Source organism: Agrobacterium rosae, from assembly GCF_002915175.1.
GTDB classification, from domain to species: Bacteria; Pseudomonadota; Alphaproteobacteria; order Rhizobiales; family Rhizobiaceae; genus Agrobacterium; species Agrobacterium rosae.
Genome location: NZ_NXEJ01000003.1, coordinates 229,658 through 287,328, shown reverse-complemented (window position 1 = coordinate 287,328; position 57,671 = coordinate 229,658). Strand labels below are relative to the sequence as shown.

Below are 57,671 nucleotides of genomic sequence, written 5' to 3'. Positions count from 1 at the left end.
GGGAAGCAGCGCTCCGTGGTGACAATATGGTCGGCTGGCTTGAACTGATCTTGGAAGAAGACCGCGATGCCGTCGCAGGAAACTTGCAGCGGGTTCGAAACGGCGAATGGGTCACGTTTGAATATCGCATACGTCGACCTGAAGACGGAGAAGTTCGATGGCTGAGGAATACCGATTTTCCTATCAAAGACAATCGAGGTGACGTTGTCCACATTGGTGGCATCGTCCACGATATTACTGAAATCAAACACGTGGAACAGGAACTGGCACGAGCTGAGATCCGTCAACGTGCGCTCTTGGAGGGTATTCCGCAGTTGGTATGGCGCGCTGGCGACGGTGGAGATCTTACATGGTCTGGCCCACAGTGGACGGTATACACCGGTCAGGCGGAAAAGGAGAGCCATGGTATGGGCTGGCTGGATCCCGTTCATCCGGAGGACCGCGATACTGCACTTATGAACTGGTCAAAAGCTGCTGAGACGGGTGGATTCGAGGTTGAGTACCGTATTCGACAAGCTAGCACTGATGAGTACCGCTGGTTTCATACGCGCGCCACTCCTGTTCGCGACGAGAATGGCGACATTATCGAGTGGCTGGGAACCTCAACCGACGTCGAGGATCTGCGCAGCCTGCAAGCACGGCAAGAGGCTCTGGTTGCAGAGCTTCGAAAAAAAGCTGTACCTTAGAGCCTGCATAATGACATCGCTTACAAAGGGCAATTGAAACGGCTCTTTAAGCGTCGTCTTGCCATGCTTGGCCTTGAACGGATACGAACCGTTGACCGGACATTACTTCAAATGCGAACTGACAGATAAGCGCGCCGGATCAAGCACCTGGCCCACTTGGAATGTCGGGAAGGGAGCCGCAACCGGTCCGACCGCTATTGGGAACATGTGATCAGAAGCGGGCAATTGTCTACCTTTCGCCTATCATCGATTGCTTCGACGGCATGGTCATCAGTTGGTCGATTAGAACGCACCCAGATGCGGAGCTGGTCAATACTATGCTTGATGCAGCCATTGAGACCGTGACCGAAACAGAGGATCGGCCAATTGTCCATTCCGATAGCGTCGACGCCATTGATGAACCCACAGATCGAGGATGTAGTGCAGAAAGATATTGGCGAGCAGCGGACTAATGCCAGCTCCTTGCGAGTCACCCTTGTCAGTCTCATATGTCTCGCCGCTCTGAAGAATTCCCGCCCGCAGCAACAGCTTGATAAGCTGGAGGATACGGGGATCGGCTATCCTGTACACCACCATCTGCAACAGCCACTCGTGGTCAACCGAGTCAAAGAAGCTGCGGATGTTGGCATAGAGCACCCAGAAGTTCACGCGCTGGCTCATGGTCGCTGTATGCAATGCATCCAGTGCCATGTGCGAGTTGCGCCCTGGCCTGAAGTCATAGGAGAACCCGCAAAAATCGGCCTCATAGACGGCACTAAGCACTTCAGCGACCGCGCACTGGACGATCTTATCCTCCAGAGTCGGCACTCCAAGTGGCCGTTTTCCGCCATCGGCTTTTGGAATGTAACCACGTCGCACCGCCTCTGGCCGGTAGCGACCCGTGTGGACCCGATCGCTGAGATCGTGAAGATTTTGCTCCAACCTCTCTTCGTACTTCGCCACAGTCATCCCATCGACGCCTGCGCTTGCCTGCCGCTTTTGTCGTCTGAATGCACGATGAAGCGCATTCAGATCGACGTTATCCAGCAGTGCAGTGAACCGAGTTCAGGCAACCTGTCCGGCTGCCGCGTTCGCCCGCTCGAGGTTTGCATCATGACAACCCGGCTCTGTGTGCGGACCCTGCCCTCCTCTTGCGAGATCCTCTCGGGCCGATCCCCTCCCTCCACCCCAAACAGTGGGCAGTCCAGCGGTCCCGCTTCATGACACGGGAAACCATCGGACAAATGAGCGATGATCCGATCATCAGCCTGCCAGCGGCAAGCGGACCCATTCCCGGCTCTGTCCGGAAGGCACGGCGAACGCCGAAGCTACAACACGCAATAGGACACGATCATCGAAAATATTGCACGTGACGAAGCTCACCAATTCGTGACAGAGCCATCTCGCCGCTTCAAATGCGGTGCCTCCCAGAATTCAAAACTTTGTTTTGCCAGTAGCTCTTCATTGACCTCCACCCCGAGGCCCGGCACATCCGAGACCGGATAAGACGAACCTTCGAGCCGTGGCTGTATTGGGAAGAAGTCGGAGTTATCGAAGCCAAGATGAGTTTCCGCCGGACTGTTACGGGTTTCCAGCCACGAGAAATTTGGCACCGCGGCACAAAAATGGAGTGTCGCTGCAGTACAGACTGGGCCAAGTGGATTATGCGGCATCATGTCCACGTAATGGGTTTCACTCCACGCCGCGACCTTCATTGACTCTGTCAGGCCGCCAACATTGCACACATCCAGTCGGTTAAATTGGTGGATGTCACGCTCAATGTAAGGCTGGAACTGCCATTTAGACGCAAACTCTTCCCCGATGGCAAAGGGGACGTCGGTCATCCGTCGTAGTGCCTCATAGGCTCCAGGCGACTCGTCACGAATGGGTTCTTCTAGAAAATCGAGCGTGCCTGACGGCATTTTCTGACAGAAACTTGCCGCTTCCGCGACCGTCAGCCGATGATGGTAGTCAATACCCAGCACAACATCTCCACCGAGCTCCTCTCGAGCTTTGACCAACCACTTTGCCGTTGTCGCGATATGCTCGCGTGGTTCGTAGATTTCCTTTTCTTCATGCCCTGAAGGCGAAAGCCGCATGGCGGTCCAACCATGCTCAACAAGCATTTTTGCCTGGTCGATCATCTCAGGACCAGGGGGGGCGAATGTTGTAGCAAAGGTGGAAATCCGGTCGCGTTGCTTACCACCGAGCAGGTCGTAAACCGGCACACCCAGCGCCTTGCCTTTGATGTCATACAGGGCGATGTCGATTGCCGAAATCGCCGCCTGCAGCACGCGTCCGCCTTCGAAATACTGGCTTCGATACATTTCTTGCCAAAGCGCGCCGATTTGAAACGGGTCGCGTCCCGTCAGAAATTCAGCGTAATGTTCAAGCGCTCCGACGACAGCTTTCTCACGACCGGACAGACCGCTCTCGCCCCAGCCAAAAACACCTTCGTCGGTTTCCACTTTGACCAGCAGTTGATTGCGGATGCCGACCTTGACGGCATAGGTCTTGATTCCTGAAATCTTCATTTCATCTCCTCCAAACTTTCTTGCCTACCAATGCCAAAGAGTACCGTCCTCAAGACGGTTTACCGGCAGATAGGCGCGCTGGTAGGGGTATTTCTCGGCAAGCTTCTCATCGATATCGACGCCATGGCCGATCGCGTCGCCCGGATGAAGGTAACCGTCCTTCAAGCTCCATGCGCCCGGGAAAACCTCAAGAATCTTCGGCAAATAGCCGGAATATTCCTGGATGCCGAAATTCGGCACCCATAGATCGAGATGCAAATTGGCACCGAGGCAAATCGGCGACATGTCCATTGCTCCATGGCAGGCAGTGCGCACATTGTACACGCTGGCAAAATCCATGATCCGCCGCAGCGCCGTGATGCCGCCGGCATGTACGCAGGTGGTTCGGATATAGTCGATCAATTGCTCTTCCATCAAAAGGCGTGCATCCCAGATGGTGTTAAACACTTCGCCGACGGCAAGCGGCGTCGTCGTGTGCTTGCGGATCAGACGAAATCCCTCCTGGTGTTCCGCTGCGACCGTATCCTCCAACCAAAACAGCCGTGCAAATTCCAAATCCTTGCCCACGCGAGCGGCCTCGATCGGTGTCAGCCGGTGGTGCGCGTCGTGTAGAAGCTCGATATCCCAGCCGTGCGCTTCGCGCACCGCTTCGAAGAGTTTCGGGATATGGCGCATATATTTGGAGGTCGACCATACCTCTTCGTGTGGGACGGCATCATCAACAGCGTTGTTGGTCACCGTCTTGGCACCTGTACCATAGACGTCCGGAAGGCCCGGGATGCCGACCTGCACGCGGATAGCCTTGTAGCCTTCATCGATCCGCCGGCCCACAGCGTCAACGGCCTCGGCAATTGTCGTTCCCTGCGCATGCGTATAGCACAGCACCTTTTCCCGGCTTGCTCCCCCTAGCAACTGGTAGAGAGGCATATTTGCGGCCTTGGCTTTGATATCCCAAAGCGCCGTATCGATCCCGGCGATCGCAGCCATAGTCACCGGGCCACGGCGCCAATAAGCGCCCTTGTAAAAATACTGCCAGATATCCTCGATCCGGGCTGGGTCCCTTCCGATCAAGAGAGGGGCTAAGTGATCTTCAAGATAGGCGACCACAGCCTTCTCGCGACCATTCAAAGTGGCATCACCGACGCCCGTCAAACCCTCGTCGGTGAAGATTTTGACCGTCACGAAATTACGGCCGGGCGAGCAGACAACAACTTTTACATCGGTGATTTTCATGGACTTATCCGTTTACTGAAACATTAGGCGCGACGTAGCGAAAACGGTTGTGAATGCGCCGGTCGCGTGGGTCTGGATGGGGAATGGCGGAGAGCAGTGCCCGGGTGTAATCGTGGTTTGGCCGATTGACGACCTGGTCGGTATCGCCGGCCTCTACGATTCGTCCGCGATACATGACCGCGACGCGATCGCACATATATCGGATGACTGACATATCGTGGGAAATGAAGACATAGGAGAGACCAAGCTCGTCCTGAAGCTTCATCATCAGATCGAGGATTTGCGATCGCAAAGAAACGTCCAGTGCCGAGGTCGCCTCATCCGCTACGATCAGCCGCGGCTTGACTGCAATGGCGCGAGCGATGCCAATGCGCTGCCGCTGACCGCCGGAAAAAGCGTGCGGATACCGTTCGCGCCACGCCGGCTCCAGACCTACCTGCTCCATCAATTCTGCGACCCGGTCATCTCGTTCGGCCCCTCGCATCCCGGCGAGTTTGAGCGGTTCGGCGATGATCTGCCCGACGGTCTTGCGGGGGCTGAGCGAACCGACCGGGTCCTGAAAGATCATTCGCACCTCGCGACGAAGCTCCTTCAACTGCGGCTTGTCTGCGGTGCGTAAATTAATATTGCTTCCATCGGCGCGACGGTAGTTTATTTCACCTGCTTGCGCATCGTAGATCCTTAGAAGGCAACGACCCATCGTTGTCTTGCCGGACCCGCTCTCACCAACGATACCCAATGTTTCACCGGGTCTCACAATCAACGAAACATCATCGACCGCCTTTAGTCCCGACGGAAACGTCAAGGACATGTTGCGAACCTCAAGCAGCGGTGTCGCATCGGCGGCAATGTCTGCACGCGTCAGCCTGATATCGGCTTTGCGTTCCAGTCGGACCACCGAACTTATCAAGCGTTTGGTATAGTCATCTTTGGGCGCATGAAACACGTCCTCGACACTGCCGTGTTCCATGACCTTGCCACGGTACATGACGAGGACCTCGTCGGCGATCTCGGCGACAACACCCATGTCATGGGTGATAAACAGCACGGCCATGCCATGTTTTTCTTGAAGGCGCTTGATCAGATCCAGAATTTCTGCTTGCGTAGTGACATCGAGAGCCGTTGTGGGCTCGTCGGCGATCAGAACCTGCGGATTGCAAGCCAGAGCCATAGCGATCATCACACGCTGGCGCATGCCACCTGAAAACTCGAATGTATAGCGATCTATAGCGGTTTCAGGACGTGGAATTTCCACTTGATTGAGTAGTTCCATAACCCGTTCGCGGCGCTCCGCCTTGGGCGTGCCGAAATGGATGCGTAACGCCTCGCCGATCTGCTCGCCGATCCGGTGGACAGGAGACAGTGAACTCATCGGCTCTTGAAAGATCATCGCGATCTCGCGTCCGCGGACACTGCGGATGTCTTCGCCGCGCGGATTGAGTTTAGCGAGGTCAACCTGGCTGCCGTCCTGTCTCGCCAGCAGGATTGAGCCACCTTCGATTTGCCCCGGTCTATCAACGATCTGCAGGATCGATCGGGCGGTGACGGATTTGCCGGAGCCGCTTTCGCCGACGACACACAGCGTTTTGCCGCGCTTCAGTTCAAACGACACGCCATCGACAGCCTTGAAGATGCCGGTGCGGGTTTTGAAGTAGGTTTTCAGGTCTTCGACCTTGAGGATGGTGTCGTTGGTCATAGTCATTACACCATCTCGTAAGGATCGGCGGCGTCACGCAGTCCGTCCCCGAGGAAATTGAGGGAAAGCACAGCGATGACGATTGCTGCCGCGGGTGTGAACAAAAGCCACGGTGCCTGCGCTACCGCGCGGATATTCTGCGCTTCCTGCAGAAGCACACCCCACGAGATGATCGGTGGCTGCAACCCGACTCCAAGGAACGACAGCGCCGTCTCGGCAAGGATCATCGTCGGGATGGCGAGTGTCACGGTAGCGATGATGTGGCTCATGAAGGACGGCACCAGATGGTGGAAGATTATCCCGATCTCACTCATCCCGTCGAGGCGGGCAGCTGTGACGAAGTCCTCGTCGCGAAGCGACAGGAATTTGCCGCGGACCTCACGAGCCAGATTGGTCCAACCGAGCAATGAAACGATCAAAGTGATCACGAAATAGGTGCGCAGTGGTGGCCAGCCGACCGGGATTGCGGCGGCCAGCCCCATCCACAACGGGATGGTCGGAATCGATCGTAACAACTCGATGACGCGCTGGACCGCCATATCAACCCAGCCGCCGAAAAAGCCTGAAATACCGCCGATGGTGACACCCAGAACAAGGCTCATGGCTACCCCCACCAGGCCGATGGACAGAGAAATGCGAGCACCGTAAACCACGCGGGAGAAGATATCGCGTCCGAGACGATCGGCACCCATGATATAAAGACTGTCGCCCGGCTTGGGATTAACGAGCCCAAACAGTTTTGTCTCGATTGGTATGAAGCCAAGCATATTGTAAGTCGGTGAAGGCACAAAGAAACCAACGGCGACAGGCTTTGCCGTATCAGCTTCGAACTCGCGACGCATGCTCTCCTTATTCAGCGTCATCTTCAACTGGTCCACATGGGGCATAAACGAGCCCTCATGAAACAACGACAACCCTTGAGGTGGCGCGTAGGTGAAACGGGCATTGGTCGCGTTCGGGTCAAGCGGTGCGATGAAATCGGCAAAGGCTGCAACCAGGTACATCAGGCAGATAACGACGAGACTGACAAGCGCGATCTTGTGCTTCTTGAATTTGAGCCAGAACAGGCGCCATTGGCCCGCAACGGCAATGTCCTTGCCGCGCAGGTCAAGGGTGGTGACGGTGTCGGGAGGAAGCTGGGAAATATCGGTCATGTCAGTCTTATCCGCGGATCGGTCATGGCAAGCAGGATGTCGGAGATTAGCGTGCCGATGATGGTGAGGACAGAAATCAGGAGGATCAACGAACCGGCCAGGTACATGTCCTGCGCCAGAAGGGCACGCAAAAGTAGCGGTCCGGTCGTGGGTAGGCTCATCACCACCGAGACGATGATTTCCCCCGAGATGACGGCGGGTAGTATCCATCCGAGCGTCGAGATGAGCGGGTTGAGCGCGAGGCGCACTGGATAACGTAGCAACAGTTCAAATTCGGACATACCCTTTGCGCGGGCGGTGGTGACATAGGGCTTGGAAAGCTCGTCGAGGAGATTGGCGCGCATGATGCGTACCAGTGCCGCGAGGGACCCCAAGCCGATGACGATCACCGGCAGCCAGACATGGTTTGCTAGATCGAAGAACTTGCCAAAACTCCAGCCAGCATCCACATATTCCGGGGAAAACAGTCCGCCGACGCTCTGACCGAACCATACCGACATCACATACATCGCGCCCAACGCCACCAGAAAATCGGGGACGGCCAGGAAGAAGAAGGCTAGAAATGTCGCAAAATAATCAGTGATGGAATATTGCCGCACCGCCGACATGATACCGATCGGAATCGCGACTGCCCACACAAAGCAAAGCGTCAGTAGCGAGAGCATCAATGAAAAGCCGAGACGGCTCCAGATCAACTCGGTGACAGGTTTGCCGAGTTCGAATGATATTCCGAAGTCTCCGCGCAACAGGATACCGGCCATCCATTTGTAATATTGGAAATACATCGGCTGATCGAGACCATACCGTTCACGCATGGCCGCAACCGTACCTGCTTCAACGGCACCGCCTTGACTTGCCCAGTCAGCCATAAGCGTCGTCAGGTAGTCGCCCGGCGGCAGTTGGATGATGATAAAGGCGATGATCGAGACGGCAAAGAGTGTCGGAATGGCAAACACCAGCCGTTTGGCGATATAGCGAAGCATAACAATGACCATTGATTGGCGGGGGATGTGGCCGGAGGCATCTGCGTCTCCGGCCGTTGGCAGAAGCCCTTATTTGGCCTTGTCGAAATACCACTGCGACAGGGTCGGCGCTGGATGCCAAAGGTTGCCGGTGATCGGAATACCATCAACGACATTCTTGAGGTTCTTCGACACCATCATGTATTTCGGCATAGGCCGCGAAATGCCGATGTTGAGGAAGTTGTCCGCCGACAGATTAAGGAACTCCTCCATCTTCGCCTTGCGATCGTCGTCGGTAACGGCAGCGTTGACCTTGTCGTAGGCGGCCATCAGTGCCTTGACGTTTTCAGGCGGTTCCTCGCCGGCTTCATGGTTGGCATACCATTCGGCCCAGCGCACCGCAAAGAAGATGTCCGCTTTCTGGAAAGGCATGTAGCAACGCGGATCGGTATAGACTTCCGAAAGGCCACCGACGCAGTTCCAGATATAGGCATCCTGCTCGTTGGCGCTCCACATGGTGTTGAGGCGAGCACGATCGGTGGTGCGGATCTGAATGTCGATACCGACGTCCTTGGCGTATTGCTGCACCATCTGCATGACGTCCGGGTAGGAAAGCCCGAAGACGTCGGCAACCATGAAGTTGATGGTGAAGCGCTTGCCGGTCTCGTCTAGCCGGAAGCCCTCACCGTCTTTCTTCGGCATCAGTTTGTCAAGTTCGGCATTGGCAGCTGCCGGATCGTATTCGGTGTATTGTGTCGCTTCTTTCTCGTTGAACAACTCATGTTCAGGCTGCACTGCCACCTGTGCAGGAGCACCCTGCCCGACATAGACAAGATCAATGATCTCCTGACGATTGATGGCACGGCTTAAAGCTACGCGGAAATCCTTGTTCTGGAACACCTTCTTCTTCACGGGGTCGGTGGAGTTGAGGTTAAGCAGAATGACCGCATCGTTGGCTGGGAGGTCTTTCACGTCCACAAAACGATATTTGCCGCTCTCTTGGCCATCAAACAGCACCGACTTGAACGTGGCATTGTTGATGTGTCGGAATGCAAAGTCGAATTCGCCAGACGTCATCTTCAGTGCCATCAGCTGCGGGTCATCGAGCTTGGCCCAGGTAATGTTGTCGATGTAGGGCAACTGGTTGCCTGACGTATCGACCTTCCAATAAAATGGATTGCGTGTCGCAGCCACACGCTCACCATCGGCGTAGGGAACTGTCAGGATCCAGGGATTGAGCGTCGGCAAGGCAAGGTTCTGCCAGAACGGCGGCTGGAACGTCAGCGAGACCTTCGAATTGAAAAGTGCCACCCAGTCACCGGCCGCAGGGTTGGCTTTCAGGAGCGCCGGGATGCCGTCCTTGTTGTACTTCTCGTGAAACTGGCTGAGATAATGCTTGGGATAGATTACAGGTAGGTGGCCCTGGCCGTAAGCAAGCTGCTGCAAGAAGAGGCCGTAGGGGGCATCAAACTTGAACTCGACCGTCTGCTCATCGACCTTGCGGACCTTAACCGGCTTACCGGCGACGGTAAATGTCGGGTTTTTGGCCGGCGACAAAGCCGGGTTCATGAAAACGTCCTCATACCAGAACAGGATGTCATCGACAGTGAATGGCTGACCATCACTCCACTTCAAACCCTTGCGCAGGGTGAATGTGTAGGTAGTCGCATCTTCGGAAGCCGTGAATTTTTCGGCGAGCGACGGCTCGACTTTGCTCCATTTCGGATCCCAACGAACCAGAAGCTCATTGGCGATCGTGCGGGTGAGATTGTACTGGTCTCCATTGGCGAGGATCGTGGTGCGAAGCGTTCCGCCATATTTTCCGACGCCGTCTACCATTGTCTCGACAAACGGGTGCTCCGGAAGACGCTCGTTCACCGACGGTAATTTGCCCGCTTTGACTTTTTCATCCAGATTTGGCGCTTGTTGGAAATTCTGCGCGAATGCTGCGCCTGACCAACCAAAAACGACCACTCCCAATAACCCCGTCGATACGACGAGGCTATGCAGCATGCGCTGATAGCTCATGTAAATCCCTCCACTTGGTAAGTGCCCGCTCCTCAGACACGTCCAGCAGACATCAGCCGCCTGGACGTCTCGAAACTTTCAGATCGTACATTATTTGTCAACAACGATGTGCGAAATGGTATATTTCGCACTTGGCATGCACCTGTGTTTTCGGCTAGAAACTTGCCATGAGCACACTTGTCCAACTACAGCGGTCAACGGAGGACGCAGATCTTGGCGAAGCCTCGATCTATGAGCGGATCCGTGACGACATCATTCAGGGCCGGTTCGTCGCAAATGAACGGCTAAAAGTTTCCGAACTTGCTGAACGGATGGGAACCTCGACTAATCCCGTAAGGGAGGCGTTACAGCAACTTCGTGGCGAGGGATTTGTCGTCATGATGCCAAACCGCGGCGCGCGTGTGCGGGCGATAGACGAAACTTTCGTACGCGATATTTTTGAGATCGAGGTTCTGATCGAGCCAGCCCTGACGCGTTGGTTCGTGGGCCTTGCAACCAAGGCTGATCTCAACGCCCTGGAAGATTTGCAGGCGCAGATGGAGATTTTGAATTTCGCCGATCCGTATGCCCATTCAAAACTAGACATGGCATTCCATCAGGTCATGTACGATCGTCACTACAATCGCCACGCGGTCGACTTATGGTGGCGACACCGGGAAATCCTTTCCGCCATCAGCCGGCAGTTCCCGACCTCACTGAGCCGTCAGACAAGCGTGATAAACGAGCATCGCGGCTTACTTAAGAGCATCGAGAGCCAAGATGCCGATGGCGCAGCGGCAATCATTGCCCAACACGTTGAGGGGTCGGGCCGGCATATCATCGAGCATATGCGGCTGATAAAGCGGCGAATGTGAATTTTCGCTCCGGTGTGGCCCAATCGTTCGACATCGATGAGAGCCGCGAGCTGCACGTTCAGAGGGCTGCAAAGATCTGCAAGGCATACGAGCTGGTTCGCTTGCAGGAAGTGTCTGATCGAGAGAAAGGGTCAACAAGGAGTTGGATGGCTAATCGAGTCAGACCCTTGGAACCATTTCCCGCTTAAATCCAGTGCGTGGGGGCACCGAATGAACGGTATGTCTGAACTGACAAGCTGCTGGATACGAAATCGAACGGCCAACTTCTTACCCGAACCAACCCTAGAGTGGAGAATTCGTGCCGCAATACCATTCGATTGGTGGTATCTGGGCGTTCGCATTGTACCTTCGGGACGGGCGTGACGGCGGCTCCTCACGCACACTGCGAGGTTTCAAACAATCATGAGGCTTGCACCTCATGATTGTTTGATAACGACCAACGTTGGCATACCGCAAATTTCACATTCAGGGATAGGCTGTAGATCCATCCGGTTTGTTCGTGATTTTGCGTTGCCAATGGATGTAGTCGTCCGTCAGCAAAGCTTTTTCGTCAATCTCGATCCCCCACCCTGGACGGTCGGGCCGTAACTCCATGTGTCCATCTACCGGCATGTAAGGATCGAGTGCCCAAGGCGCGTGAACATGCGGCTTGAACTCCAGGATCTGAAAATTCGGTTGGGCAGCGCAGAAATGGATATTGACTGCGGTCGCCAGCGGACCCATCGGATTGTGCGGTGCGACGGTGACATAATGCGCTTCAGCAAGCGTTGCGATTCGTCGCATTTCGCAGACACCTCCCACAACGCAGATGTCTGGTTGGATGATATCGGCACCCTGCGCCGACAGCAGCGACAGGAATTCGAAGCGGTTGTAGAGAGACTCACCTGTGGCGAGCGGCACGTTGACCTTCGACTTCAATTCTCGCCATGCTGGAATGTGCTCAGGGCGAATAGGCTCCTCGTAGAAAAGCGGGTCGTTCGGGGCGATCGCCGCAGCCAGCTGGACGGCCTTGTAAGGTTCGAAGATCTTGGCATGCGCGTCGAAGGCAAATTCGAAATGCGAGGGGGTGATCTCGCGTATTCTGCCAAACCAGTCGCCGGTCTCCTTGACCAATTCGCCCCACCTGCCCGTATGCAGATCACGGCGATACGGGCTGAGCTTGAACGCCGTGTAACCGTAATCTTCGTTGAGCTTCAGCGTCTGATCGAGCGCGTGTTCTGCATCAGGCGCAGTATAGACGCCACAGTATACGCGCACGCGGTCACGGACGCTGCCACCCAACAGCATGTATACCGGCAGACCCGCAGCCTTGCCAGCAATGTCCCACAACGCATGGTCGATCGCGGAAATTGCGGCAAGGCCCAGAGCTCCGGGAGGAAACCGGCATTGTTGATTGAGCTTGAGGACGAGATATTCGACACGGCGCGGATCTTCGCCTTCGATCTGGTGAAACAAGTAGTCGAGAAGTGGTGGCAGCGACCAGTCAGGGCCATGATTGTAACATTCGCCCCAGCCGCTGATGCCCTCGCTCGTCTCGATCTTGAGAAGCAGTCGCGGCCGCTCGTCCACGCGCTGCATGTAGGTCTTGATGCCAGTGATATGCACTAAAAATTCTCCCTCAAGCACCGTTTGCGTTGGAGCGAACGCGGTCCACGACTTCGCGCAGGATCTCACGCTCAGCGACGTTCAGTTCGACCACGCCTGGTACGCGCACAGGGCCGACGTCTGTCCCAAGCATGCCGAGCGCCTCCTTGACGACGGTGACGTTGGCACCATTATTGTATTTCGTGCGCAACGCTTCGAACTGAGCAATTCCATCGATTAGGCCGCGCGCCGCCGCATAATCTCCTGACTCGAGAGCCGTATGGATAGCGTGCGAACGCTCGGGAAATACGTTGACGAGCCCCGAGGTGAACCCGCGTGCGCCCATAGCGTAAAATGCCGGTGCCCAACCTTCGGCAAGTCCGCAAACCCAGATCGCCGGTGCGTCATGGGTCGCGCGGATCACTTCGGCCAAAAGCATAAGATTGGGCGAGGCGAATTTGATACCGGCAATATTGGGGTGTAGCGCCAGTTTGCGGAAATCATCTACGGAGAAGCCGTCGCTGCGCACGTAGGCAATAACTGGAATCGTGCAAAATTCCGCCAGTTCTAGAAAATAGGCCGCCTGATAAGCCGGTCCGGCAAAGGGATCCATGGGATGATGCCCCATGATCGCGTCGGCACCTGCGGCGATGGCGTCGCGTGCCAGCGCCTTTGCATCGGTCAGCGACCTGCCGACGGCCGCACTGACAAGAGCATTGCCGTTGGCAGCCTTGATCGTCGTATTGTGCACAAGACGGATCTCGTCCATCGTGAGCGTAAAAAACTCACCGGTATTGCCGGCCGCCATGAGGTTGTGGACCTTAGCTGCGGCAAGTCTTTTGATTAGCCATTCCAGCTTCTGTACATCAATCGAGCCGTCGCTCGCGTATGGTGTCACGGGAACGCCTGAGATCCCGGAAAGGGCCATTCTTACAGCCTGTAGTTTGTCAGTCACGCTCACTATCCTTCTGATTTCCAAATACGATGGACAGGTAAGTTTGGCCCGAACGCACGACATGGTCGCGCATTGAGCGCTCCGCCCTGCCCGCATCCCCGGCGACGATGGCGTCGGCGATGGTGACATGCTCCTCGAGCGCCTTCTGGCGCTCCGAAGAATCAAGGTGGATGACGCGACGGATGCTCGCATCATAAAATTGCTGGCGTTCGATCAGCTTGGATAGATAGCCGCACAGCGAACTCCTATGGATAAGATCGTGGAAGGTCTCGTTGAGCGCGATCAGACTGTCAGCGTCGCCCGACGTCGTTGCCTTGCGCATCAGATTGGCGGTCGCAACGAGTTCGACACCCGCCTTCTTGTCGATGCGCTTTGCAGCGAGATGGGCGATCATCGATTCCAGCGCAGCGCGCGCGAGGATCATTTCCTCTGCCCAACTGCTTGCGAACCGTATGACCACGCCGCGCCGCGGCAGGGCTTCAACCAAGCCTTCGGTTTCCAGCTGCCGAAGGGCTTCCTTGATGGGCGTAGTACTGACTCCGAACTGTTCAGCGAGGCTTCGCTCGTTGACTTTTTCGCCGGTTGCAAAACGCCCGGAAATTATGGCTGCACGCATCATCCGATGGACGTGGTCCCGTACGGTGACATTGAAGCTGGCGTCGATCTTTTCAAATCCCGCGCCACCGGCGGGTGTGTCCGAGCGATTGATCATTTCCCAAAATCCGTTGACGTGACGAGATTAATATGAGATCTGGTATATCAGATTTGATGTCCTTGTCGATAACAAATTTCTAGAAACGAGGTTGAGGAGCCTTGGGAGAAAACCATGTTGAAACGTAATTTTGTTGCCATCGTAAGCTCTGCGATGATCGCATCCTGCGGCATTCCTGCATTCGCAAAAACCCCATCGGATCAACTTGTCATCGCCATCATGATGACGACGATGCGCGGTCTTGATCCGCATGAGATCAACCAGCTCGAGGCTGCTGAGGTCGTCGCCAATCTTTATGATCGGCTTATCGAGCTGCCGGCCGACAATATTACAGTACCAAAGCCGTCGCTTGCGGAAAGCTGGACGGTGTCTGAAGATGGGAAGACATTCACTTTCAAGATCCGGCAGGGGGTGCGGTTTCATTCCGGCAATCCGCTAACTGCGAAAGATGTTGAGTGGTCTTTGCACCGGCTTGTGAAACTTGGGCTGGCACCGTCGACCGACCTTCGCCAATGGGGGTTTTCGGCAAAAAATGTCGATGCTTTGATCCGTGCGACGGATGACCAAACGCTAGTGCTGCAGACACCGGAAGTCTGGAACCCCAACCTCATTCTGTATTCTCTGGCCAGCTTCTCTACGTCGATCGTCGACAGCGTGTATCTGGCAAGCAGGGAAAAAAACGGTGACTGGGCGCGCAACTACCTCCAGACCCAGGACGCGGGCTCAGGCCCATATTCCCTGACTACATGGCGCTCCAATCAACTTCTGATCGCCGATGCATTTAAGGACTACTGGAAAGGTATGCCTGCCATGCGGCGGGTGTTCATGAGCCATATCCCTGAATCTTCAGCGCAGCGGCTTCAGATCGATGCGGGTGACGTAGACGTCGCGACGCGATTATCGTCGACGGACCTTTCAGGGCTTGAAGCTGACGGCAAAGTGTCGGTCCAGAAGGTACCCGGATTTGGCTTTTACTATCTGGCACTGAACCAAAAGGACGAGATACTTTCCAACCCGAAGGTTCGCGAGGCTTTTCGCTATCTCATCGATTATGACGGGCTCAGCAGCACCGTCATGAAATACTACGGCACCAAGCAGCAATCGATCATCCCGGCTGGCCTGCCGGGTGCAATGGCTGACAATCCCTACAAACTGGACATCGACAAGGCAAAACAACTGCTCACGGAAGCGGGCTATCCCAACGGTTTTTCAAAAGTCTATTTCGCTCAACCCGGAACGCCGGAATCGGAAGTCGGAATATCGCTTCAGAATAATGCCGCCAAGGCTGGGATCAAACTCGATCTGCAGATCGGTGACCAGATCGGCAAATTCAGGTCACGGCAATTCGAGCTGTTTTCGTCACGCACCGGCGATCGTCTTCCCGACCCGCATGCGGTTCTTCAATCTTATGCCACGAATGCCGACAATTCCGATGCAGCGAAACTCGCCGGGCTCGTCGCCTGGCGCACCGCCTGGGATGTCCCAAAAGACATACAGGATATGGTGATTGCGGCCGCCCACGAGATCGATCCGGAAAAGCGCAAAGCACTTTATGTACGGATTAACGAAGCCTATCTGCGCGCCTCACCAGCTCTCGTCACGTCATTCCAACGTACCGATCCCAAAGCCGTCCGCACAGAAGTGAAAGGTTACGTCGGACATCCGACATGGCTGACACGCTGGGACACCGTTTCCAAAAGCGAATGATTTGCGAACCAAGGACAGTGCAATGAGTATTTCACAGACCACATCTACTCCAGTTCCGAGCCATTCGCTTTTCAAGGCAGCGCGCAAAGTCGCCACCTCGGCGATCGTGATCCTGACGACATTGCTCGGTCTGCTCGTCATCACCTTCGTCGTTGGACGCATGGTGCCTGCCGATCCCGTGATCGCTGCCATTGGCGACCAGGCGGACCAGGCGACATATGACCGCGTCTACAAGGAAATGGGCCTTGACCGACCGATCTACGTGCAGTTCGCGAACTATCTCGGCAATGCCGTGCAGCTCGACTTTGGTCAGTCGAATATTACCAAGCAGCCCGTGGTTAACGATCTCGCCCGGGTGTTTCCCGCCACGCTGGAACTGGCGACCCTTGCGACATTGATCGGCGCCGGCCTCGGCGTCCCCCTCGGCGTGATCGCTGCGGTCCGCAAGGGAACATGGGTCGACCATGTTGCCCGCGTCGTGGGACTGCTCGGATATTCGACGCCCATCTTCTGGCTCGGCACGATTGTCATCCTGCTGTTTTATGCGCAACTTGGCGTTATCCCGCCCGGTGGCCGGATCTATGTTTATAACGAGGGGATTGTCGAGGCGCGGACGAATTCCGTACTTATCGACAGCCTGTTGGGAGGGCATTGGGATGTGTTCTGGAGCGCGCTGCACCATCTCATTGCACCGGCCCTGATCCTTGGTTACGCGGCGATGGCCTATCTCAGCCGCATGACACGCAGCTTCATGCTGGAACAGCTTCACCAGGAATATATCCTCACGGCCCGCGCCAAGGGTCTTGGCAAACGACCGATTATCTGGCGCCACGCCTTCCGCAACATCCGTGTGCAGCTTCTGACCGTCGTCGCACTCGCCTATTGCGGCTTGCTCGACGGAACCGTGCTGATCGAGACTGTGTTCGCATGGCCGGGGCTCGGACAATACCTGACCTCCGCCCTGTTTTTTGCTGACATGAATGCTGTCCTCGGAAGCGTGTTTTTGATCGGGCTGATTTCGATCGCTATCAACTTCCTGTCAGACATCGCCTACCGCTTTATCGATCCAAGGACCCGGTGAGACCATGACAAAATCAGGTACGTTCTCAAACCTCCACACCTGGCTAATCAATGAGGAATTTAGTTCCTCGCGTCAGGCCCGCCTACACAACATCTACATCGCGTGGCTTAGCTTGGTTGCCAATCCGCTTGCTCTGGCAGGGTTCGTCGTTATTGTCTTCCTGATCATCCTGGCAATTCTGGCACCTTTAATGCCGCTTCAGGATCCTATCGCTCAGGACTTCATGAAGGCACTGCAGGCGCCGTCGGCGGCGCACTGGTTCGGCACTGACGAATTTGGGCGCGACGTTTTCGCACGGCTCGTCTATGGCGGTCGTACCACGCTTTACATCGCCATTCTCGTGACCGTGATCGTCGGGCCAATCGGTTTCGCGATCGGTGCGACCGCTGGCTATCTCGGTGGCTGGGTGGATGTCGTGCTGATGCGCATTACCGACATCTTCCTCTCTTTCCCAAGTCTCGTTCTCGCACTTGCATTCTCTGCAGCGCTTGGTCCTGGCATTGAGAATGCGGTGATCGCCATCGCTCTGACGGTCTGGCCGCCAATTGCCCGCCTTGCGCGCGCAGAGACCCTGACGTTTCGCCATGCGGACTTCGTTGTTGCGGCAGAATTGCAGGGCGCCAGCATGGCCCGCATCCTGCTGCGTCATATCGTGCCTCTCTGCGCGCCATCGGTTATTGTACGTTTAACACTTAATATGTCGAGCATCATCCTTACCGCCGCAGGGCTGGGCTTCCTGGGTCTCGGCGCGCAGCCACCGCTGCCCGAATGGGGCTCGATGGCCGCTTCCGGTCGCCAGTATCTGCTGGATGCCTGGTGGCTGACGACTGTTCCGGGGATTGCCATCCTCGTTGTTAGCCTCGCCTTCAATCTGCTCGGCGACGGGCTGCGTGACATCATGGATCCCCGCAATGCATAAATCCACAGATACCATCCTGACCGTCGAGAAGATGTCGGTCGAATTTCCATCGCTTTCAGGTGCCGTCAGAGCTGTCCAGGATGTCTCCTTCACGGTCGGTCGCGAGAAGATCGGCATTATTGGCGAATCCGGATCTGGCAAGAGCACGACAGGCCGCGCCATTATGCGACTGCAACCACCGAATGCCTCGGTCAATGCCGATCGCCTCCAGTTTGAGGATATTGACTTGCTTCGCGCCACCGAAAACGAGATGCTGTCGATCCGCGGTCGCCGCATCGCGATGATCCTTCAGGATCCGAAATATTCGCTCAATCCGGTCATGAGCATCGGCGAGCAGATATCCGAAACGGTGATCCTGCACGAGGGAGCCTCGAAGAAGGAAGCACGCGAACGTACGCTTTCCATGCTGGAACGTGTTCATATCCGGGATCCGCAGCGTGTCTTTGATCTCTACCCGCACGAAGTCTCTGGCGGCATGGGACAGCGCATCATGATCTCCATGATGCTGATCGCCTCCCCTTCCCTGATCATCGCCGACGAACCGACCTCGGCGCTGGACGTTACGGTTCGCCAGCAGGTCCTATCGATCCTCGATGATCTCGTAACGGAAAGAAACATAGGTCTGATTTTCATCTCGCATGACCTCAATCTGGTCCGAAGTTTCTGCGATAGGGTGATCATCATGTATGCGGGCCGTATCGTGGAAACGATCGCCGCCGCCGATCTGAATCAGGCCAAACACCCTTACACCCGTGGCCTTCTCAACGCTTTGCCGAGCCTAGACCGTCCACGTGACAGGCTGGAAGTGCTGCGTCGCGATCCTGCCTGGCTGGAGAACTGATATGCCTATGATCAAAATTGACCATCTCGCCGTATCGTATGGCAGCGGCGACACCCTCATCAAAGTGGTGAAGGACGTCTCTTTCGAGGTCGCAAAAGGCGAGACTTTCGGACTGGTTGGCGAGAGCGGCTGCGGAAAATCCACCGTGCTCGGTGCGATCGCGGGTCGCAACAAACAGTGGACGGGTATCATAGAGATCGATGGAGAGACGATCACCCAAAAGCGAACCCACGGACAGCTTGCCAAGCAGCAACTGGTTTTTCAGGATCCGTTCGGTTCGATCCACCCGCGGCACACGATTGGTCGCACCTTGCTCGAGCCACTGGAAATCCACGGCAAGGACCGACGTCAAGACCGCATCGAAAAGGTCCTGACAGATGTCGGCCTACCGCTCAATTTCCGCTACCGATATCCGCACCAGTTGTCGGGAGGACAACGTCAACGCGTCGCGATTGCCCGCGCATTGATCCTCGAACCGAGTATCCTACTTCTCGACGAGCCGACTTCCGCGCTCGACGTCTCGATACAGGCGGAAATCCTCAACTTGCTCAAGGATCTGAGGGAGCGTGAAAACCTCACCTATATCCTCGTCAGCCACGACCTCGCAGTCGTTGCCCATCTGTGCGACCGGGTTGCAGTGATGCAAAGCGGCGGCTTCGTCGAGATTGCCACAAGGCAGCAATTGCTCGAAAATACGGTGCAGCATCCTTACACCCGCACGCTGATGGATGGCAGTCGCGGCTATGTAGCTCGATCCAGACAGCGAGAGGCGACTGCCGGTTTCACCGCAGGCTCCGCGGACATGAATGGCGCTACCGTCTGATCGTCGTCCAGAATGCAAAATGGCGCCGGGCTCAACCTGTGCAGACATGGAAAGGCTGATCTGAAAAGAGGTCAGCTGGTTTTAAACAGGCGCTACATGCGTCAATGGCGATTAGAGTGAGACTATGATCCAGAACCCTATCTTGCCCGGTTTCCACCCGGATCCCTCGATTTGCCGGGTTGGGAACGACTACTACATAGCCGTCTCGACATTCGAATGGTATCCAGGCGTCCAGATCTATCATTCAACCGATCTTCGCGACTGGCGACTGGTGAAAAGGCCGCTCGACCGAGCCGAGCAACTGGATCTCCGAGGGGCGCCGGATTCTTGTGGCGTCTGGGCGCCGTGCCTCACCCACGCAGATGGTCGCTTCTGGTTGATCTACACAGACGTCAAGCGCAAGAGTGGTTCATTCAAGGACTGCCATAATTACCTGGTAACGTCGGAAACCATCGACGGTCCATGGTCGACGCCTACCTATCTGAATTCCTCCGGCTTCGATCCCTCGCTGTTCCATGACGAAGATGGCCGCAAATGGCTGTTGAACCTCACCTGGGACTACCGGGCCCGGCCCTCGAAGTTCGGCGGTATATTACTGCAGGAGTACGACCATGAGCAGGGTCGACTGATCGGTCCGATCAGCAATATTTTCGCCGGCTCGCCACATGGTCTCGCAGAAGGCCCTCACCTGTACAGGCGTGATGGGCGGTATCATCTTCTGGTCGCCGAAGGCGGCACCGGTATGCGACATGCCGTGACAATGGCGCGCTCAGGTGAGATTGCGGGTCCATACGAGCTCCACCCAGACACTCATGTCGTCACCAGCCGGTTCCACCCCGATGCCAACCTCCAGCGGGCGGGTCATGGGGATCTGGTGGAAACGCCAGATGGCGACACCTATCTCGTTCATCTTTGCAGTCGACCGCTTCCAGGTATAGGCCGTTCGGTGCTGGGGCGCGAGACCGCGATACAGAAATGCATATGGGGCGACGATGGCTGGTTACGGCTGCAAGGCGAACCCTTCGCTCCGCAGGATACGGTTTCGATGTCCAGCAACACACAGCAGAAGTCTTTGTCCGAGAGTGAACGTTATACGTTTGATCTGCAAACCGGCCTTCCGGACGCATTCCAATGGCTGCGGACACCCAATCCGAACCGACTGTTTTCGCTAACCGCGCGACCAGGCTATTTGCGCCTGTTCGGGCGTGAATCTGTCGGCTCTTGGTACGAGCAGTCACTTGTCGCACGGCGCCAGACGCATTTTGACTTCGATGCCGAAACCGAAGTTGACGCTGATCCACGGAGCTATCACCAGATGGCAGGACTGATTGCCTACTACAACAGCTTTGCCTACCATTATCTGTGCCTAACTCATGACGAAAACCTCGGACGTTCACTTCATATCCTATATTGCAATGGTGCCTGGCCTGTAGGCAAAACGACACTCGCTCTTGATGATGCTGTTGCTGTACCGCCCGGGCCCGTCAAAATGAGGATCGAAGTCCGGGGAGCCCTGGCGCGCTTCTTTTATTGGAAAAACGATGCCTGGATACGGATCGGACCGCTGCTGGACCATTCCGCACTTTCCGATGAAGGAGGAGAAGGTGAACATGCTAATTTCACCGGTGCATTCGTCGGAATGGCGGCCAATGACACCAGTGGACAAGCTATGCGCGCAGATTTTTCATATTTTAGTTATGATTCTGGCTGTCACACGCCTTGATGGGACTAGGCAGACGGACACTGCGATGTCGTGCGCGTCTATTGACAAATCACCTGGCGCCGAAACTGTGTCGAGCATGTAGGTAGTCGTTTCGGAGCACGCTTTCACCTCAGCAACCGTGCGAAAATCTTCAATCCCCTTTTTTATCCGAGGCGAACTTGCCTCGCGATGCGGTCTCGGCATATTGCTCGTCACCTCAGCCGGATATAGAATGCACATATCTTTGAGGATTGGGCAAACTAGCTCAATCGGCACAGGGTGGTTTTCGAGTTTGCGCGCCGTCGCCGGTTTTTATGGAGAACGAACAATCTCGACCCAATTTGCGCCCTTGCCAACCCGGTATCGCCCAACGTTTTTCAGTGATCCGTCTTTCTGGTCAATGCCATAAACGGAAAGCTGTTCCGACTTCTCACCGGATGCGATCAGGAACCGCCCTGTCGGATCGATGCGAAAGCCACGCGGCTGCTTTTCGGTTTCGATGGAGCCCACACGCGTCAGTGCGCCGGTCTTCAGAGACACGGTGAAGATCGCAATCGTGCTTGTGGAGCGCTCCGACGCATAGAGAAACCGTCCATCCGGCGTGATACCGATATCAGCAGCCCAGATCTTTGCTGGCACGACAGCGGCAGCGGCGGGCGCCGTTACTGGTTTTGACGGCGCATTGAATGCAGGCGGCACCGGAGGCGCGACGCCCTTTTCGAGACCGGCATCCGGCGGGAGAATTGCCACGACGTCTTTTTCTGTGAGTGTCCCGTTTGCTTCGAGTGCGTAGTGGATGACTTCACCGCTGAGTTCGGTGATGACGTAGACCGACTTGTTGTCGGGTGAAACGATGATGTGACGTGGACCCTGCCCAGCCCCTGTTGCGACACTCGCGGGAGAATTGGGCTCTAACAAACCAGTTTTGGCATTAAAAATAAATTGTAGGACCACATCGGAACCGAGGTTCGAAACGAACACGTACTTTCCGGTTTTGTCACTGACGATCGAGTGGGCATTTCGGCCTGTCAGGATGACTTGCTTGGCACCGTCCTTAACGAGGCCATCAGCGTCCACCGGCAAGGATGCTATCTTGTTGCCGCCATAGGACGTGAAGAACAAAAGACGACCTAATTTTTCAACCGACACATAGGGCATACTGTCGGGAAGCGCGGCCGTAGCTTTTTCTGTCAAGCCACCCGTTTTGGGGTCGATTTCGTACGAAAGCACACGGTACGGCTGCGAACGAACAACCGCGTAAAGATGCTTGCCGTCGGGACTTACGGTCATTGGCATAACAGAGGCACCGGCTTCGACATTCCCCTCTGGCGTCAAGGCACCTGTTTCCTCGTTCATGCTGTAGGTATTGATCTGACCATCGGTTGCGGCAGACACGTAAACCATTGTTTTCGCGAACAATGTCGTCGTCGTAGACATAGCACCTGCGAAAGTCAGGCAGGCTGCAGTTATCAGCGTAACTTTTTGCATTTGCATCACTCCTCCATTTTTTCGAATGCTCCGCCGACGACGAAGTTACCGCCGGGATAACGGGTGACTGGTGCATCCAGTTCGCGCACCAGATCGATAACGTCCTGCCGGATGCCGTTACCATGTTCGGTCGGATGCCCGGGCTCATAGATGCCCGTGTAGACGGCGCGACCCAGATGTTCAATGAACGACCCATAAAGACGACCATTGACGGTGCCAATCGCATAGGCGTTATGCACTGTTCCTGTCGCGCGCATGCTTTGCTCCGTATTTCGGATGGGCTGTGACGAAGCTGGACTGTCTCGTCTCTATTGGCGGCCGTCCTTCAGCATGTTCTGGAATGCGTGGTAACTCTCCTTGGGCAACCGATCCAAGGTCGCGGGGTCCATGGCTACAATGCCGAATTTCGGCTCATAGCCTTCGGCCCATTCAAAATTGTCGATCAGGGTCCATGCTATATGGCCACGTACGTCTGCACCTTGAGCCTGCGCATCGCGGATGGCGCCAAAATGCTTGTCGAAGAAGGCAATACGTTTGCTCTCGTTTGTTTCCGACATGCCGTTTTCGGTCACATAGATCGGCAGACCCGGATAATCCTTGGAGGCGCGCACAAGAAACTCGGTGAGCGCCTGCGGGTAAACTTCCCAACCCACATTGCTCTTTTCGAGGTCGCCACGGGACTGCGTGAATGGGAACACCGGCACGCTATCATCATGTTTGTAGAGCGAGCGCGTGTAATAATTTATGCCGATCCAATCGATTGTCGGGCACATTGCTCTCATGTCGTCTTGCCACTTGGCAGGAAGATAGGGCTCAAGAATATTCGTAACACGTTCGGGGTAGGTCCCCTTCACAGCACCATCAAGGAAGAAGCGATTGAAAATGTCGTCTCCCAAAGCAGCTGCTTCGATGTCTTGAGGGCTTTGGCTGAAGGGCTCGGCCTTCTCCATGTTTACGACGATTCCTAGCTTGTCCTTGATGCCCTCTTCACGCATTGAGGTGATGCCAAGGCCGTGAGCGAGCAAAACATGGTGCATCGCTCTGGCGGTCGCCCGCACGTCGCGATAGCCTGGCGCATGAATGCCTAGAAAATGGCTTAAAACAGTGATGCACCACGGTTCATTGAACGTCGCGATACTCTCCAGCCTGTCGCCGAAATGGCGGCTGACCTGGGCCGCATAGTCGGCAAAAGCCTTGGCGGTATCGCGGTTCATCCATCCACCACGATCCTGCAATGCGCTGGGCAAATCCCAGTGGTACAGCGTGGCGAATGGCTTGATTCCGCGTTCCAGCATGCCATCGATCAGACGATCATAAAAATCGAACCCGGCGCGGTTGAGCGCACCCGCTCCTTCGGGAATGAGACGAGACCAAGCAAAGGAGAAGCGATAGGCATCAAATCCGCCATCCCGGATTAGATCGAGATCTTCTGCCCAGCGACTATAGTGGTTACAGGCGATTGTTCCGTTATCCGCGTTTTTGATATTTCCAGGTGTTGCAGAAAATGTATCCCAGATCGACGAGCCGCGTCCGTCTGTCTGCCCGCCCTCAATCTGATGGGCAGCCATTGCAACGCCAAAAACAAAGTCTGGTCCAAAATCGGCACGTTTGTGTGAGAACATTACGTCATTCCTGAAGGCCAGGTGCGGCCGGTTATAGGTTGATCGTCACGCCCGGGTCACGCCTTACTAAGTGCTCCGGGGGCCTCTTCCCGCAAAGGGATATGTGCGGGATTCAGCACAATTTAAGCCCCGTAGGCATCGAGCGCTTGAACTAGGGCCGCTGTATAACCATAGCAATAGGCAAAGGCGACACCTTGTGGATCACGACCGGAGATGGTGGGTACGTGGTCCGGCATGATCATGTATTTGTAGCCCACCTCACGATAGACCTTCAGCGACCGGGCCATGTCCATGTCGCCTTCATCGGGAAAGGTTTCCATGAACGACAGCTTCTTGCCGCGAATGTTGCGGAAATGAAGATTAAAAATTTTGTTCCGGTTGCCGAACCAGCGAATGACGTCATCGATCTCTTCACGGGGATTATCGAGCATTTCACCGACCGTTCCCTGGCAGAAGTTCAGTCCGTGATAGGCGCTTTCTCGGATCGTGACGAATTTCTTCAGCCCATCCACGGTTCCCAAGACCCGGGTTACGCCCTTATAACCCGGTGGCGTGTAGGGATCGTGCGGATGGCAGGCTAGGCGAATGCGGTTCGCTTCCGCGACAGGCACGACCCGCTCGAGGAAATAGTCGATCCGTTCCCAGTTTTCATCTTCCGAAAGAACGCCAGCTTGGCCGGGCGCCGCGTTCTGGTCGGTCTTGTCCCATCGGAAGGATGCATTCTTGGAGCCACCTCTTCCCAACTCATCGGGGGTGCGGGGAATTCCAATAAGGTTGAGATTGTACTTGGCTGCGGGAATACCCGCTTCGGAAAGGTTTTCAATAAGTTTGCAGATCGCATCGATCTGACGATCACGGTCTGGACCGGCCAGCAAGATATCTGGATATGTGGCGGTTTCGATCGGACTTGAAGGCAAAGGAAGCTGGATCATATCCAGCGTGAGCCCAAAGCTTTCTACTTTTTCGCGTAAACGTTTAAGATCGTCGAGACCCCAACTGTCCAATGGGCCGTCTGGGTCCGCGCAGATGTTATTAACTCCAAGCTGCGACCAAATCCGATAATCATCATCATCGCGGGCAGCGAGCTGCGTCCCAACATACATGTCATTCCTCCTCGTTGGCTTAAAGAGATAATACCTCTTCTGTCCCTTGTCGAGGTTCAAAAATTTTGAGTATCGGGAACTTCTCTCATAGGCAGGTCCCGCCTTATTGCTGCAATCAAACACTGGTTTATGCACGGCGTTGATGGTCATTCAAGATATACCGCCTTGTCATTGAAAATGCAGATTATTTTGAAACCAACTAATGTTACCTTGGGTTTATAAAGAGATCATGAATTTTCTTTTGATTGCATCATCTCTTCAGAAAGCCGACGTTTGACGGCTCGCAAAGCGCAAAGCGGATGCCGAATACATGCAAACGCGACTTGCGCACCGAGCAATATTAAGGTTCACTTCGGTTTGAAGACGGGGCGAATAACTTAAGACATCATACCAGATGTACGGTACAGCTCACAGAAATAACGCAATCATCGTACGACTTGTCCCGTGCCGAAATGGTTTATCTTGGAGGAGAAGCCCATGAATGTAGTTTGTTCAAATCGTGTTTTTGCAGCAGCGTTTTTAGTCGCGCTTGCCAGTTCCACGGCGGCCGTTGCAGCAACCCCAAACGATCAGTTGGTTATCGGTACCTCACTGGCGCAAGTGCTCTCACTTGACCCGCAGCAAGGCACCGAAGTGAAGACACAGGAAATATTGGCAAACACCTACGACCGGCTCGTCTTTGCCGATCAAACTGACGGCAACAAAATCAAACCGCAACTTGCGGAAAGCTGGCAGGTTGACGACAAGGGCATCACCTTCAAACTGAAAGAAGCAAAATTCTCCTCGGGGAATCCGGTAACATCCAAGGACGTCCTGTTTTCCATTGTCCGGCTTTTGAAACTCGATCAGTCTGCAGCAACCAACTACAAGACGGCTGGTTATACCGCCGCCAACATAGAAAGCCTTGTTTCGGCTCCCGACGAAAAGACGTTCCGGATCGAACTGACCGACAAAGTTATCCCTGAAGCGCTCCTCTATAGGCTCGCAATGGGTGTATCGTCGGTCGTTGACAGCGTGGAAGTCGAAAAGCACGTCACCAACAACGATTATGGCAATGAGTGGCTACGTACCAAGACCGCAGGCTCGGGTCCTTACGTCCTTCGTCGCTGGACGCCCAATGATATCGTTCTTCTCGAAGCAAATGACGATTATCGTGACGGCAAACCGACCATGCGTCGTATCATCATGCGCCACGTTCCCGAAAGCCAGGCAGCCCGTTTGATGCTCGAGCGTGGTGATATCGATATCGCGAGCGCCCTGACCGCAGCGGATGTCAGGACGTTCGAAACCAACGCCAGCTTTGTCATCGATAAGGTCAAGACGGGTGGCTACTACGTTCTTGCGATGAATGCAGGCACAGAGCCTTTTTCCAAGCCAGGGGTGCGTGAAGCAATTGCCTACGGCATCGATTACAAAGGCATAGCGGAGACAATTCTGGGGTCTTACGGCCGCGTCCGCAACGTCCCAGTGCCAGAGGATTGGACAGGTGCGATAGCAAACCCCGACTGGTCTTTCCAGCCCGAGAAAGCCAAGAAGCTTATGGCGGACGCCGGATATCCAGATGGCTTCACAGTCACACTCAAAACCATTTCGCAAACGCCCAGGGTGGACATGGCCACGGCCATTCAGGCCAACCTTGCGGAGATCGGCATCAAGGTCAATATCCAGCAGGGCAACGGCGCCGACATCGTCGCCGCGCACCGCGCGCGCAATTTCGATCTGCTTATCCCCCAAACCGGTTCGTTCATGCCGACTGCACTGGGTTCCCTGGATAACTTTGCGTCTAATCCCAACAACTCCAAAGAAGCCAACAATGCTGGCAACTTTGTTTGGCGCTCTGCCTGGGACATTCCTGAGCTGAATGCGCTACGCGAGCAGGCAAACAGCGAAAGAGACGACGCCAAACGCATAGAGCTCGTGAAACAGATTCAAGAAAAGTTCATCGAACTCAAGCCTGCTGTCTTGCCGATGTTTGAACGGTTCGAGCCTATCGTCTTGAGCAACCGATTAAAGGGTTACAGCGGCCATCCATGGTCTTTGACCCGCATTGAAGGCGTTACGAAATCCGACGCTCCATAATCAGGCCATTGCGCACATGAAAGAGTTTACACTCATAGAGCTTGCTAGACGGCTCGGGCATCTGCTTTTGAGCCTGTTCGTTCTGCTTGTCGTCACCTTCGTGATCGGTCGCATCTTGCCGACCGATCCGGTTGGTGCGATCGTTGGTGAACTGGCCGATCCCACGGCCTATCAGGCAATGCGGGAGCGGCTGGGTCTGGATCTACCGCTCTATCATCAGTTCTGGTTGTACATGATCTCCCTTTTTCAAGGAGATCTCGGTACAGCGATCCTGACGGGCAACCCTGTCACTGAAGATCTCAAGAATGCGTTCCCAGCAACATTGGAACTCGCAACTTTGGCGGTTGTCATATCGACGCTGCTAGGTGTTCCGCTAGGTATGACAGCAGCTTTCTTTCGCGATAGCTGGTTCGACAAATTTACGCGGGTCATCTCGCTCGTCGGGCATTCCATTCCAGTTTTCTGGTTCGGCATCGTAGGTTTGGTAATTTTTTATGCAGGCCTTCAATGGGCTGGCAGTCCGGGACGCGTGGATGTCTACCTCGAAGGCCTCGTCGAGCCTAAAACCGGCCTACTTTTGATCGACAGTCTCATGGCTGGCGACACGGAGGTGTTCTGGAACGCCGTTCACCATATCATTCTGCCTGCGTGTATCCTTGCCTACTCGGCTATGGCCTACATCACGCGCATGACCCGCAGCTTCACTCTGGAGCAATTGAACCAGGACTACGTGGTAGCCGCACGCGCCAAGGGAGCATCTAGTCTGCGTATTGTCATGCGCCATCTTCTGCCGAACATCGCCGTGCAGCTCATAACCGTTTTGGCGATTTCCTACGGCGGCTTGCTTGAAGGTGCGGTTGTGACCGAGATCGTGTTTTCATGGCCCGGCATCGGTCAATACATGACCAACGCCCTGATGAACGGCGACATGAACGCCGTTCTGGCAGGCACGCTGATCATTGGTTTGATCTTCATGATGCTGAATTTCCTTTCCGATCTAGCATATCTCGTTTTCGATCCCCGCACGAGAGAGGCCACGACATGAATACTAGTCAAATTCTGGCGGCACGGCCCCAAGCATCGGGTGCTCTTGGCCGGACCACTGGCAGCTTAAAGAGCTTTTTCAAAAAACTGGCAGATGAACCGCTGGGCATGTTCGGTTTTGCCGTTCTGCTCTTGCTGGTCATCGTCGCCATTCTTGCCCCGTGGATTGCGCCTTACAGTGCCACCGGCCAAAACCTGTCGCAGGCTCTGCAACCACCGAGCCTCGCCCATTGGGCAGGAACAGATGAGTTCGGACGCGATATTCTTTCTCGCCTGATCTATGGTACACGCATTACAATCCAGACGGTCCTCGCCGTTTCGCTGATCGTCGGCCCTATCGGCCTTTTGATTGGCATTGTGGCAGGCTTTGTGGGGGGGCGAACCGATGCATTCTTGATGAGAGCAACGGACATCGTCCTCAGTTTTCCGTCATTGATCCTCGCACTCGCCTTCGCTGCGTCCCTCGGCGCTGGCCTCAACACCGCCATTATCGCCATTTCTTTAACGGGATGGCCGCCCATTGCGCGATTGGCTCGCGCGGAAACACTGATTGTACGCAACACGGATTATGTGGCTGCTGCCAGACTTTATGGGGCGTCGGGGACCAGATTACTACTGCTCTACATCGCACCGATGTGCATTCCCTCTGTTGTCGTGCGGCTAACTCTCAGCATGGCGGGCGTCATTCTAACGGCGGCAGCGCTTGGTTTCCTTGGTTTGGGAGCACAACCACCGGAACCCGAGTGGGGTGCGATGATCTCCAACGGACGCAAATTTATGCTCGATAACTGGTGGGTTGCCGTTATGCCAGGCATCGCCATTCTCGTCACCAGCCTAGCGTTCAACCTTGTTGGAGATACGCTTCGCGATATTTTGGATCCACGCCATGCCCGATAGTCAAACCATTCTCAAGGTCAGGGATTTATCGGTCCGTTTCGGGCGGGCAGAAGTTCCGGCCGTGCGAAATGTGAGCTTTGATCTCGGCGCAGAACGGGTCGGCATTGTTGGTGAATCTGGCTCCGGTAAATCTACGCTCGGGCGCGCAATCATGCGGCTTTTGCCGCCCTCTGCCCGAGTAGAGGCCACAACGCTCGATTTCGAAGCGGTGCCACTCCTCAGCCGCAGTGAAAAAGCGATGCGCGGTCTTCGTGGCAACCGTATGGCATTGATTATGCAGGACCCGCGTTACTCCCTCAATCCCGTACTTAAGGTCGGCAAACAAGTGGCAGAGGCTGCCCTTCTGCACCAGAAGATTGGCAAGAAACGCGCTTTTGAACTTGCCGCTGAAATGCTCGGAAAAGTCCGTATCGCAGATGTTGAACGCACTATGGAGCTGTACCCGCACCAGATTTCCGGTGGTATGGGTCAACGGGTCATGATTGCAATGATGCTGCTGGCCAAGCCGCGTCTTGTCATCGCCGATGAGCCAACATCGGCGTTGGATGTCAGCGTTAGAGGCGATGTCTTAAGGCTTCTCGACGAACTGGTGCGGGAAAATAATTCGGCACTTCTGCTCATCAGCCACGACATCCGTATGGTCGCATCCTTTTGCGAAAAAATTCTCGTCATGTATCAGGGACAGGTTATCGAAACGCTGAGCAGCATTGAAGAAGCAAAGCATCCCTACACGCGTGGGCTGATTGCCGCCATGCCAGATCCCAAACATCCTGTTTCCCGTTTACAAGTTCTGGATCGCCAAGCCATAAATGCAGCAGGGAGCCTGTCATGATTGAGGTCAAGGACCTGTCGGTGTCTTTTGCTCAGGGCAAAGCTCGCAAGCAAGTTGTTAAATCGGTGTCCTTCTCCGTAAAGAAGGGCGAGACATTGGGCATCGTTGGAGAATCGGGTTGCGGAAAATCCACTGTACTTCGCTCTTTAGCGGGGTTGGACCGTCACTGGCAGGGAACGATCTCCCTTGCGGGAACGCCAGTTGATCGGGAACGTAGCAAGGAACAATTACTGCTGGCACAGATGGTTTTCCAAGACCCCTACGGCTCCATTCATCCGCGTCACCGGATTGAAAGAGTTTTGGCAGAACCCATTCGCGCCATGAAGAAGGGCGCTGGCTGGGACAGAGTTGCCGGTGCATTGGAGCAGGTTGGCCTGCCAACCAGCTTCTCAGAGCGCTTTCCACATCAGCTTTCTGGAGGGCAGCGCCAGCGTGTCGCGATTGCCAGGGCTTTGATGTTGGAACCTGCGATTTTGCTTTTGGATGAGCCGACGTCCGCGCTTGATGTTTCAGTACAGGCAGAAGTTCTCAATCTTCTGTGCGACTTGAGGGATCAGCGAACATTGACCTACGTGCTCGTCAGCCACGATCTTTCCGTGATCGCCCACATGTGCGACCGCGTGCTGGTGATGAAGGATGGTGCTTTCGTGGATGAATTGACGAAAGAGGACCTCCAACGTGGCGTAACACATAACGATTATTCGCAGATGCTCTTTGAAGAGTCCGTCAATGGATTGAGCGGGAAATATGCTGTCGCCCAGGGGCCTAGTGACTCTTGAGCGGCCACTGCTCCGTATTAAAGTTGCTGTGATGCCCTGCCGGACAGCTTTTGAAGGTAAGATCTATCGAGCGCTGACGCGGCCTGTAATCAGACAACCTTCTATGAAGCTTGGCGTGTCATCATCCAACGCGATAGCATCTATAATCCGTATACGGGTCGCAGAGCGATCAGTGGCTTGCTGCCGCACGGACCTCATAATGTTCGGGACGTGTTGGCAACGCACATTCTGAAACTCACCGGCTCATATGAACAGGCGAGCTACGCCATCCATGATACGCCGGAAATGGTTCAGCAACACGACGGACGCTTCCTTCCTCGACCGGCGGCAAGATGCTGCTCGGTGGTATCACGCGAGCCGGCGATGAAGCTCTTCGAGCCATCCTGGTGAATGGAGCAACCGCTGTCATTCATCACGCGCGGCGATCTGGCAAGGCTTCTCGATGGTTGGTGGAACTGGTCAAGCGCAAGCCGCCTAAACTGGCAGCTGTCGCAGTCGCCAACAAGATGGCGCGCATAGCTTGGAAACTCATAGTCTCTGGAGATACGTACAGCGCGCAATCTGGGCCGACTTTGGAGGGATCCGCCACATGAAGATTGGGGAGCGAGAGCCCAGGATATCCTGATTGTCATCACGTGTTGCTGATACAACAACTTGCAAGATGATGGCAAATGGTGTGATCGATCGATCCGGGACACAGGATACACCGGGAATCCCATTGGCCCATCGAGGCCGCCTTGATGTTTGGGACCTGTGTTGCGGAAACATCTTGGCCAGCGTTCATGTGCGAACGCAAAAACAGGCCGGACATATGAACGCAAGCGATTAGATCAAATCATCTCAAAATATCTTGCGAACCGGGGGCCGTCCACATATGGGATAGGAACTGGTGGCGAAATTACTCGCCACCGCACGATGACCAAGAATTTTAGAACGGTAGTAAATGGCCTATTTCACAGGCGATTGAAATGGTCGACAAATCTTAGTTGAAATAGAAGGCGTAGGAAGCGAAGTTTCCTTCAAAGATCGAGGTGATCTGCCTCCATTGACCGTTGCTCATAGTGGGTCCGTCCCGAAGATAAGGTTCTGCGGCAGGTCCGGTTATCCAAAGTATTAGATCGAAAGGTCGTGGATCGTCGAAAACTCTGGCAAGGTTGATACCCTTGTCAAAACGCCAATGCGGAACGAGGATGTTGCCGTCGAGAGCGGCTTCAAACTGCGAGAGTAAGGAGAGCCAAGCCTGAATGCGCTGCGGTGTGACCTCAAATGATGGGAGCACACCACTTTTTTGTATTGGTCCTGGAAGCCATTCGTGGTCGTCGTCCGTTTCCTGTTCGATTAAGGCCCATGTCTCTCGATTGAGCGAGATAACCTTCTTCAGATGCTCGCGCACTTCGCTCCACATCGCCTTATCGACAACTGGCCAACGAATTGTGTGAATGAGCGTCACGAAGTCAGCGATATCGTCGGCCTGCGCCTTGTTGACGCCGAACATCGTGACTTCTTCACCGCTTGTGCCATTGGCATCCGCCATGGTGGAAACGGCCTTCGGGAAAACGACGCTGAAACTACTATTCCAGCTTTCGGAAAAATCATGCGACAGCCATGCCTTGGTGACGGCCATCATGATATTGCAATAGCCCTGCATCCATTTGGCGTCGGCAGTGTCAAATCCCACAATGAACGGCTTGGCTTTGCCGTTCTCATCCAGTTCGGCGATCGCCAGACCTAAATGATCTTCCGGTCCGATTACTCCGTCACCGTTCCAGTCAAAACGGGCCACCGAAAGATCGACCTTCAGTTTTGCCGACTTATCGCCCACGGCGGCAAGCGCCTTGTCGGCGGAATCAAGGTCGGCAATGAATGAAGCGAGAATGCCACGAAACTGTTCGTAAGTTATGGGCTCGGGATCGGGGTTTCTTATAACTTCGCTGATGCCACGGCCAAAAAACAGTTCATAACCGTCTGACTTCGACCCAAAGCCATGGCGATAAAGCGATTGCGATAACTTTTCAAAAGCACGCGCAGAACGCACAAGCCCCAGGCCCAACTGCGCGTCCGCATTGTTGGTGGCCTTTACGGTCAGACCCAGCAATTTCTCGTCGGTGTTGTCGATGCGGCCACCGCCGAGATACGATTGGAAGAGTTCTGTCGCTGCATTATCTGCTCGCGCGACGCTGGAAAGCGAAAGGCAGACAAAGCCAACCGCCACCATCAGGAGATTACAGTTTCTCACACAAAGTCCCCATTGTCAGTGCAACTGACAGTTATTGGTAGGCTTGTAGTGCTCGAAAATCAGCTACATACGCTCGAACAGATTGGTTATCCCCACGAAGATGATGCACCCGCGCCGCTTTCCATGAAATTGATGTATCTCCCACGGCGGCTTTCTATAAGCGAGCGACGCTCTCACTATTGATAGGAAGACGACCTTAGACACCGCTATTTCAAAACTGCCACTGTTGAAGTGGTCTGAACGGGCGAACCCTGATTGTCATTCGCCCCAGGTCAAAGCCGCAGCGCCGATGACTTTGGAGGCTGAAAGGGAAGCGCAAAAAGCGCACCCCTTCACCCGCTCGCGTCTAGCCCAGTCAGTCTTAACAGCAATCAGGGGATCGGCTCAAACTTCAACTCGCTCAACGGCACAACCTTATCGTTCCGGACGATCTTGTATTCGGTATCCGGACCGAGCCACTTGTTCCAAATCTCGCCGAGTTCGCCGGATGTGTCCAGCGTGCGCAGCACTTCATTAATCTTCGCAGTCAGAGCTGGCTGATCCTTTGCCATGCCGATACCGATTGGCTGAAACAGCATAGGATCCTGGATCATCCGCATCTTCTTGCCCTTGGTCTGCGACTCGTTGACGAACTTGGTCGTTGTCATCGTGTTTGCGACCATGCCGCGGGCCTTGCCCTGCTGCACTGCTAGGTAAGCAGACGCGGTGTCTTGGAATGTAAGCGGGTCAGACTTGTTGAGTTTGATCGACATTTCGGACGTCGAGCCCTTGGTCGAAGCAATGCGCTGGCCCGCAAAATCTGCTTTTGTTTTGCCTGGATCCTCGTCTGGAACGATCAGCATTTCCTTGGCGAGATAGTATGGATCGCTAAACTGGATTTGCTCGGCGCGGCTGAGCGTGTAGGCAAGATTGGCGACCGTGATATCCACGCGGCCGAGCTTGACTTCCGGCACGCGGGCTTCGACGGACACCGGTTTGACTTCGGCCTTGACGCCAAGCTTGTCTGCGATCGCCTTGCAGAGATCGACGTCGAAACCGGCCATTTCACGGGTCTTCGCATCTGGCGATGCAAATGGAGGCACGTCGGCAAAGGTTGCGCAACGCAGCGTCTTATTGGTCATAATATCGCTAAGCTGGTCGGCATGTGCCGGAGCGGACAAGGCCGCTACCGAGAGGGCAAAGCCGAGTGTAATGCACTTCATGTTCATGCTGTTCTCCTTTGTTTATTGTTTTAGTTCTAGTGCCGCAGGTCTGCGAGAAAACGCTGTGCCCTTGGATGTTTTGGACTTTTGAAGAAGTCTTCTGGCGTCGCCATTTCCAGAATCTGGCCAGCGTCGATGAACCAGATCCGGTCGGCAACATCGCGCGCAAAACCCATTTCGTGGGTCACGCACAACATCGTCATGCCATCAGCGGCGAGGCTCTTCATCACCGATAACACTTCGCCGACCATCTCCGGGTCCAGAGCACTGGTCGGTTCATCGAACAGCATCACCGGTGGCTCCATGGCAAGCGCACGGGCAATGGCGACGCGCTGCTGCTGCCCACCGGACAATTGGCCAGGATAGGCATTTGCCTTGTCGACAAGACCAACTCGGTCAAGAAGGAGGAGCGCCTTGTCGTGGGCAACACTCGGCGTTACGCCTTTGACGCGAATCGGTGACATCGAAACGTTTTCGACTACCGACAAATGTGGAAACAGGTTGAAGCTCTGGAAGACGAAGCCAATACGGCTGCGAAGCCGGTTGAGTTCGCTTGTCTTCATCGGCGCATGAATATTTTGCCCATCAAACGAGATCGAGCCGCTGTTTATTTCTTCCAAACGGTTGATGGTGCGAATCAGCGTCGACTTTCCAGAACCTGAGGGACCGCAGATGACCACTACTTCACCGCGCCCCACGTCCGCATCGATCTCTTTGAGCACCTCATAATCGCCATATCGTTTGGACACCTTGGATATCCGGATTGCGTTATTATCCTGCGATAATGCTAGGCTTGTCATAGCTGCTCCGATGCAATTTTGGCAGGCGCGGTCACCGCATCAATGGCGCGACCTCCGCCGAGACCAGCGCGTCTGCGGGTGATCTGACGCTCAAGACGATTGGCGACGAAAGTGATACTCCAGCAAATCGCGTAGTAGATGATCGCCAGAATGAGGAAGACCTGGAAGGGTTGGGTCAGCAGTTGATTGTTGACCTGACTTGCCGCGAATGTGAGATCTGGGACATTGATCACATAGCCGAGTGTGGTGTCCTTTATGGTCGAAACGAAAGTCGAAAGGATACTCGGAATCATGTTGTAGAGTGCCTGCGGAAGAATGATGAAGCGCATCGCCCCGAGATAGCTGTGACCGAGCGCCTTGGCAGCATCCATCTGGCCATGGCCCAGCGAGACGATGCCTGCCCTCACGACTTCGCTCAGGAAGGCACCCTGATAGACGACCAGCGTGGTCAGCATTGTGATGAAGCTTGGCACATCTGCGCCGGTCAGCAACGGAACCAGGAAGTAACTCCACAGGATCAGCATCAGCAACGGCACCCCGCGCGTTACATAGACGAGCACAGTCACTGGCCAGCGTAGAAGTCGCCATTTGGAAAGCCGAGCCAGCGCCATCAGAATGCTGATCGGAAAGGCCAGTGTGATGCTGAGCGCCGAGAGGATCAGTGTGTTGGCAAGACCGCCGAGCGGACCGTTGGGATACTGGCCAATCAGCAGCAGCAGCCAGTAATCATGGAAGATCGTGATCATGTCGTTAATCATGCCCGCGCCCTCCGGGCTGGGTCTGCGCGCATAGAGATGAAGGCACCCGCCCCCATGATGAGAAGCGAGAAGAACAGGTAAAGGACAGTGCCGATCAGATAGACCTCGAAGGTACGGAAACTGAGATTTTCGATTTCCTTGACCGCATGTGTCAGCTCAGAAGCGCCGATGACGATGCCGAGACTGCTGTTCTTGAACAGCGAGACACTGTGATTGATCAGCGGCGGTAGCGCATTTCGAATACCCTGCGGCATCATCACAAAACGCATCGCCGAAAGATATCCATGGCCGAGCGCTCTTGCCGCTTCCATCTGTCCGGAACTGACCGAACGAAGACCGGATCGCAGGTCCTCGCTGAAATAGGCAGCTTGACAGAGGCCGAGACCGATGACGGCAAAGATTATCTCGGCGTTGTGGCTTGCAAGCCAGTAAGTCAGCCAATCCGGCATTAGGGTGAAGATTCCGAAATACCAGAGCATCAGTTGAACGAGTGTCGGCACGTTGCGATGATAGGACACATAGCCAGCAACGAATGCATTGCCGAAACGACCAGGTGAAAAGCGCAAGGCGAGCAGCAGGACTGCCAGCGTCATTGCCAGCAGCCAGGAACCGATGGCAATGACGAACGTCATTTCGATGCCGTGGATGAGCATCGAGATAAACTCGGGATTGGTCAGGATCGCTGAGACGTCGAACCCGCTCACGGCTTCAACACCGCGGGTTTGGCTCGGGGCTTCTCCGGCCGCGCTGTCTGTAGGCCGCCCATGACCTGAAGCGTTGGAGTAATTTCCATATGACCAATGTTCACCGCAACAGGCGCGCCGATAGCATAAGCTATCGCATCGGCGATGTCGGATGCCTCGGGCAGCTCGAAACCGTCGATGAAACGTTCGCGTATCGATGGATCATCGCCGTGTACATGTGCAAAAATATCGGTTGCAACGCGGCCCGGACAAATCTCTGTCACCCGTACGCGCTTGCCGAAAGCATCCACGCGCAACTGGTTGGAGAGCATGCTGACCGCTGCCTTTGTCGCGTGATAAGAAGAATTTCCACCGAAATTATAAGCACCTGCAATGGAAGAAATATTGATCACATGACCATTGTCACGGGCCACCATACCCGGCACGACCATGCGGCACAGATGCAGGACAGCCCGCAGGTTGACGTCGATGATAAGGTCGATGTCACCTTCCTCAGCCTCAAGAAACTTCTTTGGGCGATCGACGCCAGCATTGTTAACGAGAATGTCGAACTCGATCCGACTCGTCAATTCTGTGAGCGCAGCACGGTTGGTGACATCGATTGCATGTGGAATGCAACCCGTTTTTGCCGCCAGCGCCTGCAACGGTCCCGCGCTACGCGCCAGGGCATGAACCTCGATGTTCTCCCGGCGCAACCGCTCGACGACGGCGGCCCCAATTCCGGACGACGCTCCGGTGACCAATGCGGTCCTGTAGTCGGAAAATGACATTCTTTTTCCCCCGTCTGTTTCAAGCACATTAGTGGAACTTTTGAACCCTGAATAAGACCGATTATCTTTGGAGCAATAAGCAAGCCTTATGGTGTTGAAAAAGTGTGCAGATGCGCCCGGTCGAGACTGCCATTTTGTACAGCAGCGATGCTCTTAATAGAGTTAAGCGACTGAAATATAATGATCTTGTCTTTGCAAAACTGGAACAAGCCTATATGATAGGCGAAAATATTATAGGACTGGAATGCGACGAGATGGACATCAGACGGCTTAAATCCTTTATCGTCATCGTTGACACCGGCAGCATCACCCGCGCCGCTGATATTCTCCACGTCGCGCAGCCTGCTCTGAGCCAGCAGATCGCAGCACTCGAAGAGCATTTCGGCCAGAAACTTCTGCTGCGGAGCCAGCAGGGTGTCAGCATGACCGACGCCGGGCATGCCGTTTATCGCCACGCCCAGATCATGCTACGGCAGATGGACCAAGCGATGGCAGACGCTTCGGCCGCGGGCAATTCGCTTGCCGGTCGTGTCTCGGTCGGCCTCGTGCCCTTCAGCAGCGCGGCGACACTTTCGGTGGAACTGCTGGCGGAAACCCGCAAGCGTCATCCCGGCATTCTTTTGCATCTGACCGAAAGTGTTGGCCAGACCTACAGCCAGATGATCATGACAGGGCGGCTGGAAATGGCGCTGATCCACGGAACAGGGCCGATCAAGGGCGTCAAGTTCGAACCGATCTTGAGTGAAGAGTTTTTTCTTGTAGCTCATCCGAATTTCGCGATTGAGGCAGACGACAAGCCGGTCAATGTAACCGCACTGGATGGCCTGCCGCTTTTGATGCCACCGGCCTACAATTTCGTCAGACGTGCGGTCGATACCGCATTCACACGCAGCCGTGTCAACCTTAAGGTGGTTGGAGAAGTGGAAATTGTCCGGACGTTGACGCGGGCCGTCAGTGCCGGGCTTGGTGCAACGATTATGCCGCGGGCTATTGCCGACCGGATTCTGACGGAATCCAGCGAGCCGCTGATCTGCCGCATGGTCTCGCCCCGCATCGACGAGACGCTGTCGCTGTGTGTCGCCGATGGGGTCTCAATGTCGGAACCTGCCGCAGCCGTTCGTGACATTCTAATCGAGCTGACCGCGAGACTTAAGACGCCGCGCGGCCAATAGCAATATTAGCGTAGTTCGGAGCAGAACTGGCTGATACGGGCGCACGCCTCGGTCAGTTTTTCCATGCTGGTGGCATAGGAAATTCGGAAGAACGGGCTCATGCCATATGCTGCTCCCTGGACTGTCGCGACGTGATGTTCGTTGACGAGAGCCATGACAAAATCAGTGTCGGTCTCGATCTTGTGGCCGGCCTTCGACCTTTTGCCGATAAGGCCCGACATGTTCGGGAAAATGTAGAAGGCACCATCCGGCTTATGGCAACGCAGACCGTTAATCTTCGCCAGCTCGGACAGCACGAAGTCGCGGCGCTGCTTATAGATCGAAGCGCGTTCCTTTAGCAGATCCTGCGGCCCGTCGAGCACGGCGACCGCCGCCGCCTGCACCACAGTTGAAGTGCCGCCACCGTTCTGGCCGTTGACATTGCTGATCGCTGAAATCAAATCCTTCGGGCCGCCGCAAAAGCCAAGACGCCAACCGGTCATGGCATAGGCTTTCGAGGCACCATTCATCGTTAGAACGCGGTCATAAAGACGCGGCTCGACTTCCGCGATCGTGCAGAATTCGAAGTCGTCGTAGATCAGGTGTTCGTAAATGTCGTCAGTCATGATCCAGACGTGGGGGTGACGCAGCATGACCTCGGCGATCGCCTTCATGTCTTCACGCGAGCATGCCGCGCCGGTCGGATTGTTCGGAAAATTGAGGAAAAGCCATTTGGTGCGAGGTGTGATCGCTGCCTCGAGATCTTCGGCGCGCAGCTTGAACCCATTCTGTTGGGGGCAGGCGACAGGCACCGGAGTACCACCGGCGAATTTGACGATATCCGCGTAACTGATCCACGACGGTGTCGGGATCACCACTTCGTCGCCCGGATTACAGGTCGCCAACATCGCGTTGAAGATCACCTGCTTGCCGCCGCCTGAAACGATGATCTGGCTCGGGTCATAGTCGAGATTGTTGTCACGCTTGAACTTGCGCGAGATCGCGGCCTTCAGGGCCGGAGTGCCATCCATCGAAGGATATTTGGTGTCCCCGGCCAGCGCCGCGGCGTGTGCGGCGTTGACCGCATTCGATGGCGTCGCGAAATCGGGCTCACCGGCCGAAAGGCTAATGACATTGATACCCTGCTCGGCAAGGTCGCGGGCCCTCTGGGTCATCGCGGCGGACGCGGAGATGGAGACATTCTTGAGACGATCGGCGATTGCTGGCATCGGAGTTGGCTTTCGGTAATGTTGGACAGAAGGGTGGGTACGCAAACCTACGCGACAATCTCGGACGCCGGAGCGAGTACTGCGCCCGTGGCTTCGATCTCGCTGCGAACGATCCGCGCAAGATCGAGGGAGCCAGGTGTATCACTGTGGACGAGAATGGAGCGGGCCGGCATGGCAAGCGTGGTGCCATCGATGGTGGTTACAGTACCGTTTTTCAGGAACTGCCGAACGCGGGCGCGCAAAGCATCTTCCTGTTTGATAACGGCACCCGGCAGGCCGCGCGGCACAAGCTTGCCGTCCTCGGTGTAGGCGCGGTCGGCAAGAAAAAGGAGTAGCGACTTTAATCCCGCTCGGGTTGCTGCATCAGCGATGATGCTACCCGGCATCGCAAAGACGATCAGATTGGCATCGATGGTGCGGATCGCATCCATCATCAAATCGGCAAGAACAGGGTCGCGGTTGACTATGTTGCCCATCGCTGCATGGAAGCTGATATGCGCCACCCGAACCTGCTCACCCTTTGCCACCGCTATCAGCGCACCCAGTTGATAGAGCATTTGCTGGCGCAGTTCGTCGTTGGAGAAGGGTATGTCCCGTCGGCCAAAACCCTGCCTGTCAGGCAGGCCGGGATGGGCACCGATGCCGACGCCGCTGGCCTTCGCGAGCCGCACCATACGCGCCATCGTATCAGGGTCACCGGCATGGAAACCGCAGGCGATATTCGCCGAGGAAACAACTTTCATCAGCGCTTCGTCGTCACACAAGCTGTAGGGACCAAAGCCCTCGCCCATGTCTGAATTTAGGTCGATCTTCATGGCTCTCTCCCCAAGGTCAGCGTCCGGCAATAGCCTTCAAGGCACGCCCAACCATTTGCGCGGAGCTGGATATGTCTTCGAGATAGGTGGCAATTGCCTGGTCCAGCGCGCGGGCCTGAGCATGGCTGGAGCGCACGAAACGCAACCGACTGCCACTGCGCGCCTGACCAAGCCGCCACAGATCGGCCTCAACGATACCTGCAATCTTTGGATAGCCGCCAGCGGTATTGGCATCGCTCATCTGGATGATCGGCTCACCCGCGGGAGGCACCTGTACGACACCGGCAACAATGCCATGAGAGCGCATTTCAATCGCCGCCACTGGCCGGATGGGCTCGCCGGAAAGCCTGTAACCGGTGCGGTCGCTTTGCGATGAAATCTTCCAGCTCTGGTTCCAGAACCGCTCCGCATCAACCCCGAACAAATCGTGTTCACCAGCGGGCAAGGCCCTGATGAGCAAAGTGCCATCGTTTTGAACAGGAAAAAGCGTTTCCATTTCGAGCATCGGTGGAACGACACCGAACCCTTCGTCAGCAAGTCCGGAGATTGAGGCTTTACCGAGAGGGAGCAGATCACCTCTCTTCAGGGAGCGTCCCTCCATGCCGCCGAATGCGCCACGCAAGGACGTGCTGCGAGACCCCATGACGGGTGCAACGTCCACCCCGCCGCCGAAAGCGACATAGGCACGGGCAGAGCCGACAGCCGGTGTTATTTCTAGAACCTGCCCTGCATCTGCAGTTTTCATCCACCACGGCGGCATGGCAATACCATCGAGTTTAGCACTGCCGCCGCCCGTGACGGCAACGGCCGTTTTTGTGCCAAAACGCATCCGAAACGGAAATGTCTGCAACTCAACTGCCGCATCACCCGCTTGATTGCCGACCATAAGGTTTGCGACCTTCAGTGCCAGCGGGTCCATCGCACCGCTGACGGTCACGCCGATGTCGCGGTAGCCGGTTCGGCCAAGGTCTTGAATCGTGTTCAGCGGTCCGCTATCGATGATCTCGATCATAGCTCGATCCTTTCCGGGATGAAACGTACGATATCGCCGGGTGCCATGATTGCAGGCACCGATGCACTTGGATCAAACATGGGCAGATCGGCAAAGCCAATCGAATTCCAGCCGTTCGGTCCGGTCAGCACCGCAACGCCGGTCTGCATGCCGCCAATGGTGACGCATCCCTTTGCCATTTTCAGCGATGGCACGGTCTTGCGCGGCATATGGATACGTGGATCAAGTCCGTGCAGATAACCGAAGCCCGGCGCGCTTCCGAGTGCGAACACTGTGTATGTGCCCTCGTGATGAATGCGAACGATCTCTCTGTCGCTCAGTCCAGAAAGCGTGCAGAGTGCGGCAAGGTCGGTGGCGTGTTCGCCGCCGTAAGTCACTGCGATCTCGATCGTTTTGCCGTCGATGTCGATGCTTTCGGCACGCTCCCAGGTATCGCGGAGCCGTGTCATTACCATATCTGGATTTTCGGGTACGGATTTGAATATGGCAAGGAGGTTGGTCATGCCCGGCACGGTCTCGACAATATCGTCCCAGGTAGAAACCTCATGCGTCAGCGCCCAGATGCGACGCTGTGCGGCGAGATCGAATCTTCCGGGCGCTTCAAGCAGAAAGGCCCGGCCACCAATCGGCGATATTTGCGGGCGCTCCTGCACAGAAGGCGCTCCAAGCGGCTGACTGACGAGAAGTTCAGATTCAGGGATCATGAATGACTCTCGATTTCGAAGAGAGGATCGCCATAGCCGACAAGCGAATTGTTTTCCGCAAGAGCGCGTGTCAGTGTCCCGGCTTTACCGACCTTGACCGGCAGCAGGATCGGGCCGACGCGGATGAAGCCCAATATCTCCCCGGTAGCAACATTACCCGAAAGAGAGCGAGATGGCGTTTGGTAGCTCGTAAAAACGCCCGCCAGTTGACCCCTGACAACGTCTTTGCCCACCCCCTTGGCAGCATTGATCAGCACCGAAGCACCGCCGTTTTTCTCCACGACAATGCGCAATTTCCCGCGCGGCTGTTCGATCTCTATGCCATCGACACCGGCCTGCGTCAGAGCTGCGGAAAGCGCAGCGAGCACTGCGGGATCGCTAAAATCGATTTCGCTCATGACGCACTCCGACGCTTCAGCCATTTTTCGAGATAGTGGATATCTGTACAACCGGCAGCAAAGTCTTCGTCCGTGAACAATGCCCGCAACAGGGGCAGGTTGGTGGAAATTCCCTCGATCTGCGTTTCCTCCAGTGCCGCCCGCATCGTGACGATAGCCTCGGCACGGGTTTGAGCATGCACGATCAGCTTGCCAATCAGCGAGTCGTAATAGGGCGGTACCTTGTATCCGGCATGCACATGCGTATCGACCCGGATGCCGGGCCCGGACGGCAGATGCAAGCTGATGATGGTGCCTGCAGAGGCCAGAAATGTTTCGGGGTCTTCAGCGTTGATACGGCATTCGAAGGCATGTCCTTTCGTCGCCACATCTGCTTGCGTCAGACCAAGAGGAATCCCCTGCGCAGCCTTGATCTGCGCCTGCACAATGTCAACGCCGCTGGTCATTTCCGTAACCGGATGTTCGACCTGCAAACGGGTATTCATCTCGATGAAATAGAAACACTCATCTTCATAGAGGAACTCAAAAGTGCCGACGCCGCGATAGCCGATCTGCTGGCAGGCGGTGACGCAGGCCTCTGCAACCGGACCGATGATTTCTGCCGGAATGCTCGGTGCGGGCGCTTCCTCGACGACCTTCTGATGGCGGCGCTGCATGGAACAATCGCGGTGGCCGAGCCAAACCGCATTGCCATGCACGTCGCAAAGCACCTGGATTTCGACATGGCGGGGATGCTGCAGGAATTTTTCAATATAGAGCGAGTGCGTGCCGAAAGCCTGACGCGCTTCTTCGCGGGTCGTTGATATGGATTCATGCAACACGCTGGCATCCGTCACCACCCGCATGCCACGTCCACCGCCACCACCGGCCGCCTTGACGATCACCGGGTAGCCGATTTCCGCAGCGATCTTCTCGACGGCGACCTTGTCGTCGGGCAACTCGGAATCGGGTCCGGGGACGCAAGGGACGCCAGCCGCGATCATCGCAGTCTTTGCGGCAATCTTGTCACCCATCGTGGCAATGGACTGCCACGTTGGGCCGATGAAGACCATGCCAGCGTCTTCCACTGCCGCCGAGAACGCCGCGTTTTCGGAGAGAAAACCATAGCCCGGATGCACCGCTCCGGCACCGGTCATCCGGGCAGCCAGCAGGATGGCATCGTCGTTGAGGTAGCTCTTGCCCGCACTCGCCGGGCCGATACAAAGGAACGTGTCGGCAAGCTCGCCATAGCTTGCCTGCCGGTCGGCCTCGGAGCAGACCATAACCGTCTTAAGCCCGAGATCCCTGCATGCCTTGAGGATACGCAGGGCAATTTCGCCACGGTTGGCGATGAGGACAGTATCGAAGCGGAGTTTCCGCTCCGCGTGTTCAGGGGCAAACTGCGGCATCAAATTATCTCCGCCAGAAGGTCACCGACCTCGACTTCGCCGCCATCCTTGGCAGGCAGGCTGACGATACGGCCATTGCTCGGCGCAACGATGTTGTTGAAGACCTTCATCGCCTCAATGATGAACAAGGTCTGACCAGCCTCGACCACATCGCCAAGCGCGACAAATGGCTTTTCGCCGGGTGCAGAGGCTGCGTGGAGCAGACCGAATATCGGCGAGGTAATGGCGGTTGCCTCGGATACAGGTCCGGCGTTTTTCACCGGCTTTGTATCGCTAACGCCAGCCGCTGGCGCGCCGGACTTTCCGGCACGAAAAATTCTCACGGTTGTTTCTTTTTCCGTGACCGTGAGTTCGTTGATGTTCGATTGGCCGACGAAGTCGATCAGTGTTTTGATTTTCGAGAGATCCATGCCTCACCCATGCCAACGCCGTTATAAATCCGCTGGCATATGCAGCGTCAGGCGCAATTCTGAGTACATCAGTGCTTGAGCGATGGGGTCAGACGAAGTTTTAATGGAGCGTTTTTTCGGTTCTCCCATGGTGCCACGATGATGAGAGACGGTCGGGATATGCTGGAATGCTGTAAACACGGCTGAGCCCCGTAAAAGATTGACGGCAAATGCCTTCAACGGGCTGGAGGGTTGTATGCGAACCAGCGTGGTCCGTTCAATTCTTGCGCTGCCGACTCTGCGGTCTGGCGCAAAGCCCGACCACGCGTTGTCTGCGACGTGTGGCTGAAAGCCGGCCGAAGCTAGTCAGCGAGCGGCAAGGAACGCGCTGGCCCGTATCAAAGGCCGACGCGTTCCCTTATCTTTGTTTACCGCAAATTAGATGTCGGACTTAAAGCCCTTGGCCTTCAGAACCGGTTCCAGATTGCTGACTTCGATTACCGACTTGCCAGCCTTGTAGGCAGCGATAAAGCCAGCTTCCGCGTCTTCTCGGGCCTGTGACAGCTGCGCCACCTCTTGCGCCTCGGCACGGCGCACAACGACAAGACCGTCGGCATCGCCGACGATGATGTCGCCGGGATAGATCAACTCACCACCGATGATGATTGGATCATTGACCGAGGTCAGGGTCTCCTTGACCGTACCCTTGATGCAGACGCTGAGTGAAAATACCGGAAAGCCGAGGTCGCGAAGCTGCAGCGTATCGCGAACGCCGGTGTCGGTCACCAGTCCGCCGATGCCCTTAGCAAGGCAGGCATTGGCAAGCACGTCGCCGAATGAACCTGCCTCCTCATATTCGCCGCCCGACACCACGATGATATCGCCCGGATTGGCGTAGTTGATGGCAAGCTGCAGCATGATATTGTCACGCGGCGCGCTCTTGACTGTAAACGCAGGACCGCAGAGCTTCATCCGGTAATCGACCGGCTTGATGCGTGAGGACAAAGCGCCACGACGGCCTTGGGCCTCATGAATGGTGGCTGGCGAGAACGGTGCCAACGCTGCAATATCTTCCTGGCTTGGGCGTTCCGGAATCTGCTTGATGTGGATCATGGTGGGTCTCCTTAGATGTTAGTGATTTCTGTGAATGGCAGACATGAATCCCCGAACGTCGGGATGCGTTTCCTTTGAAAAAAACGTGTCCGGCACCGCGTCGAAGGTGAGTTCACCCTTCTTGAGGAACCAGATGCGGTCTGCGACTTCGCGTGCGAAGCCCATTTCGTGGGTGACGCACATCATGGTGATGCCGCCACCGGAAAGCTCTTTCAGAAGCTTCAGTACTTCGCTGACCATTTCCGGATCGAGCGCACTGGTGGGCTCGTCCAGGATCAGGACTTCTGGCTTCAGGATCAGCGAGCGGGCGATTGCCACCCGCTGCGACTGGCCGCCGGAAATATCGGCCGGTAGCGATTGTGCCTTGTCTGCAAGGCCTACCCGCTCAAGCATAAGCATGGCTGCCGGAAGGGCCTGCTTGCGGGATTGGCCGCGCAAACGACAAAGTGGTAGCATGACATTTTCGACAACCGATAAATGCGGGAACAGGTTGAACTGCTGGAAGACGAAGCCGATGCCCGTCCGCAGCTCGTTCACATCGACGGATTTCTCATGAATGCTCCTGCCTGCCAGCGTGATTTTGCCCTTCTGGATAGGCTCCAGCCGGTTGACCGTTCTGACCAGCGTCGATTTGCCCGAGCCAGACGGGCCGCAGAGCACGATGGTCGTCCCCTTCTCGACCGTGGCACTGATATCGTGAATGACCTGAACGGCACCGTACCATTTGGAAACATTCTGGAACTCGATCATGCCACTGCCTCCACGATGACCCGTCCGGTGCGGCGGTTGGCGATGCGTCTTTCGAGCACACCGGTGGCCTGGCTGAGCGCAAAGCACAGCACGAAGTAAGTGCCTGCGAGGATGCCGAATATTTGCAGCGGCTTGGTGACCTCGTTCGAGTTCACCTGCAGCATGGCGTAAGACAGTTCCGGCACGGCGATGATCGAGCCGAGCGATGATTCCTTGATGATCGTTGTCAACTGGTTGACGATGCCCGGAACGACGTTGAATAAAGCTTGCGGCAGAACGATCTTGAAAGTCGTCGGGATATAGCCGAGACCGAGTGACTTGGCGGCTTCCATCTGGCCCCTCGGCAGGCCTTCTATACCAGCAGCGATGATTTCTCCGAGATAGGCAGTCTGGTAGACGACGATCGCAATAATCAGTGTATAGGTCGCGTCGACGGGGAAGCCGATGACGACAGGTAGCGCAAAATAGGCCCAGAAGATCAGCATCAACAGCGGAATAGCCCGCACGCAATGCACGAAGCCGCTTGCAATATTCTTTAATGGTTTCGAATTGCCGGTGCGGGCAAGTGCAATGAGAATGGCGCAGGGGAACGTTACGATCAGACTGACAAAGGAGATAATTAGCGTCATCGCCAAACCGCCGAGCTTGCCGTGCGGATATTCGCCGATGAGCAGCAAAACACCGTATTCTTGCAGAATCTGGAGCATCACTTCACCCTCAATCGGTAGCGCCTAGACAAGCTCGACGAGCCCCACATGATCGCGAAGGAAATCAGCATGTAGATCGCCGTTACGAGACCATAGGCTTCGAATATCCGGAAGGACTGCTCCTCGACATAGCGTGCCTGATAGCTTAGTTCGGCAACACCGATGCCGGCGGCAAGGCTGGTGCCCTTGAAAAGGATTAGCGTCTGGCCAAGCAATGCGGGCAGAGCCAGCCGCCAGGCTTGAGGCAGGATCACCCAGCGCATGGCACCGAGATAGGTTAGACCGATGGAACGTGCGGCTTCCATCTGAGCGGGATGGATCGAGCGGAGGCCGCTGCGGAAATCCTCCGACATGTAGGCGGCCTTGTTCAGCGCCAGCGCGACTATGGCGTAGCCGATCTCGGCCCCTATGTCGTTCAGATAATCGTTGACGGCATCTGGCAGCACGACAGCGAAGCCGAAATACCAGACGAACAACTGGATCAGGATCGGTACGTTGCGGTGATATTCAACGAAGGCGGCGACGAGGATTTGGGTCGGCCTGAAATCAATTGCCCTGACGACGGTGAGGAACACAGCCAGGACCAGACCGATCACCCAGGAAATCGCAAACAGAACCATCGTGGTCTGCAGACCTTGCAGGATGAGATCGAGATACTCCCCCTGTAGAACTTTGCTGAAATCGAATTGATAACCCATGTCGATGCGGTCTCACTCCAGCGCTTGGCGAAGTTCTTCCAAGCTCATGGAAGGCTGCGCTCATTTCTCAATTTCCGTCGTCTTTGAGGTTTGATCCGGCAGGGGGCATCGGCCCGCCGGGTCATTCTCGATGCTTATTCGGGAAACCAGCTCTCTTGCGGTTTGCCGAACGCAAACTTGCGTTCCGCCTTCAAGTCGGAATCCTTGCCGAGCCATTTGTCAAAAAGCTTCTGGCCCTCGCCGGAAGTTTCAAGCCCGGCCAGAAAAGTATTGGTTGCCTTGACCAGTTCTGGCGAGCCTTTGCGGAAGGCGAAGCCGGACGGCATCGACAGCAACGGCTCATCGAGAAAACGAAGGGCCTTGATGTCAGCGCCCGCGTTGCGCTCGACGGCCTTGCCTTCGGAATAACGATAGACCGTGGCTTTCACCTTGCCTTGCTGCAGAGCCAGGAACGATGCGGCACTGGTTTCAAACGAGAGTACTCGCGCATCTGGAACGCGCTTTTCGGTGATGGGAATTAGAACAGAGCCCTTGACAAGGCCGATACGCTGGCCGGCCAGACCGTCAACCTTTTTGATATCGGATTTGTCGAGAACGACGAAATTGAAGTCTTCGGCAACATAGGCACCGCTGAAATCGACCTGCTCGGCACGCTGCTTGCTGTAGCTCAAAAGCGAGGCCAGAATATCGACACGCCCCTGCGTCAGTTCGGCCATGCGGGTCTGCGGTGATACTGCAATCAGTTTTGGCGTGACGCCGAGATATTTTGCCAGCATCTGGCAGATTTCGATCTCGTAGCCGGCGGGCTCACGGGTTTTGGGGTCTTGGAAACCCAGCGGGGGTGAGTTTGTCAGGACGCCGCAGTTCAACGTGCCTGCAGCCTTGATATCATCGAGCTGTTCTGCGGAAGCGATCGTCGATAGGCAAGCGGTGCCGACAAAAACGGCGGCAGCCAGGATGGGCTTCAATGTCATTATGGTCCTCCTCGGCAGCATCCTCCTGCTGCAAGACATATTTGTAGGGGGGAGCCACTATTCAAACAAATAGATATTGAGGATAACTCCTATATAGATCCGTTATATCAAACTCGGGAAATACGATGGCAATCGATCTGTTGAAAATGCGGTATTTCGCCAAGATCGCCGAGCTAGGCTCGTTCACGCGCGCCTCCACCGAGCTCGGCGTGGCCCAGCCCGCATTGAGTTCACACATGCGGACGCTGGAAGAACAGTTGGGCGTTCTCCTGCTTAACCGAACCCCGAGGGGTGCCGTGGTGACGGAGGCAGGCCAAATACTGCTGTCGCATGCCCAGGCCATACTGCGCGCCGTGGAGCAGGCTGAAGCCGCGACAAAAGAACAAGCGAAATATCCGACCGGCGACGTCTCACTCGGCATTCTCAGTTCGATCTGCCCCACCCTAACCGTACCGGTGATCGAAGAGTGTTCGCATCGCTTCCCTAAGATCCGCCTGACGGTCAGCGAAGGCGACAGTCAGGCGCTGCGTACCGCAGTGGAGACGCGCGTGCATGATCTTGCCGTCACACTCGAAGGCGTTGCCAAGTCGACTGCGATACCACTGTTCGACGAGACACTTTATGCACTGGGACCGCGGGGGCGATTTTCGACTGATGAGGTGCTGACTGCCGAGGAGGCATTGGGCTTGCCGCTTATCCTGCCGACGCGGCGGCACGGCATCCGAATTCTACTCGAACGGCAGGCGCTGCTTTTGGGGCGCGAATTGAATATAGTGCGGGAAATCGAGGGCGTCGCCAGCACCAAGGCAGCGATCCGCGCAGGCCACGGCCTGACTATTTTTGGTCGCGCCGCCGCTCATGTCGACCACGAGAGCGGTGATCTTTCGGCCGTAGCGGTGTCGCATCCCAGTCTAACGCGAAGATTGGTCCTCGATATGCCGGTCAACCATCCTACAACCCGCGCCGTAAACGAAGTCCGCAACATCCTGCTGGCCGTAGTTCGGCGTCTTGAGCTGCAGGGCCACTGGACCTGCCTGCCGCAGGCAAGGGCGACAGGTCAGTGATCGAGGTGTATTACGAAAACGAAATCTGCGCTTTCATTGCCTGACTGCGATCGGAAGCAATCTCAAACGCTGAAAGCGCCTCCTCCAGCGGGACGGTGTGCGTGATCAACGGCTTGACGTCGATCAGCCCTTTGCGCATTAGTTGAACGCCCGTCGAAAACTCCTCGTGGAACCGAAACGAACCGCGCAGGTCGAGTTCCTTGGCGGTTATTGCCATCATCGGCAAGCTCATGTCACCGCTAAGGCCGAGTTGAACGATTATGCCGCGCGGGCGAAGCACCGCGATGCCGCCTGTCAGTGCAGCAACAGCGCCAGAGCATTCGTAAAGAATGTCGAACGTTCCCTTGTCGGCGGAATAAGCAGTCAGCGCATCCGGCTCGTTCTTAGTATTGATGATACGGTCTGCACCGGCTTTCTTGGCCATACTCAGCGTAAAATCAGAAAGGTCTGTCGCTATGATCTCGGAGGCACCGGCACGACGGGCAGCGAGGATCGCCAGGACGCCGATCGGGCCGCATCCAGTGACAAGCACGCGCTTACCGAGAAGTTCACCCGCACGATTGGTGGCATGCAGTACGACGGCCAGTGGTTCGGCCATCGCTGCTTCACCTGGCGTCAGGTCACCTGCAGACACGCATTGAATGGCATCAGCAACAAGGCTCTGCCGAAAGGCACCCTGGATATGTGGAAACGGCATGGCGCTGCCGTAAAAACGCATGTTGAGGCACTGGTTGTGAAGACCCTTTTGGCAATATGTGCAAGCCCGGCAGGGACGCGACGGCGACACAGCGACGAGTTCGCCGACTGACAAACCTTCAACGCCTTCCCCCAATTCCTCCACATAGGCCGAAACCTCATGCCCAAGGATCATCGGTTGCCTCAGACGAACTGTACCGAACCCACCGTGATTGTAATAATGCAGGTCGCTGCCGCAAACGCCACCCGTAGCGAGTCGCAGTCTGACTTCGCCGGGGCCAGCTTTTTTATCCTGAACGTTTTCGATTCGCAGATCTTTGGCCGCATGTGCAACAATAGCTTTCATGATCGTTTACCTCACAGAACCGGGGTCGGGAGCGTTGCGCCCGAAAAATAAGCTTCGAGATTGTCGCGAACCAGCTTTCCCATCGCCTGACGGGTTTCTAACGTGCCCGACGCATGATGCGGCTGCAGCAATACGTTGCCGAGCGCCAGGAAACGGGGGTTGAGCTTTGGTTCGCCCTCGAAGACGTCGAGCGCAGCAGAGCCTAGCGTGCCGTTTTCCAATGCCTCGAGAAGACTTTCTTCGTCGATGTTTGAGGCGCGGGAAATATTGATCAGCATGCCTTCGGCACCGAGCGCGGCAATAACGTCCTTGCCGACGATATGGCGAGTCTCGGCCGAGGCCGCCAGCGTCACGAACAGGAAATCGACGTTTTTCGCAAGCTCGACTGGGTCGGCGACGAACGTCATGCCTTCGGCAAAAGATTTCGGTCCGACATCACTATAAGAAATCTGCATGTCGAAACCCTTCAGGCGTTTGGCGACTTCGAAGCCGATGCGTCCCAGGCCGAGCACGCCAGCACGACGACCCCAAACACGACGCTTGAGAGGATAAAGACCCTTGGCACTCCAACTGCCGTCCTTAACCCAGACTTCGGCACCGATCATGCCGCGCGACTGGCAGAGCATCATTGCGATACCGAGATCAGCTACATCATTGGTCAGTACATCAGGCGTGTTGGTGACGCGGATGCCCTTTTCCCGGCAGGCGGCCAGATCGACTGCATCGTATCCTACCCCATAGACTGAGATGACTTCGAGGTTTGGACAGGCCTCGATCATCGCCCGATTAGCACCGAGCTCGCCACGCGTGGCAATGCCTCGAATGGCGGGACCAACCTCAGCAAGGAAGGCTGGCTTGTCGGCTGCGTCAAAGTATCGGTGAACTTCGAAGGCGGCATTGAGGGGCTCTTCGTCCCACTGCGGATAAGGGCCGACTTGGAGGATCTGCGGCTTTGTCATTGTGGTAGTCGCTTTCATTCAAAAGTCTTGACAGGATATGTTATCGATAACATAAGCATTGACACTAAAGTTTGTCGAGATAAAAATCGGAGAAAAACGTGTCGCTGCATCTTTTCGACCTGAGAGGGAAACGCGCCCTAATTACCGGATCGTCGCAAGGAATAGGGCTTGCGCTGGCCAAAGGTTTGGCAGAAGCCGGTGCCTCAATCGTGCTCAACGGACGCGACGAAACCAAACTCAAGGCCGCCACAGAAGGATTTGATACACCGGTTGCTAAACTGCCATTCGATGCCACAGATCACCAGGCAGCACGCGAAGCCGTTGATCGCTTCGAGACCGAAACCGGTGCCATCGATATTCTCGTCAACAATGCAGGCATGCAGTACCGCTCAGCGTTGGAAGACTTTCCTTCCGACGCCTTCGAGCGTCTGTTGCGTACCAATGTTTCCAGCGTCTTTAACGTTGGCCAGGCCGTCGCCCGCCACATGATCGCACGTGGCAAGGGCAAGATCATCAATATCGCCAGCGTCCAGACCGCCCTCGCTCGCCCCGGCATTGCCCCTTACACGGCCACCAAGGGTGCTGTTGGTAACTTGACCAAGGGCATGGCGACCGACTGGGCGAAACACGGTCTGCAGTGCAATGCCATCGCACCAGGTTACTTCGACACGCCGCTCAACGCTGCCTTGGTAAGCGACGAAACCTTCTCCGCTTGGCTGGAGAAGCGCACGCCTGCCGGTCGCTGGGGTCGCGTCGAGGAACTTGTCGGTGCCTGCATTTTCCTGTCCTCGGATGCTTCTTCCTTCGTCAACGGCCATACGCTTTATGTCGATGGCGGCATAACAGCATCGCTTTGAGATGGGGAAGCTGACCCGTATCGTAATCATGGGCGTGTCGGGCTGCGGCAAGTCTTCGGTAGGTGAAGCGCTCGCCGTAGCCCTTGGCGGCCACTATATCGACGGCGACGACATGCACTCAACGGACAGCATCGCCAAGATGCAGGCCGGTATGCCGCTCGTGGACAGCGATCGGTGGACTTGGCTGGATCGGGTTGGCTACACGCTGGCCAAGCGTGAGAGTTTGACAATCTTTGGGTGCTCGGCACTTAAGCGTGTCTATCGCGACCGCATTCGCAAGAATGCCAACGGAGAAGTTCTGTTCGTTTATCTGTCCGGCGCAAAACAAGTTATCGCACAGCGCATGGAGGCCAGATCAGGCCATTTCATGCCGGCATCGCTACTCGACAGTCAGTTTGCAGCACTCGAAACGCCGACCGCAGACGAATTCTCGGTGACTGTAACGATCGATCAGCCGCTTGCATCGGTTGTGTTGATGGTAAAGACATCGATCGAAGCCCTGAAGCATTGAGGCCACCGCTTGCAATGCGGCCCGAAAAGCGATGTAGTACCATGACAGTAACCCACAGACAGCATTCAGTCCTATGAGCTCACGCCGCAAGCCGCCGATCATGGCAGATATCGCCCGCCTGGCTGGCGTATCGTCGATGACGGTTTCTCGCGCGTTCAAAGCGGATAGCCTAGTCAGTCAGGAAACCCGCAATGCAATTCTGGCGGCGGCCGAAGAACTCGGCTACGTCTTCGACGCCACCGCCTCGAGCCTGCGCTCCCAAAAAACTGATTTTGTTGCCGTCTTAATTCCGTCGATCAACAACGCCAATTTCGCCGATACTGTCTCCGGGCTTTCGGAAGTAATCGAGTACGCCAATATGCAGACACTACTCGGCTACACCAACTACGATATGCACACCGAGGAGCGGTTGATCGAGCAACTGCTGCGTCGCAAGCCGCAAGCGATCGTCGTTACCGGTGGCCGCCACACAGCACGGGCTCGAAAGCTTCTCGAAAACGCCCATATTCCGGTAATCGAGACCTGGGACGTGCCGGAACACCCGGTCGGTTATTATGTTGGCTTTTCCAATGCCGCAGCGGTGCATATTATGGTCGACCATTTCGTTGCCACCGGTTATCGTCGCATTGCCTTCATCGGTGGCGATGCAGGTGGCGACACCCGTGGCAGCGATCGCCGTCTCGGCTTTCTGCAGGCAATTACAGCGCATGGACTCGATGCCTCGCGGCTGGTCGCCGCTGGTCCGCCACCGATCTCTATGCGCGAAGGCGCAGAGGCGATGTCCCGCTTGCTTGACAGCTATCCTGACACTGAGGCAGTGATTTGCGTCTCTGACCTTTCCGCTTTCGGCGCTCTCACTGAATGTCAGCGACAGGGTATCGCGGTGCCGGAAAAGATGGCTATTGGCGGCTTCGGCAATTACGAGATTAGCGGCATCTGCGTACCAAGCCTGACCACAATCGACGTCGGCTCCAGGGCGATCGGCGAAAAAGCCGGTACACTTATTCTCAATCTTCTCAATAGACCCTCAGAAGCAGCAGATGCGACGATCGAACCTGAACTCATTGTTCGGGAAAGCTCTATTCGCATAATTGAGTTTTTGGTGGATAGAATACCTCCGTTGCCAGCTGGTCTGTCACCTTGATTAGGTTCGAACCGGAGCCCCTGTAATTACAAGCACTACGAGTATGACTTCGCTGCGTCGCCAATCTCGCCGTTTAGTTGAGCCCTTACCGTTCAGTGAGACTGAAAACTACGGCGCTGACACCCCCCGCCGTATCAAGGTCTATTGTCTACCACCGCGTTCGATGACGCTGGAGTCATCCAAAGGGTCATTCTTGCTTGCTATTAAGGCAGACATCTGCAGAAGCGCCGCAACTTCTGCTCGGGCTATTGGGCGCGACATCAGAAACCCTTGGATGTTGTCGCAGCCCAACGATTTCAGCGCATCTCTCTGCTGGTTGGTTTCGACACCTTCGGCGGTTGTTTGTAGCCCGTTGGCACGCGCCATCTTGATGATCGCTTCGACAATCGCGCTGTTCCGGCCCTCGCCCATACCAGTGATAAACGACTTGTCGATCTTGAGCCTGTCGACAGTCACGTTTTGAACCCTTGAGAACGAAGAGTACCCGGTGCCAAAATCGTCGATTGCAAATCTTACCCCTGCCGCTCTCAGCATCGCGATGTTTCGCTCGGTCTCTTCCTCACTATTAATGGCCAAGCTTTCTGTTATCTCGATTTCCAATCGAGCCGGCTCGATCCCCCATTTGGCCAGGGTAGAAAGAACCCGCAGTGGGTAGCCAGCAGAAGCGAGTTCGGAGGCGGATGCATTCACGGCGACACTGATGGGAGGCAACCCAGCGATCAGGCTGCACGCGTCCTCCAAGACATGAGCGCCAATCTTGTTGATCACGCCAATCTCCTCTGCAAGCGGGATAAACATATCCGGAGCGATAGAGCCTAGCTCTGGATGTTTCCACCGCGCCAGCGCCTCGACCGAGCAAGGTTGCGAGCTGTCAGCACAGTAGACCGGCTGGTAAACAACCTCAATCTGCGTCCCCGTTGACAATGCCTCGCGAAGATCATGCTCCAGTTTTCGGCGGGTGCGGAGAAGTTCGTCCATATGATCGCCAAATAATGCATATGTATTCCGTCCCGCAGCTTTTGCGTGATAGAGCGCGATATCCGCCTTCCTCGTCAGCTCGACAGGATCCATGTTTACACCTGTTGCGATCGCCGCACCGACGCTCGCACCAATGGAGCCATATACTCCTTCGATCTCAAAAGGCTCGCCCAGGCACGCGACGATTTTGTCTGCGACGGCGACGACCTCGTCGGCGTTCGTCCTCTCGAGCAAGACGGTGAATTCGTCGCCTCCGATCCGTCCGATCAAAGCGTCCGGGAGAATTTCCCTCATTCGCGCAGCAACGAGAGAAATCAGCCTGTCACCGGTTGGATGTCCGTATGTGTCGTTGACCGCTTTGAACCGGTCGAGGTCAATGAAGAGCACGCTGAATACGTCCTCAGGCAATGATTGCCTCAACCGCCCCGCCAGCTCGCTATTAAAATAACCCCTGTTCGCGAGCCCCGTCAAAGTGTCGCGAAGCGCCAAATGTTGAAGTTCCCGGCGATTGGAATTGAGTTTAACCGAGCGTCGCCAGATTCCATGCCCGGCCAGGCTGGCGGCGATGAATATGCCAATGACGGAAAGTCCGATAACCGGGAGGGTTGCCTGCAAAACGCTCCTGCCCGGTTCAAATGGATGCCAGTTAAAGTACCCTATCACCTTTCCAGACTTCGAGGTGAGGGCGATATGGGAGTGGCGCTTGTCGCGTGGCATCTCCGTTGTGAACTGCATCTCGGCGAACTGGTATTCGCTACCTATTTCAGACGGGAAGTCTCGATCCAAAAACCGTACCGCGACATGCTGGTTCTCTTCGCCCGCCTGCTGCTCGATCTCGCCTGTGTCAGACAGAATAGGTTTGACACTGACCACAGCAGGTCGTTCCCCTACATAGGTCAGATCACTCTCGCCGATTGACAGGACCTTGTCCGAAACACCCTCATGGTCTCCTGCAGCCAGCCTTTCACGCAGCCGTTTCGCCATCGGACTATACGCCAGGCGAAGGTCTTCCTGTGACACCTCGCTGGCTGATTTTGAAATATATTGGTAGATGGGCAGCCCATTGGCAGAAAGCACGACGGCGGCATCATGGCTGAAGTAGGTGTTCATCCACTGCCCAAGGTTCACGTTAAGCCAATCCTGATCACGGTCCTTAGTTCTGATGACGGCGTCGTCCCACACGGTGGCACTCTCTTGATCGTGAGCGACCGAAGATCGGATTTTTGAAACGATGAGGGTGGCCAAACCCTTCTGCCGTTCCACGGCGACCTCGTCAATTTCGGCGGCAGACCAGTAAAGGGTGCCGAGTAACATCGCTCCAACCAAAGCGGACACGCTTGCCGGGAGGCCCCATTTCGCGAACCATTGTGACTGCCTAATCATGCGCCATCTGCCTTTTCGTTGGACAAACCCTACAGCATCTGGGTTAAGCCTGAGGGAATGGACAGAGTTAACGATCCTCTTTTCCTTCGCTCCAAATTACCAGGTTCCCTAGCGTGCAATGAGCATCGTAATCGAGGTGCTGTCCACCTTTGTAGTTGAGGGTCAATGCGGCTCGAAACATCATTAATCCCATGCGGATAGCGTCCAACGGGAAGATGAGTAAAGGCACCTTGCGCTATGATCTGCCAAATCCGAACCGATCCACTGGCATAGCCAACCGGCTTGAACTGAATCGACCCGAGGTCCGGCTCCAAGGGATTGATCATTTGTGCGACGACCTGATATCCGATCGACAGGTCAGCAATTCCCGCATTGTCGGCCTGTGCCAACCTGAACTTCTAAATAGTTTACAGTCCCGCCCCGGTCTGGGGGGCAATTTGAGAGGTAGGAAATGCCTGAGCTCATCTCAAAAGAAGATGCACGTCTGTGTGCCAGTATCGTCAAGGAGGTCGCCAGTGCGCAAGGTCTCGTTCGAGAGCCGTCCGCGATTGGGAGGCTAACGGTATCAGTGGCCAGGCTCTACAATGAAGGCCTGCGAGATCGCGACCAGCTTCTTGCTGCGGCATTGCTTCTACCAAAGT

52 protein-coding genes and 5 pseudogenes (2 of these 57 running past the window's edge) are annotated in these 57,671 nt (G+C 55.7%); 22 read left to right on the top strand and 35 right to left on the bottom strand.

What is annotated here, in order from left to right; all coding sequences use genetic code 11:
* Positions 1-686, top strand: partial view of a chemotaxis protein CheB gene (locus CPJ18_RS07115; RefSeq protein WP_245445357.1) — the end only. It extends 2,692 nt beyond the left edge of the window; 686 of the gene's 3,378 nt are visible here — the last part of the coding sequence; the start codon falls outside the window, past its left edge; the stop codon is at positions 684-686.
* A 227-nt stretch (positions 687-913) separates the two neighbouring features.
* Positions 914-1,066: pseudogene (locus CPJ18_RS07110) on the top strand (IS3 family transposase); the annotation flags it as partial.
* Here the strand turns inward: CPJ18_RS07110 and CPJ18_RS07105 are convergent.
* The 7 genes from CPJ18_RS07105 to CPJ18_RS07070 all read right to left on the bottom strand — a co-directional run bounded on the left by CPJ18_RS07105 (position 1,002) and on the right by CPJ18_RS07070 (position 10,272).
* Positions 1,002-1,634, bottom strand: a complete 633-nt coding sequence (locus CPJ18_RS07105) for a reverse transcriptase domain-containing protein (protein WP_245445356.1) — start codon at positions 1,632-1,634, stop codon at positions 1,002-1,004. The pseudogene CPJ18_RS07110 and the gene CPJ18_RS07105 sit on opposite strands and share 65 nt — an antisense overlap.
* 410 nt (positions 1,635-2,044) lie before the next feature.
* A complete protein-coding gene (locus CPJ18_RS07095) occupies positions 2,045-3,199 on the bottom strand; it encodes a mandelate racemase/muconate lactonizing enzyme family protein (RefSeq protein ID WP_103657523.1) in 1,155 nt (384 codons plus the stop codon).
* 24 nt (positions 3,200-3,223) lie between these two features.
* Entirely contained in the window at positions 3,224-4,432 is a 1,209-nt protein-coding gene (manD, locus tag CPJ18_RS07090) for a D-mannonate dehydratase ManD (RefSeq protein ID WP_103657522.1), read from the bottom strand.
* Between the two features lie 4 nt (positions 4,433-4,436).
* Complete coding sequence (locus CPJ18_RS07085) at positions 4,437-6,134, bottom strand: ABC transporter ATP-binding protein (protein WP_103657521.1); 1,698 nt, start codon at positions 6,132-6,134, stop codon at positions 4,437-4,439.
* The gene (locus tag CPJ18_RS07080; RefSeq protein WP_103657520.1) at positions 6,134-7,282 is read right to left on the bottom strand and encodes an ABC transporter permease; all 1,149 of its coding nucleotides are present in this window, start codon (positions 7,280-7,282) and stop codon (positions 6,134-6,136) included. The genes CPJ18_RS07085 and CPJ18_RS07080 overlap by 1 nt, the downstream gene beginning before the upstream one ends.
* Positions 7,279-8,265, bottom strand: a complete 987-nt coding sequence (locus CPJ18_RS07075; protein ID WP_103657574.1) for an ABC transporter permease — start codon at positions 8,263-8,265, stop codon at positions 7,279-7,281. Before CPJ18_RS07075 ends, CPJ18_RS07080 begins: the two co-directional genes overlap by 4 nt.
* A gap of 69 nt (positions 8,266-8,334) precedes the next feature.
* Positions 8,335-10,272, bottom strand: a complete 1,938-nt coding sequence (locus CPJ18_RS07070) for an ABC transporter substrate-binding protein (RefSeq protein ID WP_103657519.1) — start codon at positions 10,270-10,272, stop codon at positions 8,335-8,337.
* Positions 10,273-10,439: 167 nt separating this feature from the next.
* Here CPJ18_RS07070 and CPJ18_RS07065 point away from each other — a divergent pair, with 167 nt between their 5' ends.
* Complete coding sequence (locus CPJ18_RS07065; RefSeq protein ID WP_077105513.1) at positions 10,440-11,126, top strand: GntR family transcriptional regulator; 687 nt, start codon at positions 10,440-10,442, stop codon at positions 11,124-11,126.
* A gap of 465 nt (positions 11,127-11,591) precedes the next feature.
* Here the strand turns inward: CPJ18_RS07065 and CPJ18_RS07060 are convergent, their stop codons facing one another.
* From CPJ18_RS07060 to CPJ18_RS07050, 3 genes are read right to left on the bottom strand one after another with little or no spacing between them, the layout of a single operon-like run.
* Positions 11,592-12,731: a mandelate racemase/muconate lactonizing enzyme family protein gene (locus CPJ18_RS07060; RefSeq protein WP_077105514.1), complete on the bottom strand. Its 1,140-nt coding sequence runs from the start codon at positions 12,729-12,731 to the stop codon at positions 11,592-11,594.
* A gap of 13 nt (positions 12,732-12,744) precedes the next feature.
* On the bottom strand, positions 12,745-13,638 hold the full coding sequence (locus CPJ18_RS07055) for a dihydrodipicolinate synthase family protein (protein ID WP_245445364.1): 894 nt from the start codon (positions 13,636-13,638) through the stop codon (positions 12,745-12,747).
* Between the two features lie 19 nt (positions 13,639-13,657).
* On the bottom strand, positions 13,658-14,377 hold the full coding sequence (locus CPJ18_RS07050; RefSeq protein WP_103657517.1) for a GntR family transcriptional regulator: 720 nt from the start codon (positions 14,375-14,377) through the stop codon (positions 13,658-13,660).
* 114 nt (positions 14,378-14,491) lie between these two features.
* On the opposite strand from CPJ18_RS07050, the gene CPJ18_RS07045 reads away from it, so the two are divergent.
* The 6 genes from CPJ18_RS07045 (at position 14,492) to CPJ18_RS07020 (ending at position 21,471) form a co-directional block, all read left to right on the top strand.
* Entirely contained in the window at positions 14,492-16,084 is a 1,593-nt protein-coding gene (locus CPJ18_RS07045) for an ABC transporter substrate-binding protein (RefSeq protein ID WP_103657516.1), read from the top strand.
* A gap of 22 nt (positions 16,085-16,106) precedes the next feature.
* Positions 16,107-17,165, top strand: coding sequence for an ABC transporter permease (locus CPJ18_RS07040; RefSeq protein WP_042615811.1), 1,059 nt, complete (start codon positions 16,107-16,109; stop codon positions 17,163-17,165).
* A 4-nt stretch (positions 17,166-17,169) separates the two neighbouring features.
* Positions 17,170-18,084, top strand: coding sequence for an ABC transporter permease (locus tag CPJ18_RS07035; RefSeq protein ID WP_103657515.1), 915 nt, complete (start codon positions 17,170-17,172; stop codon positions 18,082-18,084).
* Positions 18,077-18,925, top strand: coding sequence for an ABC transporter ATP-binding protein (locus CPJ18_RS07030; protein ID WP_103657514.1), 849 nt, complete (start codon positions 18,077-18,079; stop codon positions 18,923-18,925). Before CPJ18_RS07035 ends, CPJ18_RS07030 begins: the two co-directional genes overlap by 8 nt.
* Position 18,926: 1 nt before the next feature.
* Complete coding sequence (locus tag CPJ18_RS07025; RefSeq protein ID WP_103657513.1) at positions 18,927-19,748, top strand: ABC transporter ATP-binding protein; 822 nt, start codon at positions 18,927-18,929, stop codon at positions 19,746-19,748.
* Between the two features lie 124 nt (positions 19,749-19,872).
* Entirely contained in the window at positions 19,873-21,471 is a 1,599-nt protein-coding gene (locus tag CPJ18_RS07020) for a glycoside hydrolase family 43 protein (RefSeq protein WP_103657512.1), read from the top strand.
* Positions 21,472-21,762: 291 nt separating this feature from the next.
* On the opposite strand, the gene CPJ18_RS07015 is transcribed toward CPJ18_RS07020, so the two are convergent.
* The 4 genes and pseudogenes from CPJ18_RS07015 to CPJ18_RS07000 all read right to left on the bottom strand — a co-directional run bounded on the left by CPJ18_RS07015 (position 21,763) and on the right by CPJ18_RS07000 (position 25,663).
* Positions 21,763-22,938, bottom strand: a complete 1,176-nt coding sequence (locus CPJ18_RS07015) for a lactonase family protein (protein ID WP_103657573.1) — start codon at positions 22,936-22,938, stop codon at positions 21,763-21,765.
* Between the two features lie 38 nt (positions 22,939-22,976).
* Positions 22,977-23,195 (bottom strand): annotated as a pseudogene (locus CPJ18_RS07010) (alpha-N-arabinofuranosidase); the annotation flags it as partial.
* Between the two features lie 51 nt (positions 23,196-23,246).
* Positions 23,247-24,560: a GH1 family beta-glucosidase gene (locus CPJ18_RS07005; protein WP_103657511.1), complete on the bottom strand. Its 1,314-nt coding sequence runs from the start codon at positions 24,558-24,560 to the stop codon at positions 23,247-23,249.
* Positions 24,561-24,682: 122 nt separating this feature from the next.
* Positions 24,683-25,663, bottom strand: coding sequence for a mannonate dehydratase (locus CPJ18_RS07000; RefSeq protein ID WP_103657510.1), 981 nt, complete (start codon positions 25,661-25,663; stop codon positions 24,683-24,685).
* 477 nt (positions 25,664-26,140) lie between these two features.
* Here CPJ18_RS07000 and CPJ18_RS06995 point away from each other — a divergent pair, with 477 nt between their 5' ends.
* From CPJ18_RS06995 to CPJ18_RS06965, 7 genes and pseudogenes are all read left to right on the top strand, one after another.
* On the top strand, positions 26,141-27,742 hold the full coding sequence (locus tag CPJ18_RS06995) for an ABC transporter substrate-binding protein (RefSeq protein ID WP_077105525.1): 1,602 nt from the start codon (positions 26,141-26,143) through the stop codon (positions 27,740-27,742).
* Positions 27,743-27,758: 16 nt separating this feature from the next.
* Positions 27,759-28,787, top strand: coding sequence for an ABC transporter permease (locus CPJ18_RS06990; RefSeq protein ID WP_103657509.1), 1,029 nt, complete (start codon positions 27,759-27,761; stop codon positions 28,785-28,787).
* 80 nt (positions 28,788-28,867) lie between these two features.
* Positions 28,868-29,683 (top strand): annotated as a pseudogene (locus tag CPJ18_RS06985) (ABC transporter permease); the annotation flags it as partial.
* On the top strand, positions 29,673-30,515 hold the full coding sequence (locus CPJ18_RS06980) for an ABC transporter ATP-binding protein (RefSeq protein ID WP_077105528.1): 843 nt from the start codon (positions 29,673-29,675) through the stop codon (positions 30,513-30,515). The pseudogene CPJ18_RS06985 and the gene CPJ18_RS06980, both read left to right, overlap by 11 nt.
* Positions 30,512-31,294 (top strand): ABC transporter ATP-binding protein, encoded by a 783-nt coding sequence (locus CPJ18_RS06975; protein WP_077121667.1) that lies wholly within the window; start codon positions 30,512-30,514, stop codon positions 31,292-31,294. The genes CPJ18_RS06980 and CPJ18_RS06975 overlap by 4 nt, the downstream gene beginning before the upstream one ends.
* 66 nt (positions 31,295-31,360) lie before the next feature.
* A pseudogene (locus CPJ18_RS27125) lies at positions 31,361-31,684 on the top strand (hypothetical protein); the annotation flags it as partial.
* Positions 31,612-31,887, top strand: a pseudogene (locus tag CPJ18_RS06965) (IS110 family transposase); the annotation flags it as partial. The pseudogenes CPJ18_RS27125 and CPJ18_RS06965, both read left to right, overlap by 73 nt.
* Before the next feature lie 389 nt (positions 31,888-32,276).
* Here the strand turns inward: CPJ18_RS06965 and CPJ18_RS06960 are convergent.
* The 6 genes from CPJ18_RS06960 to CPJ18_RS06935 form a co-directional block, all read right to left on the bottom strand.
* Positions 32,277-33,530: a hypothetical protein gene (locus CPJ18_RS06960; protein ID WP_245445355.1), complete on the bottom strand. Its 1,254-nt coding sequence runs from the start codon at positions 33,528-33,530 to the stop codon at positions 32,277-32,279.
* Positions 33,531-33,901: 371 nt separating this feature from the next.
* The gene (locus CPJ18_RS06955) at positions 33,902-34,738 is read right to left on the bottom strand and encodes an ABC transporter substrate-binding protein (RefSeq protein ID WP_077121669.1); all 837 of its coding nucleotides are present in this window, start codon (positions 34,736-34,738) and stop codon (positions 33,902-33,904) included.
* A gap of 29 nt (positions 34,739-34,767) precedes the next feature.
* Complete coding sequence (locus tag CPJ18_RS06950; RefSeq protein WP_077121671.1) at positions 34,768-35,532, bottom strand: amino acid ABC transporter ATP-binding protein; 765 nt, start codon at positions 35,530-35,532, stop codon at positions 34,768-34,770.
* Positions 35,529-36,290: an amino acid ABC transporter permease gene (locus tag CPJ18_RS06945; RefSeq protein ID WP_103657506.1), complete on the bottom strand. Its 762-nt coding sequence runs from the start codon at positions 36,288-36,290 to the stop codon at positions 35,529-35,531. The genes CPJ18_RS06950 and CPJ18_RS06945 overlap by 4 nt, the downstream gene beginning before the upstream one ends.
* Positions 36,287-36,994 carry an amino acid ABC transporter permease gene (locus CPJ18_RS06940; RefSeq protein WP_077105534.1) on the bottom strand — a complete coding sequence of 236 codons (708 nt, stop codon included), beginning with the start codon at positions 36,992-36,994 and terminating at the stop codon, positions 36,287-36,289. Before CPJ18_RS06940 ends, CPJ18_RS06945 begins: the two co-directional genes overlap by 4 nt.
* Positions 36,991-37,764 carry an SDR family oxidoreductase gene (locus CPJ18_RS06935; RefSeq protein WP_077105535.1) on the bottom strand — a complete coding sequence of 258 codons (774 nt, stop codon included), beginning with the start codon at positions 37,762-37,764 and terminating at the stop codon, positions 36,991-36,993. The genes CPJ18_RS06940 and CPJ18_RS06935 overlap by 4 nt, the downstream gene beginning before the upstream one ends.
* A 254-nt stretch (positions 37,765-38,018) precedes the next feature.
* Here CPJ18_RS06935 and nac point away from each other — a divergent pair, with 254 nt between their 5' ends.
* A complete protein-coding gene (nac, locus tag CPJ18_RS06930; RefSeq protein WP_077105579.1) occupies positions 38,019-38,936 on the top strand; it encodes a nitrogen assimilation transcriptional regulator NAC in 918 nt (305 codons plus the stop codon).
* A 5-nt stretch (positions 38,937-38,941) separates the two neighbouring features.
* On the opposite strand, the gene CPJ18_RS06925 is transcribed toward nac, so the two are convergent.
* From CPJ18_RS06925 to CPJ18_RS06870, 12 genes are all read right to left on the bottom strand, one after another.
* Entirely contained in the window at positions 38,942-40,144 is a 1,203-nt protein-coding gene (locus tag CPJ18_RS06925; RefSeq protein ID WP_103657505.1) for a pyridoxal phosphate-dependent aminotransferase, read from the bottom strand.
* 47 nt (positions 40,145-40,191) lie between these two features.
* The gene (locus tag CPJ18_RS06920; protein ID WP_077105537.1) at positions 40,192-40,959 is read right to left on the bottom strand and encodes a 5-oxoprolinase subunit PxpA; all 768 of its coding nucleotides are present in this window, start codon (positions 40,957-40,959) and stop codon (positions 40,192-40,194) included.
* A gap of 16 nt (positions 40,960-40,975) precedes the next feature.
* Positions 40,976-41,971, bottom strand: coding sequence for a 5-oxoprolinase subunit C family protein (locus tag CPJ18_RS06915; RefSeq protein WP_103657504.1), 996 nt, complete (start codon positions 41,969-41,971; stop codon positions 40,976-40,978).
* Positions 41,968-42,675: a 5-oxoprolinase subunit PxpB gene (gene pxpB, locus CPJ18_RS06910; protein WP_077105539.1), complete on the bottom strand. Its 708-nt coding sequence runs from the start codon at positions 42,673-42,675 to the stop codon at positions 41,968-41,970. Before pxpB ends, CPJ18_RS06915 begins: the two co-directional genes overlap by 4 nt.
* Positions 42,672-43,073: a biotin/lipoyl attachment domain-containing protein gene (locus CPJ18_RS06905; RefSeq protein WP_077105540.1), complete on the bottom strand. Its 402-nt coding sequence runs from the start codon at positions 43,071-43,073 to the stop codon at positions 42,672-42,674. Before CPJ18_RS06905 ends, pxpB begins: the two co-directional genes overlap by 4 nt.
* Complete coding sequence (gene accC, locus CPJ18_RS06900) at positions 43,070-44,461, bottom strand: acetyl-CoA carboxylase biotin carboxylase subunit (RefSeq protein WP_103657503.1); 1,392 nt, start codon at positions 44,459-44,461, stop codon at positions 43,070-43,072. The genes CPJ18_RS06905 and accC overlap by 4 nt, the downstream gene beginning before the upstream one ends.
* The gene (locus CPJ18_RS06895) at positions 44,461-44,871 is read right to left on the bottom strand and encodes an acetyl-CoA carboxylase biotin carboxyl carrier protein (protein ID WP_077105542.1); all 411 of its coding nucleotides are present in this window, start codon (positions 44,869-44,871) and stop codon (positions 44,461-44,463) included. The genes accC and CPJ18_RS06895 overlap by 1 nt, the downstream gene beginning before the upstream one ends.
* A 417-nt stretch (positions 44,872-45,288) precedes the next feature.
* Positions 45,289-45,963: a 4-carboxy-4-hydroxy-2-oxoadipate aldolase/oxaloacetate decarboxylase gene (locus CPJ18_RS06890; RefSeq protein WP_077105543.1), complete on the bottom strand. Its 675-nt coding sequence runs from the start codon at positions 45,961-45,963 to the stop codon at positions 45,289-45,291.
* An 18-nt stretch (positions 45,964-45,981) separates the two neighbouring features.
* Positions 45,982-46,713 (bottom strand): amino acid ABC transporter ATP-binding protein, encoded by a 732-nt coding sequence (locus CPJ18_RS06885; RefSeq protein WP_077105544.1) that lies wholly within the window; start codon positions 46,711-46,713, stop codon positions 45,982-45,984.
* Positions 46,710-47,420, bottom strand: a complete 711-nt coding sequence (locus CPJ18_RS06880; RefSeq protein WP_077121687.1) for an amino acid ABC transporter permease — start codon at positions 47,418-47,420, stop codon at positions 46,710-46,712. The genes CPJ18_RS06885 and CPJ18_RS06880 overlap by 4 nt, the downstream gene beginning before the upstream one ends.
* On the bottom strand, positions 47,420-48,118 hold the full coding sequence (locus tag CPJ18_RS06875) for an amino acid ABC transporter permease (protein WP_077105546.1): 699 nt from the start codon (positions 48,116-48,118) through the stop codon (positions 47,420-47,422). The genes CPJ18_RS06880 and CPJ18_RS06875 overlap by 1 nt, the downstream gene beginning before the upstream one ends.
* Positions 48,119-48,252: 134 nt before the next feature.
* Positions 48,253-49,092, bottom strand: a complete 840-nt coding sequence (locus CPJ18_RS06870) for a transporter substrate-binding domain-containing protein (RefSeq protein WP_103657502.1) — start codon at positions 49,090-49,092, stop codon at positions 48,253-48,255.
* A gap of 125 nt (positions 49,093-49,217) precedes the next feature.
* Here CPJ18_RS06870 and CPJ18_RS06865 point away from each other — a divergent pair, with 125 nt between their 5' ends.
* Complete coding sequence (locus CPJ18_RS06865; protein WP_077105548.1) at positions 49,218-50,156, top strand: LysR family transcriptional regulator; 939 nt, start codon at positions 49,218-49,220, stop codon at positions 50,154-50,156.
* A gap of 10 nt (positions 50,157-50,166) precedes the next feature.
* Here the strand turns inward: CPJ18_RS06865 and CPJ18_RS06860 are convergent, their stop codons facing one another.
* Both CPJ18_RS06860 and CPJ18_RS06855 read right to left on the bottom strand, forming a co-directional pair.
* Complete coding sequence (locus CPJ18_RS06860; protein WP_077105549.1) at positions 50,167-51,198, bottom strand: L-idonate 5-dehydrogenase; 1,032 nt, start codon at positions 51,196-51,198, stop codon at positions 50,167-50,169.
* Between the two features lie 11 nt (positions 51,199-51,209).
* On the bottom strand, positions 51,210-52,157 hold the full coding sequence (locus CPJ18_RS06855; RefSeq protein WP_077121692.1) for a 2-hydroxyacid dehydrogenase: 948 nt from the start codon (positions 52,155-52,157) through the stop codon (positions 51,210-51,212).
* Between the two features lie 98 nt (positions 52,158-52,255).
* Here CPJ18_RS06855 and CPJ18_RS06850 point away from each other — a divergent pair, with 98 nt between their 5' ends.
* The 3 genes from CPJ18_RS06850 (at position 52,256) to CPJ18_RS06840 (ending at position 54,669) form a co-directional block, all read left to right on the top strand.
* Positions 52,256-53,014: an SDR family oxidoreductase gene (locus CPJ18_RS06850; protein WP_103657501.1), complete on the top strand. Its 759-nt coding sequence runs from the start codon at positions 52,256-52,258 to the stop codon at positions 53,012-53,014.
* A 1-nt stretch (position 53,015) separates the two neighbouring features.
* The gene (locus CPJ18_RS06845; protein ID WP_103657500.1) at positions 53,016-53,525 is read left to right on the top strand and encodes a gluconokinase; all 510 of its coding nucleotides are present in this window, start codon (positions 53,016-53,018) and stop codon (positions 53,523-53,525) included.
* Positions 53,526-53,598: 73 nt separating this feature from the next.
* Positions 53,599-54,669: a LacI family DNA-binding transcriptional regulator gene (locus CPJ18_RS06840; RefSeq protein ID WP_103657499.1), complete on the top strand. Its 1,071-nt coding sequence runs from the start codon at positions 53,599-53,601 to the stop codon at positions 54,667-54,669.
* A gap of 141 nt (positions 54,670-54,810) precedes the next feature.
* On the opposite strand, the gene CPJ18_RS06835 is transcribed toward CPJ18_RS06840, so the two are convergent.
* On the bottom strand, positions 54,811-56,961 hold the full coding sequence (locus CPJ18_RS06835) for a putative bifunctional diguanylate cyclase/phosphodiesterase (RefSeq protein WP_245445354.1): 2,151 nt from the start codon (positions 56,959-56,961) through the stop codon (positions 54,811-54,813).
* 520 nt (positions 56,962-57,481) lie between these two features.
* On the opposite strand from CPJ18_RS06835, the gene CPJ18_RS06830 reads away from it, so the two are divergent.
* A protein-coding gene (locus tag CPJ18_RS06830) for a hypothetical protein (RefSeq protein ID WP_103657497.1) crosses the window boundary here: on the top strand, positions 57,482-57,671 show its 5' portion. Its footprint extends 2 nt past the window's final position; 190 of the gene's 192 nt are visible here — the first part of the coding sequence; it begins with the start codon at positions 57,482-57,484; only part of the stop codon is in view: it crosses the right edge, with 1 base visible at position 57,671.

Coding starts and splice junctions, on each gene's coding strand:
- CPJ18_RS07105 (WP_245445356.1), bottom strand. CDS start 1,634: ATGACTGTGGCGAAGTACGAAGAGAGGTTGGAGCAAAATCTTCACGAT.
- CPJ18_RS07095 (WP_103657523.1), bottom strand. CDS start 3,199: ATGAAGATTTCAGGAATCAAGACCTATGCCGTCAAGGTCGGCATCCGC.
- manD (WP_103657522.1), bottom strand. CDS start 4,432: ATGAAAATCACCGATGTAAAAGTTGTTGTCTGCTCGCCCGGCCGTAAT.
- CPJ18_RS07085 (WP_103657521.1), bottom strand. CDS start 6,134: ATGACTATGACCAACGACACCATCCTCAAGGTCGAAGACCTGAAAACC.
- CPJ18_RS07080 (WP_103657520.1), bottom strand. CDS start 7,282: ATGACCGATATTTCCCAGCTTCCTCCCGACACCGTCACCACCCTTGAC.
- CPJ18_RS07075 (WP_103657574.1), bottom strand. CDS start 8,265: ATGCTTCGCTATATCGCCAAACGGCTGGTGTTTGCCATTCCGACACTC.
- CPJ18_RS07070 (WP_103657519.1), bottom strand. CDS start 10,272: ATGAGCTATCAGCGCATGCTGCATAGCCTCGTCGTATCGACGGGGTTA.
- CPJ18_RS07065 (WP_077105513.1), top strand. CDS start 10,440: ATGAGCACACTTGTCCAACTACAGCGGTCAACGGAGGACGCAGATCTT.
- CPJ18_RS07055 (WP_245445364.1), bottom strand. CDS start 13,638: ATGGCCCTTTCCGGGATCTCAGGCGTTCCCGTGACACCATACGCGAGC.
- CPJ18_RS07050 (WP_103657517.1), bottom strand. CDS start 14,377: ATGATCAATCGCTCGGACACACCCGCCGGTGGCGCGGGATTTGAAAAG.
- CPJ18_RS07045 (WP_103657516.1), top strand. CDS start 14,492: ATGTTGAAACGTAATTTTGTTGCCATCGTAAGCTCTGCGATGATCGCA.
- CPJ18_RS07040 (WP_042615811.1), top strand. CDS start 16,107: ATGAGTATTTCACAGACCACATCTACTCCAGTTCCGAGCCATTCGCTT.
- CPJ18_RS07035 (WP_103657515.1), top strand. CDS start 17,170: ATGACAAAATCAGGTACGTTCTCAAACCTCCACACCTGGCTAATCAAT.
- CPJ18_RS07030 (WP_103657514.1), top strand. CDS start 18,077: ATGCATAAATCCACAGATACCATCCTGACCGTCGAGAAGATGTCGGTC.
- CPJ18_RS07025 (WP_103657513.1), top strand. CDS start 18,927: ATGCCTATGATCAAAATTGACCATCTCGCCGTATCGTATGGCAGCGGC.
- CPJ18_RS07020 (WP_103657512.1), top strand. CDS start 19,873: ATGATCCAGAACCCTATCTTGCCCGGTTTCCACCCGGATCCCTCGATT.
- CPJ18_RS07015 (WP_103657573.1), bottom strand. CDS start 22,938: ATGCAAAAAGTTACGCTGATAACTGCAGCCTGCCTGACTTTCGCAGGT.
- CPJ18_RS07005 (WP_103657511.1), bottom strand. CDS start 24,560: ATGTTCTCACACAAACGTGCCGATTTTGGACCAGACTTTGTTTTTGGC.
- CPJ18_RS07000 (WP_103657510.1), bottom strand. CDS start 25,663: ATGTATGTTGGGACGCAGCTCGCTGCCCGCGATGATGATGATTATCGG.
- CPJ18_RS06995 (WP_077105525.1), top strand. CDS start 26,141: ATGAATGTAGTTTGTTCAAATCGTGTTTTTGCAGCAGCGTTTTTAGTC.
- CPJ18_RS06990 (WP_103657509.1), top strand. CDS start 27,759: ATGAAAGAGTTTACACTCATAGAGCTTGCTAGACGGCTCGGGCATCTG.
- CPJ18_RS06980 (WP_077105528.1), top strand. CDS start 29,673: ATGCCCGATAGTCAAACCATTCTCAAGGTCAGGGATTTATCGGTCCGT.
- CPJ18_RS06975 (WP_077121667.1), top strand. CDS start 30,512: ATGATTGAGGTCAAGGACCTGTCGGTGTCTTTTGCTCAGGGCAAAGCT.
- CPJ18_RS06955 (WP_077121669.1), bottom strand. CDS start 34,738: ATGAACATGAAGTGCATTACACTCGGCTTTGCCCTCTCGGTAGCGGCC.
- CPJ18_RS06950 (WP_077121671.1), bottom strand. CDS start 35,532: ATGACAAGCCTAGCATTATCGCAGGATAATAACGCAATCCGGATATCC.
- CPJ18_RS06945 (WP_103657506.1), bottom strand. CDS start 36,290: ATGATTAACGACATGATCACGATCTTCCATGATTACTGGCTGCTGCTG.
- CPJ18_RS06935 (WP_077105535.1), bottom strand. CDS start 37,764: ATGTCATTTTCCGACTACAGGACCGCATTGGTCACCGGAGCGTCGTCC.
- nac (WP_077105579.1), top strand. CDS start 38,019: ATGGACATCAGACGGCTTAAATCCTTTATCGTCATCGTTGACACCGGC.
- CPJ18_RS06925 (WP_103657505.1), bottom strand. CDS start 40,144: ATGCCAGCAATCGCCGATCGTCTCAAGAATGTCTCCATCTCCGCGTCC.
- CPJ18_RS06920 (WP_077105537.1), bottom strand. CDS start 40,959: ATGAAGATCGACCTAAATTCAGACATGGGCGAGGGCTTTGGTCCCTAC.
- CPJ18_RS06915 (WP_103657504.1), bottom strand. CDS start 41,971: ATGATCGAGATCATCGATAGCGGACCGCTGAACACGATTCAAGACCTT.
- pxpB (WP_077105539.1), bottom strand. CDS start 42,675: ATGATCCCTGAATCTGAACTTCTCGTCAGTCAGCCGCTTGGAGCGCCT.
- CPJ18_RS06905 (WP_077105540.1), bottom strand. CDS start 43,073: ATGAGCGAAATCGATTTTAGCGATCCCGCAGTGCTCGCTGCGCTTTCC.
- accC (WP_103657503.1), bottom strand. CDS start 44,461: ATGCCGCAGTTTGCCCCTGAACACGCGGAGCGGAAACTCCGCTTCGAT.
- CPJ18_RS06895 (WP_077105542.1), bottom strand. CDS start 44,871: ATGGATCTCTCGAAAATCAAAACACTGATCGACTTCGTCGGCCAATCG.
- CPJ18_RS06890 (WP_077105543.1), bottom strand. CDS start 45,963: ATGATCCACATCAAGCAGATTCCGGAACGCCCAAGCCAGGAAGATATT.
- CPJ18_RS06885 (WP_077105544.1), bottom strand. CDS start 46,713: ATGATCGAGTTCCAGAATGTTTCCAAATGGTACGGTGCCGTTCAGGTC.
- CPJ18_RS06880 (WP_077121687.1), bottom strand. CDS start 47,420: ATGCTCCAGATTCTGCAAGAATACGGTGTTTTGCTGCTCATCGGCGAA.
- CPJ18_RS06875 (WP_077105546.1), bottom strand. CDS start 48,118: ATGGGTTATCAATTCGATTTCAGCAAAGTTCTACAGGGGGAGTATCTC.
- CPJ18_RS06870 (WP_103657502.1), bottom strand. CDS start 49,092: ATGACATTGAAGCCCATCCTGGCTGCCGCCGTTTTTGTCGGCACCGCT.
- CPJ18_RS06865 (WP_077105548.1), top strand. CDS start 49,218: ATGGCAATCGATCTGTTGAAAATGCGGTATTTCGCCAAGATCGCCGAG.
- CPJ18_RS06860 (WP_077105549.1), bottom strand. CDS start 51,198: ATGAAAGCTATTGTTGCACATGCGGCCAAAGATCTGCGAATCGAAAAC.
- CPJ18_RS06855 (WP_077121692.1), bottom strand. CDS start 52,157: ATGACAAAGCCGCAGATCCTCCAAGTCGGCCCTTATCCGCAGTGGGAC.
- CPJ18_RS06845 (WP_103657500.1), top strand. CDS start 53,016: ATGGGGAAGCTGACCCGTATCGTAATCATGGGCGTGTCGGGCTGCGGC.
- CPJ18_RS06840 (WP_103657499.1), top strand. CDS start 53,599: ATGAGCTCACGCCGCAAGCCGCCGATCATGGCAGATATCGCCCGCCTG.
- CPJ18_RS06835 (WP_245445354.1), bottom strand. CDS start 56,961: ATGTTACTCGGCACCCTTTACTGGTCTGCCGCCGAAATTGACGAGGTC.